This is a genomic window from uncultured Imperialibacter sp. (genome assembly GCF_963974565.1).
GTDB classification, from domain to species: Bacteria; Bacteroidota; Bacteroidia; order Cytophagales; family Cyclobacteriaceae; genus Imperialibacter; species Imperialibacter roseus.
In genome coordinates, this window is sequence record NZ_CAXBCJ010000013.1 from 57,672 (window position 1) to 115,342 (window position 57,671).

Here is a 57,671-nt window from a genome sequence, read left to right on the forward strand (position 1 = left end):
TTTCTACCCATCCGAACGCACAACGCTAAGCATAGGCTTGAACAGCTCATATGAAGCCAGAGAAGGAGGCGATATAGTAGCGATTGAAAATGAAGGCGTAAGCGGCCGTAGTTTTAGTGAAGAGAACTACACAGGACGGCTCGGGTCGTTGATCAACTTTGTGCATACGACTTCGAACGGTTCACAGTGGTCTTTCAAAAACAGTGTCAACCTGTTTGCAAGGAATATCGACTCTCCAATTTATAGTTTTTATGGTGAGCAGTTGGCTTCATTTTCTGAGTTGGCTTATAATTTTAAGGTAGCGAAACACGAACTGGTTACGGGTATGAACCTGGTGTCCGACCATTTTTCAGACCCAGGCGACAACTTTATGCCTGGCTTGGGAGATGTGGACAGATCATACAACTTTTTGACAGCTGGATTATTTGCACAAGACACCTGGGAAGTTTCTGAGCAAAACACCCTGGAGTTGGGTCTTCGCACGGATTTTAACAATGAGTATGGCGCTGTTTTGCTTCCCCGGTTTTCCTGGATGGTCAAGCCGTCAAAGCAGTTGACCATGCGCCTGGGAGGAGGAAGAGGTTACAAACTGCCGACCATTTTCCTTGAGGAGGCTGAGCAAAGGGCCTTCACCAGGGTGCTGCCTTACAACGCCCTCAATCAGCAGCCCGAAATGGAAAGGTCGTGGGGCTCAAATTTTGATGTCAATTTCAGAACCGCCCTCGGAGACGACTGGACACTGTCGGCCAACCAGCTCTTCTTTTTAACTCAGCTCGACAAACCAGTATTTCTGGATGAGGTTGAGATGGGTGGCTTCACTAATTATTACCTTTCCAACAGGCAAGAGCCTGTCGTTAGTAAGGGCTTTGAAAGTAACCTCAAGCTCGGATATGATCATTGGAAGCTATTCTTGCAGTACGCTCTCACTCAGGTAAATGTTGATGAAGGATCGGGCTACCGCCAGAAGGCAATAACACCAAAGCATGCTGCAGGTTTTGTGTTGATGTACGAAAAACATGAATCGTTTCGTATCGGCTACGAGCTTTACTATACGGGAAGCCAGTACCGATACGACAGGTCGTCTACTCCGGACTTCTGGATCATGGGCATAATGGCTATGAAGGAATGGGAGAAGTTTAGTGTGTTCCTCAACTTTGAAAATTTTACTGACACCCGGCAATCGAGGTATCAGTCCATGGTAACTCCCCCTTACAACAACCCTGCTTTTGCTGAGGTTTGGGCTCCTACTGACGGATTTGTTTCAAATGGAGGTTTTATCTTTCACTTTTGAAAACCCAGCGGCATTTATTGCATCGATAAGTGATATTGCTTCTTTGAATAAGGAATTTTTTTTCAATTATAGTATTTCGATGGCAATATGATATCTTTAGGACTAACTACCTCAAATTCAACTATAACTACCGTGAAATCGACCATTTGAGGCTTTTTGATATGGTTCACAACAATTTTTTGTAAACTGACAAGGAGGTTACTTTTATTACACACGCAAGTATTTAGTACTATTAGAGGAATTAGTTTAATTATTCTTTTGTGGGGAATATGCTGCAGGGGAGCCATCAACTGGACTACTTATGTTAACGTACTTACTTTTTGTGCTGGGTTTTCCGGCGCTGATTAAAGGGGCTGATTTGCTGGTTGAAGGGGCCTCTTCACTTGCGAAGCGATTCAATATTTCGGATTTTATTATTGGGCTGACGATTGTGTCCTTTGGCACTTCCATGCCGGAGTTGATAGTAAATATTTTTGCCAGCCTCGACGGTAACGCAGACATTGCTGTCGGCAATATCATAGGCAGCAATATTTCCAATATTTTGCTGATTCTCGGAATCTCTTCAATTATTAGCCCGCTACCCATTCAGAGAAACACTGTACTTTCCGAAATACCTTTTTCACTGACCGCCACATTACTGGTTGCTTACCTGGCCAACGCCGCCTTGTTTGGCGACCCGGGAACATTAAGCATTAGTCGTTGGGATGGCCTGATACTATTGGCGTTCTTTGCACTTTTTATGGCTTATATTTTCAAAATTGCCGGAGAAAACAAGGAGCAGGAGATACAAAGTACGGAGCATGTGGAAATTATGCTGTTGCCAAAGTCGGTGCTTTACATTGGCATTGGCATTCTCGGCTTGTTTTTGGGAGGTAAGTGGGTGGTTGACGGAGCCGTAGCTATGGCGGAGTATTTTGGCATGTCGCAAACTTTTATTGGGTTAACTATCGTTGCCATTGGCACCTCTTTGCCGGAGCTGGTTACCTCGGCGATGGCAGCCTATAAAGGCAATACGGACATTGCAGTTGGCAACGTAGTAGGCTCAAATATTTTTAATCTTCTTTGGATACTTGGGATCAGCGCTTTTATTAAACCTCTGCAGTTTTCTCTGGTTAACAATGCCGACATTCTGGTGTTAATAGTAGCCAGTGCGCTCATGATTTTGTCGCTCACTACAGGCAGGCGCAATGCCATAGACAGGGTAAACGGAATTGTTTTTGTTCTCCTTTATGTGGGCTACATAGTTTACCTTGTTTACAGGGGCTAGTCATACCTTTACCTTCTGATTGAGCTTCAGGATGTTAACGGGTTTACCAAACACATACAGCCTGTCGTCGAGCCTGATTTCCGTGTCTCCGTCTATGTCGGTAAGCAGCTCTTGCCCTCTTTGGATGGCCAGTATGAAGAGGTTGTAGCGGCTTTTTATTCTCGATTCTGCAATGCTTTTTCCAACGATTGATCTATCCTCCCGTTCCAATACAACACATGCCATCTCCAGGTCCTGAATGCTGAGATTTTTTGCTGCCTGCTCGGTTCTCATCAGCGGGCTGCGGAGCATTTCATAGCTGCCTGAGCGAACCTCCTGCGTAAAGGCCTCTATCTCATTTAGCGGAACCAGGTAGTGCCGAAGTACCCGGGTAAAAATTTCGATGGAGGTTTCAAATTCCTCCGGAATAACTTCGTCAGCTCCAAGCTTTTTCGACTCTTCAATTTCGTTGATGTAGCGGGTGCGAACAATGATATGCACCGTGTTGGAGAACTCTCTGATCTTAGCAACGATTCGTTTGGTAGAAGAAGGATCCGATATGGCAATGACCACCACCCGGGCTGACTGAATCTGGACGTGCCTTAAAATCACATCATCACTGGCGTCTCCATATATTATCGGCTCCCCTCTTTCTTTCTCCTGTTTAACAGTGGCCGGGTTCATTTCAACGATGGCGTAAGAAATAGCGGCCTTTCTTGCTGCTTTCGCTACATTTTTTCCGTTGATACCGTACCCAATGATCACCAGATGATCCTTCAGTTCATGCTCGTCGGGCTCTTCTGCTTCAACATCCGACGACAGTGCCTGAATCTTTCTTACCAGCGGGTTCGGCGTTTTGCTATGCACCACATCGGTAATTTTGGAAGCGTAACTGAGAATGAATGGCGTAAGTCCCATGGTGATCAGCGACACACTGAGAAAATATTGATACGTCAATGGGCTGAGAATTTGGTTTTCGATACCTGTTGCCGACAACAGGAAGGCAAATTCTCCTACCTGACAGAGCATGAGACCGGAAAGAATAACCGTTCGGAAGGGATACCTGAGCAGCACCGCTCCGAAGCCTGCAATCAGCGCTTTTCCAAAAAGTGTTAGAAAGGTTAATAGTAAAACGACGCTAAGGTGGTCAAAAAGGAATTTGAGATCGAGTAGCATTCCGATCGACACAAAAAAGAAGCTGATAAATATTTCTCTGAAAGGCAGAATATTGGCAGTGGCTTGATGACTGTAGTCTGATTCGGAAATGATGAGGCCAGCAAAGAATGCACCCAGGGCCAGCGACAGACCAATGGAGGACGTAAGCCAGGCTGTAGCAAAGCAGATGACAATTATCGTCAGAATAAAGAGCTCACGACTTTTTGCCTGGGCCACCCTGAAAAGCAGTTTTGGAACAATATAGCGAGCCATGATTAGCACCAGCCCGACTACCGCAACCACTTTAAGCAGCAAAATGAGAATGGTTTCGCCAATATTTCCGGTTTTACCGGCGATGATAGGGGTAAAAAGTATCATCGGAACGACAATGATGTCCTGAAAAATCAGAATGCCCAGGGCAATGCGGCCGTGAGGGGTATTGATCTCGCCTTTTTCCTGCAGCAGCTTCAGCACGATGGCGGTGGAGCTTAACGATACGAGAAAGCCTGCAAAAATCGACTCCTTGAAGGACAGCCCAAACATGTAAACAATGCTAAATGTGACCAAAATGGTGCCAGCCACCTGCACGGTTCCGCCGACAAATACTGTTTTCCTTATGGATGTTAAATGTTTGAAAGAAAACTCCACACCAATGACAAAAAGCAGGAAAATCACACCAATCTCCGACAGCATCTCCACTTCGTGAGAGGCCTGAATGAGCCCCATGCCATGTGGTCCGGCCACCATGCCGGTAGCTAAAAGACCTAAAATGGACGGCAGCTTAAAGCGGTTGAAGATGAGGATCATCACCACCGAAATGCCAAGGATGATGACTATTTCAGTAAGAATCGGTATCTGCATAGTGGTTTTGTTGGGTGCAAATTACTAAAAGCTGGGGCAAGGAAGTTGGCGTGAGTGAAATAGTTCAGTGTCAGTTGGTGACAAAAATTGACATAAATTAACGCAAGGGTGACACTCGCTTTACTTGTTATGATCATATTGAAGTTAAATCTCCACCACTATGAAACTACTCTCAGCCTTTTTTATTGGCGTTAGCCTTCTGAGTGCTGCACCCTCAATGTCGCAGTCAAACGATTATGTAGCTCATGAAAGGGACTTTGGCCACTACACCTCCCTGGTTGTCGATGTTCAGGCCAATATTGAGGTGGATGCCAGCCAGCCTTCTCATGGAACTTTGGTGGTGTCAGAGGCTGATTTTGAAAACCTAAAATGGGAGCTGCTGGGAGAAACATTGATTATTTCTGCGAAGGAAGGCAAGTCTGTGGCTGGCCCGATTAATTTGAAGCTCGGTTCCCCTAACCTGGCACGTATCGAGTCGACACAGGAGTCAATCATCTATATGCATCACGTAAACGGACAAAGCTTGAGCCTGGATTTACTCAAGGGTACTGTAAAGCTTGAAGGTAAAGTGGAAAACCTGCATGTGATGGCCGAGAAGGGCAGACTGTATGGGTCAGGGCTTGAGTCAAAGAGTGCAGAAGTGAGGATTTGGGATGAAGGATCGGTCGTCATACATGCAACCGAGTCGCTGGAGATAGAAGCAACTAACAATGGGAGAGTTATTTACAACGGCTCTCCGTCCAAAGTGATCAAGAACACAGGCAGTGGTGGTGTGATCATGTCAGAAGAGGCGGTGCAGCAGCAGCGGGAAGTTGAGTATGTGAATTTTGGGGTTTAGCACTATAAATTCCCTGATGCGTCAATCTTAAGTACCCAGATATCATTTAGCCCGGCCCCTTCTGACTCGGTGCTGCCTAAGATATAGTAATAGTCGCCTATCTGAATAATTCCGCTACCAGTGTCCCTGTTTTTACCTCCAAATACCTTGGACCATTCCTCAACCAAACCCGGCCCCACCTTTTTAACCATCAGGTCTCGGGTAGACGCCTGATCGCCAACTAAAATGAAATTTCCTTCTGCAGTTAGAAGCAGGTCTTTGGCGAATATGTCAATAAAACTAGCGTTCATTGGATCATCGGAAGACGACAAATTTAGCTCATGCAGAATGGTCTGAGATTTTGCTCCTCCAGCACTGGTGCCTGAAGCCATCAGAAAAGCTACATCAGAGCCGTCCATTTTCTGGGCATAGGAACCGGTACTATTTGCGATGTTTTCAATTTCGAAATCGAGAGTATATGCGAAATATATTTGCCCAAAATTATCTTTGCGCATGTAGAAGTACGAAAAGCCTCTGTAAGTGTCGTTTTCATATGGTGAGACGCTAGGGGATGTCGCCGCCAGAACGAGGTAGTTGCCATTTTTATCAATTGATATACCTTTCGAAATTAATCCTGGATCGTAGAAGCGAATATAATGTCCGGAACCCAGCAAGTCGCCCGTAGAACTGAATTCTATAACGACACTCATTTGTAGGCCGGCTCCGGGAAAGCCGCCATCTTCATTTTTCAAATTTCCAACAGCTAGGTACTTTCCATTCTCGCCTCCTATCATACCCGTTATTTCGTCACCGATTCCCAGGTCATGAACTTTTTCCCAGTTAATTGATCCATCAGAAGACGACAGGTTGAGGATATAGGAGTTTGACTCGCCTTCGATATCATAGGTTTTGCCAAAGACAATAATTTCATCAGTGGCATTAAGCATCAAACCATTTGGAACAGAGAATTTTCTTGTCTTAATCGTTCGATCAAACAGGATGATGCCGTCTGCGGAAAGTTTGATGACTCTTGCAAATGATGAATCCGAAGCTAAGTTTTGACTTTGTCCAAGTATAATAATTTCTCCAACTGAAGTAGTCTTAATATCAATTCCAAAGTCATCGCCCGCTCCACCGAAAGTTTTGTGCCAGGTAGACTTGGTTGGCGACTCAATATCATTTCCGCACCCGGCCATGATAAAGGCCGTAGTTACTAAAACTAGTATTGAAAAAGCCTTATTTCTCATACAGTATCTATGTAAGACAAAAGTAGAGAATACAAGCCTAATTCAATGAAAATTCTTATTATTAAATATATGAAGAGGCAAATGAATACCTGTACGACAAACTCTAGCTGAAAACTAATTTCAGATGGTCTTTGTCAGGTACCCTATTTGAAGTCAATTTACTAGCCACCACGTACACCAAAAAGGAAATAACAAAAGCCGGAAAGACCTCATGCACCTGCTCCATGCCTTCAAAATTGAACCGGATTCCGAAGCGCCAGATCACATTCACCACCATACCAGCCACCATGCTGGATAGCGCTCCGATGTCGGTGCCCCAGCGCAGGTAAAGGCCTCCAAAGATGGTTGGAAAAAAACTGGCAGCGAAGACTGATCCTGCAAAGGAAGACATTTCTACCACGCCCGCCGGAGGATAGAGTGTGAAAAGGAACACCACTACGCAATAGCCGAGCATCGCCCACTTCGTACGCCTCACAATCTTTTGTTCCTCCATCGGCTTCCAGATATTCCAGATGTCTTTAACAATAGAGGTGCCTGCGATAAACGTGACAGAGGCTAGCGAGGACATGCCTGCAGCAAAAAGCCCCATCATGCAAATGCCACTTACTGTTGGGCTATTGAGCTTGTTGAACATTACGCCAACAACTTCATCCGTATTGTTGATGAGATAGGCAGCCTCTTCATCACTCACCATCACATGCACCAAAGCCCCCACGCACATTACACAAATCAGCGAAATCCCAAGGAAAATGGGTGTCCAGGTCATGGCAAACTTCATGCTGGCTTTGTCCTTGATGGAGTAAAACCGGATAATCAGCTTAGGATCGGACACCTGCTTCATGCCTATCGTGAGCCCTATCGCAATGATGTAATACATGCTGGCTACTCCCCCAAACGTCATCATGCCGTCGCCAATTGGGGAGCCATCGGGCGTTACATGCTGGAGGTTGGCGAGCTTCTCCATTAGTGGTGAATAACCGCCTGCAAAGTAGAAAGGGATAATCAGCATAATAATGGCCACAAGGAACATGAGGATCCCCTGGATGGCATCGGTCCACATCACACCGTACATGCCGCCTGCCATGGTATAGCCACAGGTGAAGAAGATCAGGATAAAGGCACCGAGTCCATAGTCGACATCCAATACGGTATTGAGCAAATTGGCACCACCTTTGGCAATACCAGTCATGTACCACAGCGTGGCAAAAAGAATAATGAAGGAGGAGAGCACCCGAATACTCTTGGAGAGATTACTTTGGTAGCGCAGGTGAAAATAATCCGGCACCGTTACTGACTTTAGCCGGATGGATTGACTACGCATTCTGGGCCCCATCACCAGCCAGGAAATCATGCAAAATACTACCCAAAACAGCGCTACATAGGCCCAGGAAAGGCCGTATTTGAAAGACTCACCTGCCTGACCGATATAGGTGCTGGTGCTAATGAATGTAGAGAAAAAGGCCAGGGACACTACCCAACCCGGGATTTTTCGGTTGGCCAGATAATACTCATTTACATTTTGAGAAGCCCTCTTCTGAAAGTGCCAGCCGATGTAGATAATAAGTCCTACATAAACCGCAATTAAAAGGAGCGTGAGCCCGTGTTGTGATAGGTAGTCCATGTTGATCAGTGTTCCACGGGGTTGTTGGTGTCATCGTCTTTGATACTATCGCTGAAGCCGGATACCAGAAAGCTATTAAGTACAAGAAGTAAAAGCATCATCCAAAAGGGAAAGCTGATCCAGAAGCTCATAGCGTTGGGTTAGGTGTTGAAAAGCTTTTTCACGTCGTTTTTTGTCACTTTGCCCATCGCATTTCGGGGAAGCTCTGAAAGTGACAGGTATTTTCTCGGTACCCGGTAGCCCGGCATGCGGGCTTTGAGCCAGGGGGTGAGCTCTTCAGTGTCGAGCGAGGCATCGCCAACAATGGCCGCAGCCACTGTTTCCCCCCATTCTTCATCGGGAAGGCCAACTACGGCGCAATCGCTGACGGCCGGATGGCTTCTGAGGACTTCTTCAATTTCCAGGGCCGATATTTTGTATCCGCCCGATTTAATGATATCCACTGAATTCCTGCCAAGAATTTTGTAGTAGCCATGTTCAACCTCGGCAATATCGCCTGTTTTGAACCAACCATCCGTGGTGAAAGATGTGGTCGTAGCCTCGGGCTTTCGCCAATATTCTTTGAAGACATTTGGTCCCTTTACCTGAATTTCCCCGGGCTCAGAAGTATCTGCCAGTTTAATGTTTGCCTCGTCAGCCAACCTGATACTGACGCCTGGCAGCGGTAGTCCAATAAATCCCGCTTTTCTTTCGCCCACATAGGGATTGCTGATGGCCATGCCTATCTCGGTCATGCCGTAGCGCTCCAGCAGGCGGTGTCCGCTTATTGTTTCCCATTTTTCCATTACCGAAACTGGCAAGGCGGCAGAGCCCGACACCATAAGCCGAAACCTTTTCATAGCGGCGGTGAGTCGTTGCTGTTCACCTTCATCAAGGCTTTCAAAATGGGCAATGAGCTTGAAATAGATTGTGGGCACTGCCATGAACACATTGAGCCTGCTGGCTGCAAATAGGTCGAACACTTTTTCCGTAGAAAAAGAGGGCAAGAACTCACAGACCGCCCCTGACCATAAAGCGCAGCTGACTACGTTGATGATGCCGTGCACGTGGTGCAGTGGCAGAATGCATAACGTGTGATCAGCAGAAGTCCAGCCCCAGGCGGCTACGAGCGTTGAAATTTGTGCTTCCAGATTGGCATGCGTTGTTACCACCCCTTTGGGTAGGTTGGTGGTGCCACTGGTATACAGAATCATCGCCCGGCGAGACTTGTCAATCTCAGGTAGTTCTGCTGGCTTGCGATCGTTCTCAGGCTCCAGCACTACGAACCTAATGGTTTTATCTTCTGCATAGCCTTGCAAAACCTCTCTGAAGGAAGGCGACACCACGATAGCCGAGGCCTCTGTGTCTTCAATGACGTATTGAAGGGAAGGAAGCGGATGTGTGATACAAAGTGGCACCGCAATGCCTCCCGCCTGCCAAATACCCCATTGCACCCTGACGTAGTCAAAACCGGGTTCCACAAGAAAGGCAATTCGCTGTTCCTTTAAATCAGAAGTCCTATCCAGAAGGAGAGCGGCAAGCTGCTGAGAAGCAAAAAGAAGCTGTTGGTAAGTGTAGGAGCCGCCATTTGATACAATGGCGGTTTTCTGAGCGTAAATTTTAGCCTTTTGAAAGAGTTGTAGCATTGAGTAGGTTCCAGACTAACAACATAAGTAAAATTGACCCGACCAACAAGTGTTCACTTCTCTTGGGGACGGCTTGGTTTGATCGGGGAAAGCTACCTGCTTTTTGAAAACATCCAGGGAAACAGGCCAGGCTCTACATATGCATTTTCCCAGCTATTGTGATTGACACCCGGATATTCTGTGTACTGCACATCGGCCCCCATCTCCTTCAGCTTTTCGTTAAGTTTCCTTGAATTGTCAACGGCAATCACGCCATCCTCACTGCCATGGAAGAGCCAAAAGGGTATTCTTGCCTGCTTTTTCGAGTAGGCATTGAGGTCGGCACCCCCGCACACGGCAGCAATGGCAGCGAACATTTTTGGATAGCGATACACAGCCTCCAACGACCCCATGCCTCCCATGGAGAGGCCAGTGATATAGACACGCTTGCTATCGACAGACTCACTTTTCATCACGCTTTTCGTAAGGTCAATGGCCAGTTGTAAACCTTTGGTGATGTCGTAGCCATAGTTGAAATCAAGCTCCAACGGATACTTGGTTCGTTCAAACTTTACCGATGCCCAGTAGCTATCCTCGGGGCACTGCGGTGCTATAACAATACAGGGAAACTTGCTTCTGTTTTCAGGCTCCAGAAATGCTTTCACACCATTTACCAGCTGCTTTTCATTGTCAGTGCCTCGCTCTCCCCCACCATGCAGAAACAGCACCAAAGGGTACTTTTTAGTCTTGTCATAGTTTTCCGGATACAAAACCCGGTAGGGCAGCACGCCGCCTTTTTCGCTCACAAACTCTTTTTTTTCAAAAAGGGAGAAGTCCTGCGATTTTGCCTTAAATGATGTGAGTAGTATGATCAGCACAACTAATTTCTTCATAACTTTTGTTGGTGGTATTGTAAAATGTGTATTAGTGACACAACCTACAGTTTTCTTTTTAAACTTGAATGATGTAATATTCTTTTTCTTACTTGCCGGATTGATTGAATACGTTAGAAAATGTCGGAATTTCTGGATAAAGCTGCTGAAAAATACCACCCCGGTCTTTCGGTAGATTGTGTGATTTTTGGGTTTCATGAAAATGAATTAAAGGTGCTGCTGCTGAAAATGAAGCACACGTCCAAATGGGCCTTGCCCGGAGGTTTCGTAGAGAAGAATGAGCATATTGACCTGGCGGCTATTAGAGTGCTGGAGAACAGAACCGGGTTGAAGGATATCTTCCTAAAACAGTTCTACACGTTTGGGGATCCGGACAGGCACGATCACGAAATGGATCTTGAGCTTTTCAAACAAAGTGGCCGGGATCCGGTGAAGGATCACTGGTTTTTACAGCGATTCATTACCATGGGGTACTATGCCCTGATAGAATTTTCGAAGGCAAGTCCACGGCCTGATGATATTTCTGACGCCTGCGAATGGAAAAGCGTTGACGAGCTGCCAGACATGATACTTGATCACCGGGAGATAGCGGATAAAGCGCTGGATACGCTACGATTTCAGATCAACTACCAGCCTATTGGTCACAAGTTGCTTCCGGTCAAGTTTACCATGCCAGAGCTTCAGAGGTTGTATGAAACTATTTTAGGAAAAGAGCTGGATCGAAGAAATTTCCAACGTAAAATGCTCGCTTATGGCATTTTGAAAGATTTGGGCGAGAGAAGAAAAGGGGGTGCACACAAAGCGCCTTATCTCTATAGCTTTGATGTAAAGAAATACAACGCTGCCTTGAAAATTGGGTTGAAAGGGAGCTGGTAAAAAACCCTACTAAGCCGCAAGACTTAGTAAGGTTTTATAAAGTATTAAAATAACTTCTCGTTCGGCGGAGTGGCACCAGCCAGCCTGATATATGGCGTAGTTTGACCCCGGTGATGCGTTTGATGCTCAAAAGCTTTACCGAAGGCAACTTCCCGGGTCATGTCCATACCAAAAAGACTAACCGTTTCGGCCATCTGAGCCGCAGTCATTCCTTTCAGCGCATTGATCACGAAATCATAACTGTCCGACACCATTTTCACGGTGACTTCTTTCGATTTCCCGGCTGATTTTTCGGCGCCTCCTCTTTCAACAGGGCTAGCCGTTCCGGTGATTCCAGCTGTAAAGCCGAAGTTGGCGTCTGCTAAATGCAGCAACTGCTGTTCGAACGACCTGATCTCAGGTGTAGGCTTGTAGCCGTACTTGTCAGCTGGCATCGCTTCCAGATACTCTAAAGTGAAGGCCTTGGCTCTTTCCCATTCTTTCACAAGGAAGGCCGGGTCAACGGCAAAGCATTTGCTGCTGGCAACGAAGGCCAGGAAAGCCAGCGTTAATAAAAAATTCTTTTTCATGGTTGTAGGATTTTAATAAGGGTATGAAAATACGCCTTTTTCAAATTATTAAGGTAAGCTCTTGAATAAATTAAAGTTACCTTTTCAGATTAACCCAATGGCAGCTTCATCAGAAGGTCGGTTTGTGGGTCGTTGCCCAGCATAAAGGTGTGACTACCAAATTGCTGGAAGCCGTGGCGTTTGTAAAACCGGATGGCACCATCATTTTTCTCCCACACGCCCAGCCAGAGGTAAGGGAATTGCCTTTCTTTGCCAGTACCGATGGCAAAGTCCAGTAGCTGTTGCCCTATTCCTTTCCCCTGATGCTCCGGCATTACATAAATGCGTTGCAGTTCGATGCCTGGCTCTGTAGCGATGTCCGTTTGCGCTGCGCCATGATTCAGCTTGATATAACCGACAACTTCCTCTCCCATGATGGCAAAGTAAAACTCCGACCCCTCGGTAACCAGTTCCTTTTTCGTTTGCTGCAGCGAAAAGGCCTCTGCCATATAGGCTTCGAAATCCTCCGGGTCGTTGAGGTGCTGGAAGCCCACCCGAAAGGTAAGCTCCGCTATGTCAAGCAGGGTTTCTGCCTGGTCGGTTCCGACTCTTTTGAATGAAATATTTTTACGCATGTTCAGTCCAGCAAAGCTTTCACGATGTGCTCCCATTCTTCGTCAAGGGTCACTTTTGGTCTCACCTTGCCAGCTCGCCGGTACCAATAGTCAGCGTTCCAAACATCACCTTCTTTGCGGTGAAGATAGGCGTGCACCCAGGCGGCGTTTTCACTATCCAGGTCCTGAACTGTTTCGTGCGACTTGTCCCAGCTGCCCTTTCCGTCCCACCAGAGCCCTTTTAATTCTTCACTCAAGTTCAACGGTGGAGCTTGGCCCTGAATGGATACCTTGTATTCGTCGAAAGTCATAGTTTCCTTTTATTCTTTTTCGAAAATATGTGTTCAATAGCTGACTGTCAATTAATTGTTGAATCAAATCCACCCTACATGAAATGCTATTTGTTGCGGTGCAACAGCACCTCGCCAAACCTATTGCTTTCAATATTATAACCGTTTTTAACATTAATTAACACTTCCACGTAAACCATGTTTGTTTATGTATACAGGGTTGAGGTAACTTAGCCGTTTGTTAAAGTGTCAGGAGTTCAACAATACATAGTTTACATCCAGGAAAAGTTCGTGCATAATGGAAACATCGACAACAGATCTTAAAAGAGAGCACCAGGAGAAAATAAAGAAGGTAATAAGTGAGGTCGGAAAAGTAGTAGTCGGTCAGGAGTACATGATCAACAGGCTGTTGATTGGCCTGTTCACCAACGGCCACATCCTGCTCGAAGGTGTGCCCGGGCTGGCAAAAACCCTCACCGTGAACACGCTGGCCAATGTGTTGCATCTCGATTTTAAGAGGATACAATTTACGCCGGATTTGCTGCCCGCCGATTTGGTGGGTACGATGATATACAATCAGCAAAAGGCTGATTTTGAAGTGAAAAAGGGCCCCATTTTTGCCAACATTATCCTGGCCGATGAGGTGAACCGCTCGCCCGCCAAGGTGCAGTCGGCGCTACTGGAAGCCATGCAGGAAAAGCAGGTGACTATTGGGGAAACCACCTTTTACCTTGACAGGCCTTTCCTGGTGCTGGCCACACAGAACCCAGTGGAGCAGGAAGGCACATACCCGCTGCCAGAGGCGCAGGTCGACCGTTTCATGCTGAAAGTAAATATTGAATACCCTACCAAGGCCGAAGAGCTAGAGATTATGCGCAGAATGGCGAATATGAGCTTTAATGCCAAGGTGGATACGGTGCTTTCCAAAGAAGATATTTTTGCGATCCGTGATGAAATCAACCAGGTTTCTATTTCCGAGTCACTTGAAAAATATATTGTGGAGCTGGTCTTTGCCACAAGAACGGCGGCTGACAATGGTCTTAAAGACTTTGCCGGCTATATCCAATTTGGAGCTTCTCCCAGAGCTTCCATCAACCTGAACCTTGCGGCCAAGGCCATCGCTTTTTTTGATGAGAGAGATTATGTGTTACCGGAAGACATCAAGGAAATAGCCAGCGACGTGCTCAACCATCGTATTCTTCTTAACTATGAGGCGGAGGCTGATGGAATTACCACCCAGCAGATCGTTAAAGAATTGCTCAACAAAGTATCTATAGGTAAATAAGCGACTCGATAACTTATTGCTGAACCCATATTGATTTACCCCTGCGACGTAACACCATGTTAACAAACGTCACGCAGGGGTAATTTTTTTAAAATTAGTTTAATCATATCGTAACATCGCTTTTCCTCCCTCTTAACATTAAGTGCTCAACTTTGCGGCTCAAAGACTTTTGAAATCAAAAAACAAAGTTGAATCATGAACAAGATCTTATCATTACTTTTTATGGCGGGCGTTTTAGTGTTCGCATCATCATGTGGCGGCGACGATGAGCCAGAGCCTGAAAAGACAACAGAAGAAAAAATTGCTGATGCAGTTGCTGCTTCTCAAACGGCAGTAAGCGCAAAAGCTTCTTCAGACGCATCTGCAACTGGCGTTACTGATGCATCAGTATTCGAAGACTGGACGCTGGCTTTTGTTAAAGGTCAACTGGGAGGCACTGATCAGACTCCATCTGAGCCATCAGCTGAGGCTACTGTAGTTAAAGTATCTGCTAACATCTCTGAAGATACTGAATGGACAAAAGACAAAGTGTATCAGTTGGACGCCCGTGTTACCGTTCTTGATGGCGTGACGCTAACAATCGAAGCCGGAACAATCATTAAAGGTAATGCCGAACTGACCGGAGCTAACGCTGCCGTGCTAATGATTGCCAGAGGCGGAAAGCTTATGGCCGAAGGTACTGCTGAGGATCCTATCATTATGACTTCAACCGACGACGACATTCAGCCTGGTGACCTTTCGGGCACTACTTTGACCGAAAGCGATCGGGGTAAATGGGGTGGATTAGTAGTCTTGGGCAAAGCGCCTGTAAGTGCCAAAACTGAAGACCCTCAGATTGAAGGTGTTGACGCAGCCGACACTAACGGAAGATACGGAGGAACCGCCGCTGATGACAACTCAGGAGTTATTAAGTATGTTTCGATCCGCCACGGTGGCGCTGAAATCGCTGCCGGAAGTGAAATTAATGGGCTTACCCTCGGTGGTGTGGGAACTGGCACAACAATCGAAAACATTGAAGTTTATTCTAACTCTGACGATGGTATCGAATTTTTCGGGGGTACTGTAAATGTTAAGAGTGTGCTTATATACACTGTTGGTGATGATGGTCTTGATGTGGATCAGTCATACGCTGGAACTATAGACAACTTCGTTGTGTACGTTAGCTCTGACTCTGACAAAGGATTGGAAATCGACGGCAGAGAAGGCAGCTTGGATAAATCATTCACTATCAAAAACGGAACTATTGAGAGTGTTGGCGGAAAGGCTACAACAGCTGACTTCAAAGCCAAAGCCAAAGCTACAGTTACCAACGTGGTCTTGAAGAGTGGCAAAGTAATATTGTCCGCTTCATTCGATACAGAAACATACGAGGAGACTGAAGATGCGGCTTCTAACACAGCTGCTGGTTCACTTGTATTCTCTAAAGTTTCAACTTCAGCCTTTGAAGTATACACTAAGAGCTTCGATTGATAATAGTCGAAGCGAACTTATAGAAGATAATTCATAAATAAGACTCGTACTGAAAATGGTAGTTGTGGTGTTCCACGGCTACCTTTTTTGTTTTTCCATACTTGACACCACTCGATTCAATATTACGGAAATGTTATCAAATCCTCACTTTTGAGTCTTTTTATTAAAAAACTGATAAAGTTCCCCTAATCAGTTCTAGCCCTGTCGGTGTCTACCTTTGCAGCGAATTAATTTTGAGTCTATTTATGAAGAAGTTCTTTATTGTTGCGCTGGCGGTTTGTATCTCCTCGTCGGCATTTTCTCAAACCGGGTTCTTAAGAGGTAAAGTTTACGACCAAATCTCCGGTGAGGCATTGTTTGGGGCGGCTGTTATCAAGAAGGGCACTACCACTGGTGCTGTTGCCGATTTCGATGGCAACTTTTCATTGACCCTTGAGCCAGGCACCCATACCATCGAAGTGCAATTCGTCTCTTATCAGTCCAAAACTATCGAAGGCGTTGAAATAGTTGCCGGACAAACTACCACACTCGACATTCCTATCAGTGAGGATGTAACGGAGCTCGAGTCTGTAGTTGTTACAGCTGAAGTAATCAGAAACAACGACGTTGGTTTGTTGTCTGTTCAAAAGAAATCTATCAACACCATGGATGGCATTTCTTCTGCTTCTTTCAGAAGAGTAGGTGACAGCAACCTGTCTTCAGCCATGAACAGGGTGACTGGCGTGACCATTCAGGGTGATAAGTATGTGTACGTACGTGGCCTGGGTGACAGGTACACAAAGACGTCGCTGAATGGGATGATTATCCCTGGCCTCGACCCAGATAGAAACGATGTGCAAGTGGATCTATTCCCAACAGGTGTGCTTGAGAATGTGATTGTTTACAAAACATTCACCCCAAATCTGGTAGGGGATTTTGCCGGAGGCTTGGTTAATATTCAAACCAAAGCTTTTCCTGAAGAGCAGACCAGTTCAGCTTCTTTAAGCTTTGGCTACAACCCGGCCATGCATTTCAATAGCAACGCCGTGTCATACAAAGGCTCATCTACTGATGCGCTGGGCTGGGACAACGGAGCAAGAGCGCTTCCAATATCAGCCAGCGCTTCTATCCCAACATTGCCTAATTCCTTTGTAGAAGAAACAACAAAGAAGTTCTCACCTCTTTTAGGAACATCCCGGTCTACCAACTTCATGAACACCAATTTTTCTCTGTCACATGGCAATCAGGTGCAAAGAAACAAAGTGACATGGGGCTACAACGCCATATTCAACTACACTAATACCAACACTTTTTACGAAGGTTTCACAAGAAAGCGTTTTGAAAAAGACCGTACTTCTGCTGAGGTTAGCCTCGAGAGGGACTTTACAGCCGTGGGTGATTTGAGCTCTAACAACGTGCTTTGGAGTGCATTGGGAACCCTGGCCGCTAAGGTTGATAATCACACCATTGGTACAAATATATTTCGTACGCAGAATGGCGTAAGCACTGCTTTGGATCGTGAGATAGACTTCACTACGCTGAACAACCCAACTCATATCCATAACGATATCCTTGCTTATACCCAACGCCAGATGACTAACAACATCTTGTACGGTAAGCATCAGTTTGGCAGGCTCCGGGTGGATTGGACAAACTCACTTTTATTTTCAGGAATTACCGATCCGGATTATCGTGATACCAGAATCAATGAAGATGACGACACCTATGCCTTTAGAAATGGTGGTGGCATTGACAGATTTTGGAGAGAGTTGAAGGAAACAAATGAAAGCTTCAAGGCAGACCTTACATACGATCTAAACGACAATAATAAGTTGAAGGCTGGGGCCATGGTGGCTTTGAAGTGGAGAGAATTCAAAGTGAATGCGTATAACTACGATCCACTTGAAGCATTTCAGATTGAGCAAAACGACGCTAACTGGTTGCTGACTGATGCTAATTTGTATTCTGCGGAAAACCCCAGAGGTCTGTATGTTCAAAACAACAGTAACGCCTACAACAACTACGATGGTAGCCAGTCTACATATGCTGCCTATGTGATGAATGAAATGAATATCACAAGCAAGTTGAAGTCAATTTATGGTGTGAGAGTAGAAAACGTCAAGATGTTCTATACTGGAATCCGATTAAATGAGGACAACTCCAGCCAGCTGGAAGAGAACACTAAAACATTGGACAAGACTAACTTGCTGCCTTCGTTGAATTTTGTATATGCGCTACAGGAGAATATGAACCTGAGGGCTTCATTTAATAAGACACTGGCACGTCCATCTTTCAAAGAGAAGTCTTCAGCGTTTATCGAAGACCCTATCACCAGAATACAATTCTCGGGTAATTTGGACCTGAAGCAGGCACAAATACTCAACTATGACTTGAGGTGGGAGTATTTCTTCACCCCAGGCGAAATGGTATCTGCATCAGTTTTTTATAAAGACTTTACTGACCACATCGCATTGGTTTTCTTCCCTAACAATCCCGGTCAGCTAAAGCCAAGAAATGTGGGCGAAGCCCAGGTGTATGGTGCAGAGTTTGAAGTAAGGAAAGACCTGAGCTTTATCACTCCTGCTTTGCAGAACTTCTCAATAGGCTCCAACGTGTCGATTGTGGCCTCACGGGTTAACAGAAAGACAGTAACGGTAAGTGAGCAGGGGCAAACCGAATACGATAGTGAGGTGAGCTACAAAGGTGGTGATGCTTCTTCTGTAAAACTTTACAGAGAAATGACCGGCCAATCGCCTTATGTCGTAAACGCTTACCTGTTGTATCAGAATGATGAAATTGGGTTTTCAACAAACTTGTCATACAACGTCCAGGGCGAAACGATCACTTTCATCGGCATATCTAATATTCCTGACGTCTATCAAAAGCCATTCAATAGCCTGAACCTGAACGTGACACAGCAGTTTGGAGGAAGCCGCCAGTCAGCGCTAAGCTTTACTGCAAAGAACCTTCTTAATGCAAAAGATCAGCAGGTATATAAATTTGGTAACGAAGAGGAGCTGTTCTCGCTTTACATGCCGCAACGACTCTTCTCTCTGAAGTATACTTACACTTTCTGATTTGAATACTTAGGCGCTGCAATTTAGTTAACAGCCTACTATTGAGATAGAAATGATAGACGGGAAAAGGGGAGCTCAGCTCCCTTTTTCCCGTTTAATAGTCTTTCGTCGGCGATTCTCCCTATTTCCTTCCAATAATAGTAACAGTAAAGTTGTCTACATTTTGCAGACTGTCGTAATGAGTGGCGGCAAAGCTAATGGCTTCAATTGGTGCCTGCATTTTTATCCAGCGCAGCACCTTTTCATCCGCCGACTTGGTGGGTTCCCCCAAGGCTTTTGCATTGAAAGCCTCTAGTGCTTCTTCTGAAAATGGGAGCCCATGAGGGCCTTTTACAGAAATGTAGCTGGCTTTGTTGTCTACATACTCCACCTCCACATTATACATCCTGAAATGCTGTGCGAGAGCGGGGCCTGCAAGTGTCTCGGTGGCATAAGTACTATCTGGTTTGCCCAAAATGGCCTCTACTTCCTCCGGAGAATGTCTTAAAATAGCTGGCGCATCTACAACTACCCGGTGTTTGCAACCAATCAGGGTAAAAAATAGCAACCCGGAAAAAAGAATAGTCTTGTTCATGTCGTGTTTGGTTTGCTGCGAAAATATAAAATCAGGCGCAACCACCCAATTTTCCCGTTGGTCAGTATCTATCGGAAAAGCTTATTTTATCTCCGAAAACACATAGCACATTTCAGTAGCGATTTGCCGGGAGCGCTCGTCGTACCTGGCAGCCTCCTCTGGTGTATTGTCAAACGCTTTTGGGTCTTCGTACCTAATCGGTAACCGGGCTTCAGCACCCGGTATAAAAGGACAGTTTTCGTCAGCATCTGAACAAGTCATTACCGCTGCAAATTCAGCATTTGGGTTAGTGGTATCGTCGTAGACTTTTGAGAAGGCGGTAATGGGATCGCCTGGTTTCTGGTTAGAAACGAAGTAAATGGGATTACTGCCATTCGCTTTTTCGGTCACTTTAAAACCAGCTCGTTCAATGGCCGCCACTGCCCTTTCATTAAACGCAGTGACTTCCACACCGCCGGAGAACGTTTCAACGTCAACGCCAAAGTAGTCGGCTGCTGTTTTGGCCCATATTTGCGATAGCTGACTGCGCCGGGAATTATGGGTACAGATGAAATTGAGCCGGGGCACTACCCCCTCGTTTTTTTTGTCTTGCACATAGTCGATTAATAACTTGAGTAATTCCCTTCTTTCCAGAGGAATACTGTCGACTGGCAATGTCTTAATGCTGGCTTCGATCTTGGGCAGTAGCACCATATGTTTTGTCTTGATATTGTGAATAAGATTAGCAGCAACCCGAGCCAGGAGCGCAGGCATTGGCAGGAAGCTTATCCATTGTTACTACAGCTATTTTAACTGATTTGCCAGGTTTTTGGGCAAAGACCGTAGCACTAAAAATCCCTGTTTGTCCATTATTAAAAGCATTTATTTCGGCTGAAGAAAGATACTTACTCAATATATCATTGGGTATCACAATCGCTTTTTCTTTTTGCACGGTGATATTTTCAAATCCCATTTCGCTGATATATCCCAGGTACTCATCCTTTTGAATAGCACCAGCTACGCAACCAGCATACATTTCAGCATCCTCCTGAAGAGCTTTTGGCAAGTCGCCTACCAACACAATGTCTGAAATACTGAAATGGCCTCCTGGCTTCAGCACCCGGTATATTTCTTTGATAACGTTTTGTTTGTTGGGGACAAGGTTAAGTACACAGTTGCTGACTATTACGTCAGCAGCACTGTCTGAAACGGGCATTTCTTCAATATCACCCTGGCGGAATTCTACGTTGTTGTACCCAAGCTTTTCAGCGTTGGTGCGTGCTTTTTTGATCATGGCGTCAGTAAAATCTACGCCGATTACTTTGCCAGTTTCGCCGGTTTCGTGCCGTGCCAGAAAACAGTCGTTTCCAGCGCCAGATCCTAAGTCAATAACCGTATCTCCCTTTTGGATTTTAGCAAACTGGGTAGGAAGCCCGCATCCCAACCCAAGATCTGCTTCCTGAGCATAGCCCTGCATTCCGGTGTAGTCGTCAGTCATGATATTATACACCTCGTTTGAAAAACCGCCTGCCCCGCAGCACGATGATTGGTTCACAGCGATGTCTTGTTCGGCAATCTTGCTGTATTTTTCCCGAACGATGGATTTTAGTTCTTCAGAGGTTTGCATATTTCTTAATGTTTAATTGCAATATTACGATGCCTGTAAGTAAATTTTTTAACAGCAGAAGGGGTGCCTGTCAAACATCTTATTGAAAAGGCCCTTTATTTCAGCCCAGCGAACAGGGTCAATGCAATAGCTTACAGAGACTCCCTCAATCGTGCCTTTAATAATGCCCATGTCTTTTAGCTCTCTCAAGTGCTGACTGATGGTGGCTTGTGCCAAACCGAGTTCTTCCACAAGGTCGCCGTTGATACAGGCATTAGCTTTGAGTAAGTAGTCAACGATGGCCACACGAGCCGGATGCGCAAATGCCTTGGCGATAAGGGCCAGGTCGTTTTGTTCAGCCGTAAACAGATCTGTCTTTGTTACACCCATAATTTATAATTACATTGCAATATTACGATTAATAAATTTGCTGACCAAGCAAGCCTGTAAAATTTTATCCCTTACATTCATCAACAAGTTAAACGAGAGCGCATGACCACTGACATCTTACTTCCGATATGGAAAATGGGCCGAACCAGGCTCACCAACCAGCTAGCAGCCATCACACCCGAATGCCTTTCCAGGAGAATCCATCCTGATAGCAATTCAATAGGTTGGCTATTCAGGCACATCGCAGAAGTGGAACTGCTTTTTGCCAAAAATGTATTTGGAAGGCCTTTGCAGGTGAAGCTATCGACAGTCGGGCAGGGCATAAAGGACTTGGGGCACTTTACCAACCTTGAGGAGCTCAAAGGGTTGCTCGACGAATCGGGCAGGGAGCTGGAGGCGGCCATTTTGGATCAGGAAGATGGAAGCTGGACTACTGAGGTTACTACCCGGGAGTTTGGAACCATGACCAAAGCAGAAGCACTCTCCCGCATTACTACGCACACCGCATGGCATGCCGGTCAAATGGCGATTATTAAAAAGTATGCTACAGCCGGGTAGAAGCTTGCACTACCCGAAACGCTTTTTCGAATGCAACACAGCATCATTAATTCGTTTTTTTATTTCAGACAAGGACAATTTTTCCTTCAATTTGGGAGGGTCAATGGCGGGGTCGATATCATCAAAGTAGTTGACTGACCGCAAAGCAATGAGCGGGTTGAAATTAGGGTACTTAGTAGTGTAGAAGGCGATCATTTCGTCCATAGAGAAATGCTCTAGTAGATAGTAGACATCAATAAAGTCCTTGAGCCGCTTACCGGAGTTGGAAATGGCATTGAGCTTCATGGCGGCTATGTCTTCCAATGGATCCTTATGCAACATCCAAAAAATCGGATTTAAGGAAGAATTTCGACCACTCCTTTTCCCTTGTGCCCAGCTGAGCACTCCAATCTATTGTTTCAAGTATCTTAGACTCGCCATAGTACCGAACGATCTCTCTCCATTCTTCTAGATTTCCTCTTTCCAAGACTCTCTCAATGACGATCTTGTATGAGTTCTCATAGTTGAAAGTCTCAAGGTCGTACTCCCAAAGCAAGTGGCCGGGTAAATTGGGTTTTTCGTTCATCAGCGTAGCCGTGTTTTTCTGGCTTTAGAGCAAATGCAACCCTAATTTACAAAACTTGGGTGATAATCATGCAGCTAGGTTCTGGGAAGCAAGTTTACGCCTCACTATCTGCCATCCTGTTGTGCTCCGACTGAAAGGCAAAGTTGATCTCCGGATACTTGGAAATCATCACGTCGAGCATTCCTTTCGATTCCGCCAGATAAACGGGTAAACCATCTTTATCCAGTGCGATAGAGTTGGCCTTAAAGTCGAGGAAGTCCTTCAGTTTGGCCGGGTTGTTGGAGCTTACCCAGCAGGCTTTATACATTGACATAGCCCTGAAATGGCAACTGGCCCCATACTCATGAAGCAGTCTGTATTGAATAACGTCGAACTGGAGTTCACCCACTGTGCCTACAATTTTTCTATTGCCCGGCTGCTTGATGAAAAGCTGCGCCACGCCTTCGTCCGTCAGCTGGTGAATCCCTTTTTCCATCTGCTTCGCCTTCATGGGGTCAGCATTTTCCAGCTCTCTGAAAATCTCAGGAGAGAAACTCGGAATCCCTTTGTAAGTGATCATCTCACCTTCGCTTAGGGTATCACCTATCTTGAAATTGCCGGTGTCGTACAAGCCCACTACGTCGCCCGGGAACGCCGAGTCAATTGTTTCCTTGTCCTGCGCCATAAAGCTGGTGGGGTTGGCAAAGCGCACATTCTTGTTGAGCCTGACGTGGTGATAAAACTTGTTACGTTCAAACACGCCGCTGCATACCCTGAGGAAGGCAATTCTGTCACGGTGGCGGGGATCCAGGTTGGCGTGTATCTTAAAAACAAAGCCTGAGAAGTTCTTTTCGGTCGGAAGCACCTGACGCAAATTGGTGTTTCTTGGCAGGGGCGTTGGGGCAATTTCGATGAAGGTGTCGAGCAACTCCTGCACACCAAAATTATTTAGTGCACTGCCAAAAAACACCGGAGCTAACAGCCCGTCCAGATAATTTTCTTTGTCGAAAGGCTCGTAGGCCATCTCTACCAGCTCGGCATCTTCCCTGAGCGTATCGGCATCTTTGCCTATGATCTCTTCCAGCTTGGGACTTTGGAGATCCGAAAATGATACAATGTCTCGCTCAACGGCAGTCTTGTTGGCATTGAACAGGTTGAGGTGCTTTTTATACAGGTTATATACTCCTTTAAAATCCGAACCGTTGTTGATAGGCCAGCTGAGGGGACGCACTTTAATGCTCAGCTTGTCCTCCAGCTCGTCCATGAGCTCAAAAGGGTCTTTGCCCGGTCGGTCCATTTTGTTCACGAACACAATCACCGGTGTGTCTCGCATGCGGCACACACTCATGAGTTTTTCAGTTTGCTCTTCCACACCCTTCACAGAGTCCACCACAAGTATCACACTGTCGACGGCCGTTAGCGTCCGGTAGGTGTCTTCTGCAAAGTCTTTGTGACCGGGAGTGTCCAGCAGATTGATCTTTATGCCTTTGTATTCGAAGCCCATCACCGAGGTAGCCACGGAAATACCACGCTGCTTCTCTATCTCCATAAAGTCGGAGGTGGCGGTCTTCTTAATTTTGTTGTTTTTAACGGCTCCGGCTGACTGAATAGCACCACCAAAAAGAAGTAATTTCTCCGTCAACGTCGTTTTTCCCGCATCGGGGTGACTGATAATGGCAAATGTTCTGCGGCGATCTAATTCTGCAGTGTTCTTCATACAACTCCTTAACTATTCGTGATTTACTCTGGATTTGGTGGATAAAAAGGCCTCATTCACAAAGATTTTGCAAATATAAGCCTTTAAAGACAAGGGATCGACATGCGGTGTGATAAATAGGAACTTACACTAGCGCCCGCTTTTTTGAATATAGTTCAGAAGGGTCTTTTTCAATGAGGCAATTTCCTTTTGGGAAGCATCCACCGCTGCCGTTTTCTCTGCTATCAGTTGTCCCAGCGTGTTGATGGCGGCCACCAGCTCTCCATCTTCAAAGGCGGTGTCTTCATTGGCACTTCGGGCCTTCGACTTTTCCAGCTTAGCTATGAGCTTCTGTCTTTTTGCTACGGCCCGTTGATGATCGGCGCTGGTTTTTCTGGCTTGTTTTTCGGCAGCTACTATGAGTTGTTGAATGTAGTCGCCATAGAATTTCGACTTAAATTCCTCCAGAAAATTCTTTGTCTGTTGCATGTACTCTTTCCGTGTCGACGCATCCATATTCACACTATTCAGCACAAGCGTTAACCTGGAAGAATTACCATCAACCTTTATCTCGGAAAACATTTCTATTGGCACATTTGACGAGCCTTTTTCCGGCGGCACTGAAAGTTTCCAGTAAGTCTTTCGGTTTTTTACCCTGGCTACGGTTTTAAGGTACCGCCACCAGCCCTTTTTCAGGTTTTTTGGAGGGAAGTCGAACTGGGCAACATAACCAGCGTGCTTGTCGCTGCCAATTGTAAGGGAAGCCGATGTCACTGCCGGGCCGAAATCAGGTACGGCATTTGAGCTGGCTCCGGTATTTTTGCTTTGAGCCGACAAGCCTCCTGCTGAAATGAAGATAATTAAAACAGAAAGCAGGAATATGCAGTTTTTCATTCAAACACCATTTCTTATCTAACGCAAATGTTCGCTAAAAATGCGTAATTAATACGGAAGTTGAAAAGTGAATTATACAGAGATAACCAGCAGCAACTGCACCAAGAATGAGAGAGACAACGAAAGGCAAAATACTTGTGACGGGAGGAAGCGGCTTAATCGGCAGCCGGCTGAGCGAGTTGCTGACACAGGCTGGGTATGAAGTGGCTTGGCTAAGCAGGTCGTCCGGAAAGGCCGACAAGTACAAAACTTATACCTGGGATATTGAAAGGGGGGAGATACAACATGATGCTCTGGAAGGCGTTGAGGCTATTGTCCATTTGGCTGGTGCTGGCGTTGCTGATAAGCGCTGGACAGAAGCAAGGAAAAAGCTGATACTTGAAAGCAGAACGCAGTCGACGGCACTGCTCATGGAAAAGCTCTCGGCTCTAGAGCGGAAACCGAAAGTATTTATTGGCGCTTCGGCGATTGGCTATTACGGTGCCGATACTGGCGATGTGATGATTGATGAAAAGTCACCTGCTGGAGACGATTTTCTTGCCCAGGTGGTAAAGTCTTGGGAAGCATCATCCGCACCCGTTGAAGGCATGGGAAGCAGGAGGGTACTTATCCGGGTGGGAGTGGTGCTGAGTGCAAGTGGTGGTGCACTGCCGCAACTGCTGGCCCCGCTTAAATTTGGGCTCGGCGCCCCTTTGGGAACTGGCAGGCAGTGGATGAGTTGGATTCATATCGATGACCTTTGCCGCTTGTTTCTGGAAGCCATTGAGAATACTGCTTACACTGGAGTTTACAACGGGGTGAGCCCGTCGCCAGCCACCAACAAAGAAATCACCACGGAGGCCGCTAAGGTATTGAAAAAACCCCTTTGGCTGCCGCCGGTTCTTGGCTTCGTTCTGAAAGTGGCGCTTGGCGAAATGGCGCAGATAGTTCTGGGTGGCAGTAAGATTTCTTCAAGAAAGGCGGAGGAGATGGGATTTAAGTTTGATTATACCCACCTCAACAGTGCTTTGAAGAACATTTTGCTGAAATAGCTTTTTTTTTGCTACTGCCAATGAGCAAATCATGTTTTCGCCTTCGTTTTAATTGTCTCGATTTAAACGTATTTTTGCGTTTTGGCAATTCTGTACTGCCCCCAAGAACATAAGAGTATGCGTAAATTCATCATGTTGCAGCTTTGGCTCGGCATCCTTATCATCGGCGGTTATTTTGTTTACAAGCGCACCACGGGCAAAGATGAATACCTGACGCCGCCCCCCGCTTCCATGGAAACAGTGCCGTTAGAGGTTACGCTGCCCGACAACTATGTCAAAGTTTTCGAGCTGCCCGACACCCTGAGTTTTGCTGGAGAGCCGGTTCCTTTAAATATGACTGACGTGCGGGAGCGGCTGGACAGAGAAATACATGTCAACTCTTATTGGCACAGCAGCACTATCTTCCTCATCAAGCGATCCAACCGATGGCTGCCTTTGCTCGAAGAGCTGCTTAAGGAAAATGGTATTCCCACAGACTTTAAGTATTTGTCCGTAATAGAAAGTGGCCTTGAGAATGTTGTTTCTCCAAGGCAAGCGGTGGGCTTCTGGCAAATACGAGAAGGCACTGGCAATGATTTTGGCCTGGAAATTAACCGGGAAGTTGATCAGCGATATGATCCGATTGCCTCAACAGCCGCCGCCGCAAAATACTTGCTCAAAGCAAAAGAGAAGTTTGGGGACTGGACAAATGCAGCAGCCTCCTACAATATGGGGATGAAAGGTCTGTCAGATGAACTTGAAGAGCAGAAGACAAACTCCTACTACGACCTGTTGTTGAACGAAGAAACTTCCAGATACATGTTTCGCCTTCTGGCCATCAAAGAGATTCTTGAGCACCCCAAGAAGTACGGGTATGATATTCCGCAGGAGCTACTGTACCCCGTGATTCCGCTCGATACATTGCGGGTTACGGAAGACATACCCAGTCTCGTTGACTTTGCCCAGGCGAGAGGCTTGTCATACAAGGAACTCAGACTGCACAATCCGTGGTTAAGGAGGGGTGCTTTAAATGTCAGGAAAGGAAAAAGCTATTTGCTCAGGCTACCGAAGGGGCATGTTGAAGTACTGCCAACCGACAACCAAACCGATGCCTTGAATTCCGGAAATTGATTTATTTTAAAAACGTTTTGTATCCATCAACAGCATGCCAAAAGATACTTTAAAAGCACCACAACCCACAACCGAAAGCAATGGGGAGCAGTTGGTGAATGGGGCCACAGATGGTATTGACTTTCTCGAGATTTTCGGAGCCAGGGAGCACAACCTGAAAAACATTGACCTGAGATTCAAAAGAAATCAGTTGGTGGTCATTACGGGCATTAGTGGTAGCGGTAAGTCATCGTTGGCGTTTGACACCATCTACGCAGAAGGCCAGCGCCGCTACATGGAAAGCTTCAGCGCCTACGCACGTTCGTTCATTGGCGAGCTTGAGAGACCCGATGTTGACAAAATCAATGGACTTAGTCCGGTCATTTCGATTGAACAAAAGACCACCTCTAAAAACCCTCGTTCTACAGTAGGCACGGTCACTGAAATTTATGATTTTCTTCGTTTGCTTTATGCCAGGGCAGGCGACGCCTATTCTTACCTCACAGGCAAGAAAATGACCAAGCAAAGTGAGGATCAGATCATCAGGCAGATTCTTAAGCAATACGATGGCCAAAAATTGGCTATCCTTGCTCCGGTTGTCAAAGGCCGAAAAGGTCACTACAGGGAGCTTTTTCAGCAAATCAGGAAACTGGGCTTTTCAAGGGCCAGGATAGATGGTGCCTTGGAAGAGATCACCCCCAAGATGCAGTTGGATCGCTACAAAACCCACGACATCGAAATTGTGATCGACCGGGTGGTTGTAAGTGAGAAAGACGCCAGTCGCATTACCCAGTCTACCAAGACAGCAATGACGCAGGGCAAGGGGGTCATGATGATTTTGCTGGAAGATGGAAGTGTGGCTCATTTTTCCAAGACACTGATGGATCCTGAGACGGGGCTTGCATACGACGACCCGGCTCCAAATACCTTCTCCTTCAATTCACCCTATGGTGCCTGCCCGGACTGCAATGGCCTGGGGGTTATTCAGGAAATATCCAGAGAGTCGGTCATGCCAGATCCCAACATCAGTATCAGCCGGGGAGGGATAGCACCCTTGGGTGAATACCGGGATATATGGATTTTCAAGAAGCTGGAGGTCATTCTCAAAAGACACAGGCTAAGTCTGGCTACCCCGATTAAGAATATCCCGGAGGAGGCGTTGAAGATAATATTGTTTGGCGACGACGAACCTGTAGCAGTTGCTTCAGTCAAATACCCAGGCACAGAGTGGAATACCAAATTTGAGGGCATCATCAATTTCCTTGAAAAGCAAAAGGACGGCGGCTCCGACAAAATGCAGCAATGGGTGGATGAATTTACAGTCAGCACCATCTGCCCATCCTGCCAGGGTGCCCGGCTTAAAAAGGAAGCACTGCACTACAAAATCGACAACAAGAACATTTCCGAGCTGTCTTTCATGAACATCACCCAGCTTTCGGAATGGTTTGAAGGGCTGGAAACCCGGCTCGACGAGCGGCAGAACATCATAGCAGCCGAGGTATTGAAGGAAATCAGGAAGCGAATCGGCTTTTTGCTGGACGTTGGCCTGGATTACCTGAACCTGGACAGGCCTCTAAGAACGCTTTCCGGAGGAGAAGCTCAGCGTATTCGACTTGCAACACAAATAGGCACTCAGCTTGTTGGCGTGTTATATATTCTTGATGAGCCAAGCATTGGCTTGCACCAGCGTGACAACGTGAAGCTGATCAAGGCATTGAAAGACCTCCGGGATCTTGGCAACACCGTCATAGTGGTGGAGCACGACCGTGATATGATGATGGAGAGTGACTTCCTCATTGATATCGGGCCGGGAGCTGGAAGGCACGGTGGCCAGGTGGTAGCTGCTGGCACGCCTCAGGAGGTTTTAGAAAGCAATTCGCTAACAGCCGGTTATCTCAACGGAATTAACAAGATCGCTGTACCGAAGGAAAGAAGAAAAGGAAAGGGAGAGAGCATTGTGCTGAAAGGCGCCACAGGCCACAACCTGAAAAATGTAACATTGACTTTGCCAATTGGCAAGATGCTCTGCATCACCGGTGTGTCAGGTAGTGGCAAGTCTTCGTTGATCCACGAAACGCTTTTCCCCATTCTCAGGAAGCATTTTTACGGCAGCAGATCCGAGCCCCTTCCTTATGCCGAAATCAAAGGGGTTGAACATATCGACAAAGTAATAGAAGTGGATCAGGCACCTATTGGCAGAACGCCACGCTCTAACCCAGCCACTTATACTGGTGCCTTTTCAGATATTCGTCTGTTGTTCTCGAACCTTCCCGAGGCGAAAATAAGAGGCTACAAGCCGGGCCGCTTCTCTTTCAACGTAAAAGGTGGCCGTTGCGAAACCTGCGAAGGGGCGGGCATGAAAGTCATCGAAATGGATTTCCTCCCCGATGTGCATGTGCCGTGCGAAACCTGCAAGGGCAAGCGCTATAATAGGGAGACGCTGGAGGTAAGGTTCAAGGGCAAGTCAATTTCAGACGTACTTGACATGACTGTGGAGCAAGCCGTAGAGTTTTTCGAGTTCCAGCCCAAAATCCTCAGACGGATTCAGACCCTGCACGAGGTCGGCCTGGACTACATCACACTTGGCCAGCATGCCACAACGCTTTCGGGCGGGGAGGCGCAGCGGGTGAAGCTGGCAACTGAGCTTTCAAAGAAAGACACGGGCAAAACGCTGTACATTCTTGACGAGCCTACCACCGGCCTGCACTTTAAAGACATCCAGCACCTGATTGACGTATTGAACAAGCTTGTGAACAAAGGCAATACTGTCCTTATCATTGAGCACAACCTCGACGTGATCAAAGTAGCCGATCACGTCATCGATCTGGGGCTTGAAGGTGGCGACAAAGGGGGGCAGATACTTGTGGAAGGCACACCCGAGGAAGTGGCAAAAAGGCAGGTAGGGTATACGTCGAAGTTTCTGAAGGAAGAACTCGAAAGGGCGTAAATAAAAAATCCCACTGAAAAAACAGCGGGATTTCCACACCTAAACCTACCATGTGTTACCCCGATGAATCGGGGTAAACCACCTACTTAAACTAACTACTAACCTTTATGTTTTTAGTCTTCCAACATGTAGTAGCTGTTTCCAGCGTACTCCATCAGGAACTCACTTTTCTTTATCAGTGATCTTTCTTTTGAAGAAGGATCTTTTTCCAACACTTCCTGAAGTGGCTGCTCCAGCAACACATTCCAGCTTTCGTCAAACACTACAATTTTATCCTGCAACACAGGAATGTCTTTGACACTTAATTCGTTATTGAGGCTGTTGATGATTTCTGCAATCTCCGCCTGCGAGAGCTTGTAGGGATTTTTAGCTACAAGGTCGCTCGTGAAGGTGCTTCCTATCAAGACTATACCCGCAATGCTCAAAAAAATACTTTTCATAATTTTGGTCTTTTCCAATTCTTTAATAATGTTCTGTTTCTTGGTTCCGACCAAAATGAACGCAAAATTATATTCTTTGTTTCTTATTTTTACAGAACATATTAATGAAAAGGTGCGTTCTGAGGTAAGAAAAGTGAGCGAACTTCAGAAAATGAGATAGGCTTACTCCAGTTTTATTTAAAAAGTACAATTTATGAGCTGATGAACCTTACCAAATTGGCTATGAAGAGGAACGGAAGAAGGGAATTTTTTAAGAACTGGGGCAGCCACAATATCAAAATAATAATTGCCAATGCTTAAAAAAATCAGAATATAATTCTGGTATAATTTAGTAAAAAAATAGAATAATTATAAGAAGTTAGTCAATGTACCTTTATCTCCTATTATGTCAGAACAAACAAAAAAATCGGGCGATATCATGATTCCTCAGACCTCCAAAAAAAGAGTGGTAATCATCGGAGGTGGATTCGGAGGCTTAAAAATAGCGAAAGGATTGAGGAAAAAAAACTTTCAGGTAGTTCTTTTTGATCGACACAACTATCACACTTTTCAACCTCTCCTTTATCAGGTGGCCACGGCTGGGCTTGAACCCGACTCTATCGCAGGCCCTTTGAGAAAGCGACTAAAGAATTTCAAAGACTTCTACTTTAGAATGGCCACGGTTGAGTCCGTCGATACGTCTAGGAATTGTATAATTACTGAGATAGGAGAACTGACCTATGACTACCTTGTCATAGCCAACGGGTCGCTCACCAACTATTTCGGCGACAGTGAGCTGGAGAGAAATGTTTTTCCTCTAAAGCAAATTCCTCACGCACTCAACCTGAGAAGCCAGCTTTTACAGTCGTTCGAAAAAGCTGTGTTGCAATCTGACACGGAAGAAAAGCAAAGCCTGATGAACTTTGTCATCGTAGGGGGTGGCCCCACGGGAGTTGAGCTGGCAGGGGCGCTTGGAGAATTGAAATTGCATGTGCTGCCCAAGGACTACCCTGAGATCAACTTCAAAAAGATGATGATCTATTTAGTGGAGGGCCTGCCGAGGCTGCTCAATGGCATGAGCCATGAGGCCGGCGAAAACGCTTTCAACTACCTTAAGCGATTCGATGTGCAGGTGTTGGTTGACAAGAAGCTCAAATCGTATGATGGGAAAACGGTTACTCTGGATGATGGCATGAGCATTCCGGCAAGTACGCTGATTTGGGCGGCCGGTGTAAAAGGCAACATTTTGCCTGGAGTGGCAGATGCCTCTGTTTTCAAAAGCCGTATCAAAGTAGATGAATACTGCAAGGTGATTGGCACCGACAATGTTTATGCCATTGGCGACGTGGCTTATTTCCCAACGGAAGCCTACCCGAATGGCTTGCCTATGCTTGCGCCTGTGGCCATTCAGCAGGGAACCTTGTTGGCAAAGAACCTCGTTAACCTCGACAAGGGGAAGGAAATGAAGAAATTCGAGTACCTTGATAAGGGCAGCATGGCCACCATTGGAAGAAACAAAGCCGTTGTCGATTTGCCAGGCAACATAAGAATGAAAGGCTTCATCGCCTGGTGGGTTTGGATGTTCATTCACCTGCTGTCCATTATTGGCTTCCGCAACAAGTGGATCGTGCTTAGCAACTGGATATGGAACTATTTTACGTTTGACCGAAGCACAAGACTTATCATAAGGCCTTACGTGAAGAAACCTGCCAGACAAGAAAAAGAACCTGAGAAGGAGGAAGTTACCTCCCGTTGAAAGGGCCCGCTAACGGTTTGAAATTGAGAAACACTCCACTTAACCGGAATGTATTAGACCAAGTGTGGATTTTATTTATATTTCGCCCATAAGATGATCAATAAGAGGCGGATATATTGGATTTGTCAGATTGGTGGATGGTCGATTTACGGCTTCAGCAATTTGTTTTTGCTGTCGACGGCAAAAACACTCACGCTATCCGACATTACAGGGCAAATCATTTCGACGGCTTTCTATATCCTTATCACGCACTTCTTACGGTTATTGGTTATAAAAAGAAATTGGCTTGGCAATTCATGGCCAATTCTTATCCCTAAGGTGATATTCTCCACCTTTCTGGTGGGCATTATCGACTACTTCTTTCTATTGGCGCTTCAGTACAGCCTGGGCACTTTGATGAAGAGTGATTTCAGTTTTGAAACAATGAGTGCGAACGTCCTCATCTCCTGGACACTCACCTTTATTTGGGCGTTGATTTATTTTACCTTTCATTATTTTGAGAGGTACAACAAGTCTCTTCAGTTTGAAGCAACCATCAACGAAATAGAGCTCAACAACCTGAAGTCGCAGTTGAACCCGCATTTTATTTTTAATGCACTCAATAGCATCAGGGCGTTGGTTGACGAAAACCCGTCGAAGTCGAAAATAGCCATTACACAGTTATCCAACATACTGCGATATTCCCTGATTCTTGACAAAAAGAAGCTGATTCCTTTTCAGGACGAGCTTCAAACAGTAAAGGATTACCTTGCGCTCGAAACAATCCGATTCGAAGAAAGACTTAAGACAGAATTTCAAATCCATCCCGATTCCTACCTTTACATGGTGCCGCCCATGATGATTCAAACCCTGGTTGAGAATGGAATTAAACATGGCGTGTCCAACCTTAAGCACGGCGGACATATTAAGGTGACCACGGAAGTGAAAAACAACACCCTGATGGTGCAGATCAGAAACAGCGGGTCGTACAAGAATGGGGTGGTGAGTCCCAACGGTGGATATGGTCTGCAAAACACCAAGCGCCGATTGAAGCTTATTTACGGAAGCGGCGCCTCCTTTAAAATTGCGAACGAGGGTACAAATATGGTTTTGACTGAACTAAAATTTCCTGAAACAATTTAATTACTGATAATAGATCTAGACATGAGAGCACTGATAATCGACGACGAGAGGTTGGCACGGAAGGAGCTAACAACTTTACTGAGCGTACACAAAGACATTGAACTGATAGGAGAAGCCGTCAATGCTGATGATGCGTTTGAAAAAATCAACACCATGCAGCCGGACCTGATTTTTCTGGATATCCAAATGCCGGGCAAAACTGGGTTTGAGCTTCTTGAGAGCCTGGAAAGAGTGCCAAAGGTTATATTCACCACGGCGTACGATGAATTTGCTATCAAAGCGTTTCAGTACAATGCGCTTGATTATTTGCTAAAGCCCATTCAGCCGGAACGATTGAATGAAACTGTTAAGAAACTGTTCAACGAAGGAGTAGCGCAAGGCGAGGAAGATCTGTCAGGTTTGCCGCAGAAAAAACTTGGCGCCACCGATCAGGTATTTGTGAAGGATGGCGACAAGTGTTGGTTTGTCAGGCTCTCAAACATCAGGTTATTTGAATCAGATGGCAATTACATAAAGGTCTATTTCGATAACTTCAAGCCCATGATTCATAAGTCGCTCAACGCTCTTGATGAACGATTGGATGACAGAACTTTCTTCAGGGCAAGCCGCAAGCATATCGTTAATCTCGACTGGGTGGAGTCTATCGAGCCCTGGTTCAATGGTGGGCTAATGGTGCAGCTGAAAGGCGGTGAAAAGGTGGAAGTGAGCAGGAGGCAGGCTGCCAAGTTCAAAGACATGATGTCTTTGTAAGCTACTGCTTCACAATATTGATAATCTCCTTTTCGATGTGCCAGTCCTTGGCAAGGTTTAGCATGGCGGTGGCCTCCATTTCAGTGAGGTAGCCCTTTTTGTCATTGTCCTGCCACACGGAAAGGAGATATTTTATCCTTTTTTCTTTCTCAAGTTTGCTTATCACCTTGTTCAGGTATTCTCTGGAGCGGTCGAACGCAGAAAGATAATCCTCGGCAATAAAAGTATTGGCCCATTGCAACTCATCAAACGCATCAAGCGATTCGGCCGAGTCGTTCAACATGTTTTGCTCATCTTCATCTAGTCCATGATAATGGAAGATAAGCGACTTAAGAAGCATAAAGGCCTTTTTCTCTTCTTTTTCCATTTTAATCCTAAGGTGTCCGGCAATCAATCTCACTTTTGCTCACTACAGCATAAGTTGAGAAGTGATTTCATCTGCAAAAAGTTTGCCTTTTTTTGTTAAATATAGTGTACTATCGGTTGTAAATAATAACTCCTCCTTGCGAAGAAGCGAAAGCTCCCTTTCTTTTTCCTTCAAAAGGTCAACACCGAACTTTGTACCCGCCAGTTCAAGGCTGGTGCCCCACATGGTTCTAAGCGTGGTTAGCAGATACTCGTTAAAAGCCTGATTAGCCTCCAGCACCTCCACCGTTGTCGGAATTTTACTTTCATTGAGTGCCTTGATATAGGCGGCATTGTTGGCGACATTATACTGCCTGCTTACGCTATTGTAGGAGTGAGCACTTGGGCCAATGCCCAGGTAGGGCTTTTGCTGCCAGTAGGCAGTGTTGTGTTTCGAATACCTCCCGGGCTTGGCAAAGTTGGAAATCTCGTATTGCTCATAACCGGCGCTTTCCAAAACTGAAACCAGCATTTCAAATTGCTCAGCAGCAAAATGATCGTCTATCGGGGCCAGCTTGCCTGTCTTTTGCCATTGGCCAAAGGCCGTTTTTTCTTCAATTGTCAGGCAGTACGCCGAAATGTGCGGAACATTTAATTCAATCGCTTTTTTCAGATCATTTTGCCACACTGAGTGATCTCTGAAGGGTACGCCATAAATCAGGTCAATGCTGATGTTCTCGAAACCGGCCTTTTGTGCAAGCTCCACGCATTTCAGCGCCTGGCTGCTACTATGCGACCGGTTCATAAATCTCAGATGTTCATCCCAAAACGATTGAATCCCGATGCTCAGCCTGTTGACTCCAAGTTTCTTGAAAGTGTCAAGCTTAGCTGTTGTCAAATCCTCCGGATTAGCTTCCAGCGTCACTTCCGCTACCTGCGTCAACTCAAAGCTTTCTTTCAATGCGCCAAAAACCTGCTGCAAGTCGCCCTCGTCAAGCAGCGACGGTGTTCCACCGCCTAAATAGACGGTTTCTATGGCTTCATTGTTTAAATACCCTTTTTGAAGCGTAATTTCATGGCAGATTGATGCAATAAGGTCACTTTTTAGCTTCAGCGAGGTGCTGAAATGAAAGTCGCAATAGTGACATGCCTGTGAACAAAAAGGAATATGAATGTAAATTCCGGCCAAGAGCGTTTACTTTATCCAGCAAAACTAAGCAAAACATTGGGGAGACTCGCAAGCTACCTGTTGGCATGGGGGGCGTTAACTCTTTTCGGCACCACCGAAGCGATGTCGCAGGTATACACAATAAACATTCAACCTGCCGACACACTGGCCAGCTATGCCCTAAAAACCCTGGACAACAGAAAATTTACAGACTCCGTTCAGGTAATTTCAACCCTTAGGCAAATCACCTCGAAGCTCAGGCTCGCCGGATACATCTTCGCTGATTTTCATGACCTACGTTGGAAAGGTGATACGGTCAACGGATTTCTGTCAGCAGGCAAAAAGCGATACTTGTCTCTTCGAAACGCCAGGAACGGCAAACAATATTCATCCTGGAGAAGCCTTCAAAATAAAGCAGGATTTACCAGAGACCTTGAGTTGTACCTCAACAACGGCTACCCGTTTGCCCGCCTCTACTTCACAGAGGCGGTGTTTTCACACGACACGCTTAGGGCTACGCTTGAGGTGGAGAAAGGGCCGCAGATCGTGTTTGACTCACTGGTGATACGAGAAAAAGGCAAGACCAAGGCCAGTTTCCTTCAGAAGTATCTTTTTATCGCAACAGGTAGCCCTTATTCTGAGAAGGCCTTTCAAGGCATCGCTTCCAGAATTAATAACAGCGGATATTTAAGAACCTCATCAAGCCCCCAGGTAGAGTTTTACGCCGGCAAGGCGAGAGTTAGCCTCGCCGTCGACGAATTGAAGGTCAACCAAATTGACGGAGTCATTGGGTTTTTGCCGGATCAAAACTCCGAAACGGGCAAGCTGCTGCTAACCGGTCAGGTCGAAACCGACTTGCACAACCTGTTTGGAACCGGCAAACATGTGTATTTAAACTGGCAGAACTTCAATGTGGCTTCTCAAAAGCTGGAAGTAGCCTACGATCATCCTGTGCTGCTTGGCTCGCCGCTCGACTTTCATGGTGCATTTCAGCAGCTCAAACAAGATTCCTCTTTTGTCACCAGGTCGGCCCAGGCTGGCTTTAAGCTTCCCATTGGTTATTTCCTGAAGCTTAGGTTTGGAGTAGACTTCAGACAAAACAGTCTTTTGTCGGCTAATCGAATCAGTAGTGCCGACAAACTCATCAGTGCCGATAGCCGGATGAACCAGTACCAGGTGGGTATAACTTATACTCAGCTTGATGATCTGCTGCTGCCGTCAAAAGGCATGTCATCGGGGCTGACAATTGGCGTTGGCCAAAAAGAGATAGTCAGAAATAGTATGGTTGATCCTGAGCTATACAATGATGTCCAGCTCAAATCAATTCAGACGACCATTGAAGGGTATCTCGAAAACTATTTGAAGCCGGCGAAGGCTGTTGTTTTTGCCCAGCAGGTGTATGTGGGCTCCATTCTCAACGACCAGGTTTTCAGGAATGACCTCTTCAGGTTTGGTGGTTTGAGAAGGCTTCGTGGGTTCAACGAAAATCAATTTTATGGCCAGCACTATGGCGTGGGAGTGGCTGAGCTCAGGTTTTTGTTTCAGGAGGAAAGCTATTTCGTCACATTTGCTGACCAGGGAATTATTAGCAGTGAAGCGGGTAGCTGGGTGTATGCAGCTGGGGTAGGAGGGGGCATGGTATTGAAAGTCAACAACGGGATTTTCAGACTGATGCTGGCGGTAGGAGGCACCAAAGGGCAGCCGATGGACGTAACTCAGCCCAAAGTTCATTTCGGCTTTGTCAACAGGTTTTAGAAAGTGCGCCGCAGCAAGGTTGAGTTAAAAAACCCAAGTGTTTTGCTTATACAATTTAAGCTGTCATTTTTGTGACGATATGTCCGCCCATGAGTAAATACCATTGTCTCTTACTTCTTCTTTCCTTTTTTGGCTTGAGCAAGGCTTCCGCACAGGAGAGTGGTGCAACCAGACGGATTCTGGAGGAGCGATGGTTTTATAGCACAGAATCCAACAGTTTTGAACCTTCTTTCAAAGCTACGCTGCCCGATCCGGCACTTGTAGGGTTTTATATCCAGCTAAACGGCGATTACCTCCATTTTTTGAGGATATGTGCACCGATTGGCACTGCTGTTTGGGTGGATACCCAGCTTATACTTGGTGAAACCCAGGAAGATTGCTTTCAGCTTGATTTGGGCGAATGGCGAAGCAAGTTTGCCAGGGATTCTGTTTTTGTCGTGCTACACAAAGACACGGGGTTGCTGTCATCGGCTGACATAACTGCAATCGCTCATGGGGAAAGCAGCGGGACGAATGACAAAGTAATTCTCCCGGTCAAACGCTCTATCGACAAGAGGGATCATTTTATACTTTTGTTTACAATAGCCTTCTTAGTTACCACGGGTTTCTTCCGCCTGCAGTTCTCTCGTATTTTCCGATCTTTTATCGACCTCAACAGGGTGCTAAGCTTCAGGGTAAGGGATGAAATGGTGAGCGGCTTCCGGCTTCTTTCCACTCCTTCCATCACCATACACATGCTGGTTAGTATGCTGGCCGCATTCTTTTTGACTATCGGCCAGTCTTACCTGTCTACGGAGGCCGCCATTGCCCCAACGCTATCAAACTATATTAGCGAATGGGTTGTTTATGCATTGCTTATAATGGCATTCCTGTTGTCGAAGAGGTTCCTCATCCAAATTTTTGGAGAAATCTTCCAAATGAGAGGAGCCATCTACCTACAGGTTTTTGAATACCTCCGCACCATTTTTATACTGCTTAGTATAGCACTTTTCGTCTACGTGCTCTTTTTTTATCTTTTCGGAACAGCATCACAGTGGCTTATTAGTAATATGGCCGGGTTTGCAATTGCCTTCCTAATTTCCGTCATGCTTTTAATGTTTTATAAATTAGCTTTTGAAACCCGCTATCAAAAACTTCATTTATTTTCATATCTTTGCGCCACCGAAATATTACCAGCGATTCTTTTGATCAAATGGATGTTTTTTTGATCGAAAGTGTAGCAGTCACTCAAAACAGGAAATAGCGCAGATATGATCTTGGAAGATAAGAGTAGGCTTAAAAAGGTATCAAGTATCTTAGTTTCTCAGCCAAAACCTTCTGACCCAAATTCCCCATACTTCAAACTTGCAGAGCAATATAATATTAAGGTTGACTTTAGGCCATTTATAAAAATTGAGCCAACCAATATTAAAGAGTTCAGGCAGCAGAAAGTGGATATTTTGGCGCACACAGCCGTGATATTTACAAGCCGAAATGCTGTTGACCACTTTTTCAGACTCGCTGCTGAAAGCAAGATTGAGATACCAGCTGACATGAAATATTTTTGTATTTCAGAACAAACAGCAAACTATCTCCAGAAGTACATCGTCATCAGGAAGAGAAAAATCTTTACTGGTCTTCGCACAGCGACCGACCTGATAGAGATTATCAAAAAGCACAAAAACGAAAAATACCTTTTCCCATGTTCCGACATAAGGAAGGAAGACATCCCTGTTTTTCTTGAGGAAAATGGGTACAAGTTTTCTGAGGCTATCATATACAAAACCGTAGCAAGCGATCTCTCAGATCTTGAGGATGTTTACTATGACATATTGGCTTTCTTTAGCCCATCAGGGATCAACTCCCTGTTTGTCAACTTTAAGGATTTTAAGCAAAACGACACACGAATTGCGGTGTTTGGCCCGACGACAGCAAAAGCTGCCAGAGATGCGAACCTGGTGCTCGACATTGAAGCGCCTCTTCCCAATGCCCCTTCTATGACTGGTGCCATTGAGCTCTATATTAAAATGGCAAACGGATTAGTGTAGCTTGAGCTAAGGTTGGCAGGCTTTCAGGTTGTTGTAGAAAGTACTTTAGCTTTTACGCTAGTTTAACTACCTTAACGGCAACGAATAAGCTGCATGAGAAACAAATTGTTTTTTATTATTCTTCTGACGGGTGCTGGTTACACAGCTTCTGCACAACAAGATGCTCATTTTAGCCACTACATGTTCAACCAGGCCCTTTATAACCCAGCCTGGCTGACGCAGGAAAAAAGTGGCTATGTGTCTGCCCTGCACCGAACGCAGTGGGCTGGTTATGCAACTTCTTTCGACGGGTCCGGCGGCGCCCCCACTACTCAGCAGTTCAACTTCGGTATGCCGCTGGCAACCATGCCCGGCGCAGTTGGCGTAACAGCCATTCACGATCAGTTGGGGCCGTTGACCAACGTGCACCTGCAGTTCCTTGGGGCTTACTACAAAAACTTTAACCGGGGAAGGGTCAGCATCGGTCTTCGCCCTTCATTGGTCATGCAAACCATAGACTTTGATCAGTGGAGATTTGTCGATCCGAATGACCCACTTAACAAGGGCGGCCGTGAGTCTCAGCTTAGGCCAGACCTTAGCTTCGGAGCCATGTATTCCAATACCGATTTTTATCTTGGAGTAGGCATCAACCATATTTTATCGCCGTCATTTGACTTTGGAATCGCACAAATAGAAAACAGGCTTGAAAGATCAGTTAACCTGATGGCCGGCTACTCCTTTAAGCCCACTTACAATCTGGAAGTGAGTCCAAGCGTTCTTGTCAGGTCTACCTTCAAAACATTTACTTTTGATGCAAGCGCCATTGCTACCTACCAAAATAAACTTTGGGGAGGCTTGGGCTTTAGGGAGTCTGAAGCTATGATTGTACTTCTGGGGTATAACTTCCTCAAAGACGGTATCTTGAAAGTCGGATATTCTTTTGACTATGTAATAGAAAGCAGAGAAGCAAAACAATCTACCTCTCACGAAGTTTTTGTCAGATACAAATTAGGTGGGCTCACAGGCGGCGGCGGAAAGAAAATCATCCGCACACCAAGGTTTAGGTTCTGATAGCGGAAGCTTTTTACCGCCCGAAGTGGATTATTTGTGAAACAAAAGAGGGGTAATTAACGGAATTATTCTTTTTTTTGTTAAAATTGCGTTAACCGACTCTAAAAAAATTGGTATAAAAGACCTTAATGATAATATTTGTAAACTTTGTGTTGTTTTATAGTTGCAGGATTTTTTATAAACTAGGTGTTATGAATAAAAAGAGTGTTGTAAAAAACTTAGCTCTTCTGATTATTTTTGCTGTCGTGTCACAATCGTGTGGGCTACTTGGCCTTGGCGGTGGTGGGTATGACGACAGAGGAGAGCTTGTGGGTGTTCCTGACCGGGAAGGTTGGGAGATGACGATACCATTTGGAATGGTGTCAGTACCTCCGGGTACTTTTCACATGGGACAGGCGGACGAAGATGTGGCTGCTACGCAGATCAACTTCAACAAGCAAATCACAATTGGTGGTTTTTACATGGATGATACTGAGATTACCAACAATGAGTATCGTCAGTTTGTTGTAGCAATGTCCGAGGGATCAGAAGTAGACATGCCAGAGGGTATCACGCTGGAAGATATCTATCCCGATACTGCTGTTTGGGTAAGAGATTACACACACCATATGGGTGACCCTATGATGGTGTACTATTGGTCTCACCCTGCCTTTGACAACTATCCTGTGGTAGGTGTCGATTGGGAATCTGCGCAAGCATTTTGCGACTGGAGAACAGAGCATTTGAATTCTTATCGGGCCGACCAGGGCTTATTCAGGATGCCTAACTTCAGGCTCCCTTCTGAAGCCGAGTGGGAATATGCCTCAAGAGGAGGCAGAGATATGGCCAAGTATCCATGGGGTAACCCGTATATAAGAAACACGAAAGGTTGTCTGTTGGCCAACTTTAAGCCAGGCAGAGGTAACTATTTCGATGATGGATTCGCTTACACAGCACCGGTGGCAACGTTTTTTGCCAACGACTTCGGTCTTTATGACATGTCGGGCAACGTAGCCGAGTGGTGCGAAGATGCATTTGATGAGGCTTCAGTTCCGTTAGTGTGGGATCTGAACCCAACTTATAACGATGATAATGAACCTAGGAAAGTAATAAGAGGAGGATCGTGGAAAGACATCGCCTACTATCTTGAGACAGGTACAAGAACATTTGAATATAAGGACACTTCCAGAGCAAGTATAGGCTTCCGTTGTGCTATGACTTACCTCGGAAGGTCAGCTGGCAGTGAATTCTAAACACTAACCTAAACCCATTCTAAGAACTTAAATTTTTAAACAGATGAGCAAAAAAGGCGGATTTCAGGAGCTTCTCTTTTCAACAATAATGCCCAAAGTCTATGGTATTGGCGCTGCTGTCGTAATTGTCGGTGCCATGTTCAAAATCCTTCACCTTCCCGGTGCGAGTGAGATGTTGGGTATTGGACTTACCACAGAAGCAATCATTTTCTTTCTAAGTGCATTCGAACCGAAGCACAAGGAGGTAGACTGGTCAAAAGTTTATCCAGAATTGGCTGACGACTTCGACGGAGGCCCGGCAAGACCTAGACCAACTGCGGTTGCTGTGGGTGACGGAACAAGCCAAAAAATGGACAAAATTCTGGCGGAAGCTAAAATTGGCCCCGAGTTATTGGACAGTTTAGGTAAAGGCATGAGAGGCCTTGCAGACACATCTAACAAGATGGCTGCACTAGGGGAAGCGTCAGTTGCTACCAACGAGTACGCAAATAATGTGAAAGCCGCTTCCAAGTCGTTGACAGATATGAACAAAGCTTATGCTACTACAGCTACAGCTATGACAGAGATGGCCAACGCTTCAAAAGATGCTAAAGAATATCATTCTCAGGTGCAAAGTGTAACTAAAAACCTTAGTGCGCTGAATGCAGTGTATGAGATGGAACTTCAGGATGCTAATACTCACCTGAAGGCGATGCAGAAGTTTTATTCAAACATAGGCACTGCCATGGAAAGCATTGCGCAGGCCGGTAAGGACACAGAGCAGTTCAAAGGCGAACTGTCTAAACTTACAACGAATATTACGCAACTGAACAAAGTTTATGGCAACATGCTTACTGCCATGAAAGGTTAATTTATTTCTACTAACCACCAAAAAGTAAAACTATGGCTGGAGGGAAACAATCGGCAAGAGATAAAATGATTGGTATGATGTACCTGGTGCTTACTGCACTTCTTGCTTTGCAGGTAAGTAACAGTGTGCTGGAGAAATTTGTACTGATCAATATGAGTCTCGAAGCAACCGTTCAAGAGAAGGTTGCGAGCAATTTAGGAACAATTGGAAGAATCGAAGCCGCTGTTACTGAGTCTGGTGAAAGAGCCGATGACGTGGCTGTACTTGAAAAGGCTAAAGCTCTTAGGGAAGAAACAGAAAAGACCGTTCAGGAAGTTGAAACCTATAAAACCAGGTTAGTTGAACTAACCGGAGGTAAAGATGAGCACGGACAGCTTATAGGTCAAAAGGATATCGATACAGCTCCGGCCTTGTTTATCAACGAGGGGGAAGGCGATAAACTAAGGGAACTTTTGAACAGCTATTCGGACTATTTGCGTAAGACAACTGGTGACGAAACGTTTAAAAATATTGCTCTTGATGCCAAAGACGTAGAAGTATTTGCTAACGACCCTGAACAGAACTCTAAAGGATTTGCAGACCTCAACTTCGGACATAATACACCGATGGTGGGTGCACTTGCTACACTGAGTCAGCTTCAAATGGAGGTGATAGATTCAGAAGCAAGAGCATTGGATTTGCTGGCGAGGCAGGTGGGTGCTGCTGACCTTAAGTTTGACCAGATTGTTGCCATGGTTAGGCCTGAGTCAAACATAGTGGCTGCGGGTACCAAGTTCCGGGCTGAGTTGTTTATTGCAGCATCGTCATCCTCTGCTAACCCCAAGATGACAATTGATGGGAAAGAGATTCCAGTTGTAGGTGGAATGGGTCAGGTAGAATTTACTGCCACGCCTGGAAACTACGTAAACGGACGGGCTGAGAAGACGTTTGAGGCTGCTATTACGGTAAACTCAAGAGGCAAGGATACGACTTTCGTAAATACTGTGAAATACTTCGTCTCAAAGCCGGTAATACAGGTGCAGTCTGCTTCATTGTCAGCTTTGTACTTGAATTGCGGTAACGAGCTGAACATACAGGTGCCCGCAATGGGAGAAGCATATGATCCTTCATTTAATGTAACAGGTGGTACTGCTACAAAAGATCCTTCAAAGAAGGGCTTTGTTACCGTTGTACCTCAGGCAGCAAAAGTGGACATAGCCGTATCGAGTGGAGGAAACTTGATTGGAACAGAAACTTTCACGGTAAAGAGAATACCCAAGCCTGAAATAGTGGTGTATGACCGTGGTAGAGCGGTTGACATGAAAATGGGTGTGGCTCAGCCACCAAGAGCGCTTCAATTGAGAGCCGAGCCTGATGAGTCATTTGCTTCTTTGCTCCCTAACGATGCAAGATTCAGAGTAACCGACTCAGAAATTGCATTGGTAAGAGGTGCGAGAGCTGTTGTAGTTCGCCGGTTCCAGGGGCCGGACATCAACTTGGCTGACATAGCTGGCCAGGCAAGGAGCGGTGATGCCATAGTAATTGACATTAAGCAAGTACAACGTATGAATTTCAAAGGTGCCACAGAGGACTTTAATAACTATGGCCCCAGAATTCTTACAGTTCGAATACAATAAATTATACAGGTATGAAAAAGTTTGTTTATGTAATTGGTTTTGTTCTGTTTATCGCAGTCCTCTCTATGGGAGAATTGCAGGCGCAGGAGGCAAAGCCGGGGTATAACCCAAACTCGGAATTTCCGGTACATGAATCTCAGATCATGTTCAAGAAAGAGTTGTGGTGGAGAATGGATTTGCGTGAAAAACAAAATCAACCATTCTATGCGATAAATGGAGAATTGCCTACATTATTGGTGAAGGCAGTTAAGGCTGGGTTGTTGTTTCCTTATATGAATGATTCCCTTACCAACAGAATGTCAAAAGAGATGTTTCTTGAAAACCTGAAGTTACCCGAAGAGGGTGGCGGCTTGACCGAGGAGGAAAAAGCGATGGGTTTTGGTGCCGATCAGGGCGCTAGCGACTGGGGTGCCAGTGACTGGGGCGGTGGCGGCGCAGCAGCTCCGGCTGGTGGTGGTGAGGCTGCAGCTCCAGCAGCGCTAGAGTTTAATACCCGTGATTTTTCTATTTTTGAATTGCGTGAGGATTGGTATTTTGACAGGAACCGTTCTAGAATGTATCATGACATTCAGGCACTGAGCATGTTTTTGCCTGCTGACAAGAACCCTGCCTTGTACGAGAAGCCAATCGCTTCGTTTAGATATAAGGATATAGTGGACTTGTTTGCAACCATGCCCGACGAAGCTGTTTGGTACAACGCTCAGAATATGGCAGAGCATAGAAAGATGTCAGATGCGTTTTTGCTTAGACTCTTTAGTGCCACGCTGGTGAAATACTCTAACCCTCAGGATCAAAGGATTATTGATGTGTATTCAAAGTCGCAGAAAGAAGGTGTACTTGCTTCTCAGAGACTGGAGTATGAACTGGTGGATTTCGAAAATGAATTGTGGGAGTATTAATTACTTTCAGTTATATGCAAAAAGGGGCGCTAAGCCCCTTTTTTATTTGTGTCTATTGACGTAAAGTGATCCTTGACGAGCAACGCCTTTTTTTGACCTATCAGGTTCGAAAGTTCAGTAATAGAAGCCCGCTTGATTTTTTCGACAGATTTCAGCTCACTTAACAGGAGACTTCTTGTCTTTTCTCCAATACCATCAATGTCATCAAGAGCAGATTTGGTTTGAGTTTTGGATCTCTTGGCTCTGTGAAATGTGATGGCAAACCTATGGGCCTCATCACGTAGTTGCTGGATGATTTTGAGGGACTCTGACTTTTTTGCCAGGTGGATTGGAATCGAGTCTTCCGGGTAATAGAGCTCTTCCAGTTTTTTGGCTATGCCGATGATGGGAACCTTGCCATAGATACCCAGTTCTTTAAGAGAGCTGACCGCTGCACTTAGTTGGCCTTTGCCTCCGTCGATGATGATCAGGTTGGCGAGAGGAAGACCTTCATCAATAACCCGTTTGTACCTTCGGTAGACAATTTCACGCATGGAGCCAAAGTCGTCGGGACCTACCACGGTTTTAATGTTGAAATGACGGTACTCTTTTTTGGCCGCTTTGCCATTGATAAAGCAGACCATTGACGCAACAGGGTGAGTGCCCTGAATGTTGGAGTTGTCGAAACACTCAATCCTCATGGGTGTTTGAGTCAGCTTTAAATCTTCCTTCATTTGAAGGAGCACCCGGTTTTCCTTGGTTTGACTTTGGAGTTTTTGATTAAAACGTTCCTTTTTGAAGAAAAGGGCATTTTTTACTGAAAGGTCAACTAGTTTCTTTTTGTCACCTATTGCTGGTTGCGTGATACTCAGCGTCTCATCGTAAAGACTTACCTGTTTGTTGGTAAGGATTTCCTTGTTGCTGCTCTCATATTTGCTTCGCAGGCTTATCATTAACAACTGTAGTATTTCCTCATCGGTTTCGTCAAGTTTTCTTTTTATCTCCAGGGTGTCGGAAATATTGATAATACCACCGTCCACCCTCATATAGTTGACAAATGCTGAGGACTCATCTGACACCAGCGTAAATACATCGGTATTGGTAATCTTGTTGCTGACAATCAATGACTTTGACTGGAATTTTTCAAGCAGGTCTAGCTTGTTCTTAAACTTTTGCGCTTCTTCAAACGCCAGCTGCTCGGCTGCGGTTTGCATTCTCTCTTTGAAGTAGTTTCTTACAACCGATAGATTGCCTTTCAGGGCCTCTTTTGATTGATTGATTTCTTCCAGGTAGTCATTGTGATCCTGTAGCCCCTCACAGGGCCCCAGGCAGTTCCCTAAATGGTATTCAAGGCAGACCTTGAATTTCTTTTTTCTTATGTTTTGAGGAGAGAGGTCAAAATTGCAGGTTCTTATTTTGTAGAGCTGACGAAGGAGCTGAAGCACATTTTTCATGGCCTTCACGCTGGTGTAAGGGCCGAAATATTCACCTTTCGTCCTGTCGACCTTTCTGGTGGAAATAATTCTCGGAAACTGTTCTTTCAGGATGACAATGTAAGGGAAGGTTTTGTCGTCCTTGAGCAGGATATTGTATTTCGGCTGATTTTCCTTAATCAGGTTGTTTTCAAGAAGTAGCGCATCGAACTCAGAATTGACGATAGTGAATTCTATTTCAGCAACCTCACCGACCATCTTGATGGTTTTGCGACTAAGCTGATTGGACCGGTTGAAATAACTAGCTACCCGTTTTTTTAGGTCTTTTGCTTTACCTACATAAATGAGCTTGCCGTGTTTATTTTTGAACCTGTAGACACCGGGATCATGTGGAAGCAAGAGGACATCTTCCGTCTTGTAAGAGGTCAGCGAAATTTCACCTGATGACATGCCTTAAAAGATGTCGTCTTCCGATACTTTTTCAATATCAACGCCAAGAGAATCGATGCCTTGCGTGCGATCATGCTTCGAACAGTCGAGCTCAACGGAGAGACCATTGACAGGTTTCGGAAAAGGGCCTTTTTCAATGCCAAGGTCGGGATCGGCGTACACTTTCAGCATGAAATTGTTCCAGATGGGCATGGCTGTTCTGGCACCTTGCCCCATGGCCCAATTGCGGAAGTGAATACTTCTGTCGTCTCCACCAACCCAGCCACCTGCAACGAGATCCTTGGTCACTCCCATAAACCAGCCATCGGAGGCGTTTTGCGTGGTACCTGTTTTTGCGCCCACCTGGTTGTTAGCTTTTATTTCTCTTGAAAGGCCGCCTCCGCTTCCATGAGGTTCTTCGGTGGCTCCTCGCAACATGTACAGCATGGTGTAGGCAGTTTCTTCACTCAGCGCTTCCCTGGTTTGCGGAACAAAGTCCTGGAGCACTCGGCCGTTTTCATCTTCAATACGGGTAATAAAGATCGGTTCTGTCCATACTCCCTGGTTCACGAAAGTGGAGTAAGCACCGACCATTTCATAAACTGAAACTTCGCCGCCGGCACCCAAACATAACGCAGGAACAGCTGCTAAGTCGCTTTGAATACCGATGCGGTGTGCGTAGTCGACGACAGTTTGTGGGCCGAGTTTTTTCATCCAATAGGCGGTAATAGTATTGACGCTTTGTGCCAGAGCACTTCTGATGGTCATCATTTGGCCGGTGGGGTTTCCTACGGCATTGCTGGGTGTCCAAGTGGGAGGATCCTGCCCGGGGAACGAAAAGGTGATGGGGGCATCAGCAACCTCATAGCAAGGGGAGTATCCATTATCTATTACAGCTGAATAAACGAAGGGTTTGATCGTAGAACCGGGCTGCCGTTTTCCCTGCATCACGTGGTCAAACTGAAAGTATTTGTGATCTATTCCCCCGACCCAGGCTTTTATGTGGCCGGAATGTGGATCCATTGCCATGAAACCAGCCTGAAGAAAGTGCTTATAGTACTTCAGCGAGTCATAAGCCGACATAAGTGTGTCAATTTCGCCGTCCCAGCTAAATACTTTCATAGGCCTTTTCAGGTTGAGCAATATATCGACCGAGTCAGCGTCCTTGCCGTATTCTTTTACCAGGCTTTTGTAGTAGCTGGTTCTCTGCATGGTAGTTTCAATGAAGTTTTCCACTTCGGTGAAATCCTCATTGATCCAGGGATTTCTGCCTTCAAGGTGTTTGATAAACACTGATTGAAGTGTGTCCATATGTTGTCTGACTGCATCTTCGGCGTAGGTCTGCATTCTGCTGTCTATGGTAGTATAAATCTTGAGACCATCCTCGAAAAGGTCATAGCCGTGCTGCGTGGTCCAGTCCATCAGGAAGTTTCTTATGACTGTTCTGAAGTAGGTAGCGAGGCCTTCATTGTGTCCATCAACCTTGTACTGCAAATCAAATTCTTTGGCTCTGAGAGAATCGTAGGCTATCTGATCTATTCGATTGTATTTGCGAAGGTTGTATAGTACCTCATTCCTTTTGCGCATGGAGGTTTCAGGATTGAGAATAGGGCTGTACCTGGTTGGCGCATTTACCAGGCCAACGAGGAGGGCAGCCTCGTGGTAGGTAATTTGTTTCGGCTCTTTGTTGAAAAAGGTTTTGGCTGCCGCTTTAATTCCGAAGGCGTTGCTGCCAAACGGAACGGTGTTGAGGTACATCGCCAGGATCTCTTCTTTGGTGTAGTTTTTCTCCAACTGCACGGCAATGATCCATTCTTTGAACTTGGTGATGATTTGCCCAAGGCCAGGGACATTATGCAATTTCCCTTTGTTCTCTTGCTCAGTTTTATAGAGGTTCTCCGCTAGCTGCATCGTTATGGTGCTGCCCCCACCGGCAAAGCTGAAGGTGAGTTTTCCGACGACCGCTCTTACCAGTGCCCGCAAGTCGATACCGGAGTGCTCACTAAACCTGAGATCTTCGGTGACAAGAAGCGTTTCTGTGAGCTCTCTCGAAAGTTCATCGTAGGTTACCGGCGTTCTGTTTTCTCTAAAGTATTTACCCAGCAGCACGTTGTCAGCTGAAAATAGCTGTGAAGCAGTTTCTTCTTCGGGGTTTTCAAGGCTTTCAAGGCCGGGGAGTTCGCCAAAAAGACCAAAGGAATTGTTTCCGATCATGTTAAAGAACACAGGAACACCAACCATCGTGCAAATGAAAACCACCCAAAGGGTGATCAATAGCCATTTGATTTTATTGCTCTTCATTAATAGTTATTGTTAAAGAAGGTTAAGTAAGCTTCCAGGTCTTTGGTTTGATAGAAAACGTTGAAGTTTTCTCTTGTGATTACGAAATTATAAAATTTTATGGTGCCATATTCCTTAAACAAGGTATTGTTGCTGTTGAAATTTTGATAAAACTCAGCCGCCTCTTTTTTACCTGGAAACGAGTTAACTAAAATCATCGATCTTCTGGCGTCAAGAATCAAATTGCCGAGTGTAAGCCCCTGAATTTGTAGGTTGGTTTTAATATAAGTGTCGACTTTCCCCGGAAGTTCATCGGGCAATTTGCCGTCAGGCGGATAAATAATTACGAAGAAATGGAGCTGATCGAACTCTTGTTTGAATTTTGCCTTTGCGCTATTGACAAGGTTTAGCTGGAAATCATCGTATGCCTTCACGAGTGTTTTCGCATAAGGAATTAGCTCACTCTCGGAGTAGGTGGTAATGAAGTTGTTCAGCTCAAACTGGTACCTGTACACGTCGTCCAGCTTTGCGATCAGCATAACGTCCAGCAGCTTCATATTGTCAGTAAAATCGTTATCGTCGTAAGCCAAAAGCCCCTCAGAAGTGATTTCCCTTGCTTTTTTGTACTCACCCCGCTGATAATAGCCATACGCCTCTGCGTACATTTTCTGGAGCTTGGCCGACGCTGCGGAGCTTTCTTCCCGATACCGTGGATTTACAATCAGTTTGGCAAAAATGGATTCCGGAAAGCGGGTAATTAGCTGTCTCTCATAATCAGAATAGATAGCACTGTCCAACTCTTTGTAGATGAGATACAGTTCATACAGCGCCTCTGGGGCATGCTCTGAATCCGGAAACCTTACAATGAGGGTGTTGAACGTGATCCCGGCATTATCTTTTTCCAATAACTGGAAGTTGTAGATGTTGCCGAGCTGGAAATGGGCTTCCTCCACTTTCGCAAGTGCTTCATTTTGCGCCTCTTGAGTCAATGGAAGTGTTTTTATTAAATCTTCCTTGGAAATGGACGCAATCGCTTCGTCAGGATTAGCCTGTGCTGTTTGTTTTGGTGCCTCGGCATCCCTTACCGTTGCTGCAATCTCTCCCTGCTTCACTGATCGCCTCCAGTTGTCGGCCAGGGGCCTGTTGCCCCAAACCCTGGCGAACTCCTGCCGGCCCTGGCTGACAGCCGAAGCGCTGTAAAAATACCAGGTGCCCTGCTGTTGCACATTAATTTCCCTACCCTGAGTCTGGAAGTTCACGGCCTGGTTTCCACGTCGGCCCTTTTTGCTTTCAGCAATGGCTTTCTCTTTGTCTTCAGCTTCCTTGGCCTTGGCAGCGATGTAATCATCGAGGTACTTGTCCAGCTCATCCTCGGGCATTTTTGCAAGCATTAGCAGGCTGTCCTGGGTTTCAATGATTGTAACCTGTTCCACAAAAGCGGTAAGTATTTCGAGCCGTTGGCTCAGCGCTTCGTAGTTGGGTTCGTCTTTCGGTAGCACACTCAGGGTGCTGTCGTAGTAGCTTTGAGCAGTCTTATATTTTTTGAAATGGCGGTAGTACACCTCGGCAAGCTGAAGGTATGAATAACCCTTCTGCCTGGGGTTCGATGTGCTGGATTGAATAGAGTAGTTGTAGTTTTCAATGGCCTCATCATAATTTCCCTGCTTTAGCTCAAAGTTGGCCAGCTCGTAGTAAATCTTGTCTTTGAAGTCAATGTTTTTCTCGTCCTTTAAGAGCTTCCGAAAATACCTTCTCACAGTTTTGAGGTCATCCGAATTGGTGAGCTGGGTAACCGACGCCATGTTGAGCTTGGCATAAAACGACAGCTCATAGGGAGGGTTGTTCTGCAGGCAGGACTGATAGTTTTCATACGCCAGCGCATCAAAGGTCAATTGCTGATACACCTGACCAATAATGAAATAGATTTTTGCCCTCTCGTCGTGATTAGTTTCAAGAGGAACCGCTTCGACCAGGTTTTTCACCATGTTGTCGAGGTCGTCGGTCAACTGATAATAACGGGCCTTAAAAAGAGCGAATAGTCTTTTGTTATCCTTGCTGAGTTTTTCTCTTTGCAGGTAGTCGATCACAGCTGTGGCATTGTTGTATTCCCCGGCATCAACAAATGTGCGAAAAAGCCAAACCAGCGACAGGTGGCGTGTGTCCTTGTCTTTGCTCTTCACATTCACATATTTGAACGTTTCTACAGCATTCGGAAAATCGAGACTGAAAAGCCGTGCCTTGCCTACGGTGATGTAGCTGTCATCAACCCACTTACTATTTTCATGTCTTTGAATAGCGATGGAAGCCTTTTTAACAACATCCTCTATCAGCTCCTCGTTAGCCTTGGAAAAAGACGAATCCATGGGAGGATAGATAGGTAAAATCCTATTGTAATTTCTTTCGCCATAATTGAGCAAATTTTGTTCAACTTCGAGGATTCGTTCTCTGGCGTAGAAATAGGCATTGTAGTGAGCAGTCGTATTGTGATACACGTCGCCCACCGGAGTTATTTTGCTTCCTTTGCAGCCAATGAGCAGGTAGGAGAAAAGAAGAAAACTGAGGAAATGGTATGGTAAAATACGTTGGGCCAACTGAATTGATTTGAATTGCTAACGCTCAAAAATGTCTCAATAATACATAAAAATAAGAAGGTCTTATTTTATTCTATAATTTTGTGGCTCCCAGAACCTAAAAGGATTTGAAAAATAAGAAAACATTATCCAGCTGGCTTACCACTGGCTATCTGCTGATCATAAGGAGTGAGGAGAATTTTGCGGAAAAAAGCACCATCAGGTTCAACTACGCAAGGCTCCTGCTTTTAGCCTTTGTTGTAGTTTCAGTTTTTTTTGCGATTTGCTTTTACCTGGCTACCACCATTTTAGCCAAGTGGTACGACCCACGCCATCAGCAAATGGAAACCAATCGGAAATTAGTGAGTCTTTCACTCAAAGTGGATTCTATGCTTGTTGAGATGGATAACAAAGACTTGTACATCGATAACCTGAAACTGGTGCTTTCGGGCGACACAAGCATGTTGGAAACCGAGTCGGACCTTAGGGCCTCCGAGCAACAGGAAAGGGTGCTGTCGGCTTCTGAGATCAACAGCGAAAGACTGGCCCCTATCGATTCTATTTTCAGACAAAGGTTCGAAAGCGCTGATTCTGAGATATTGCCTGTAAGCTCTTCTATTGGCTCCGATCTTCAGGACATCTACCTTTTTCAGCCCATTTCAGGCATCATTTCTGACAAATTCAACCCTAAGAACAACCACTATGGGACTGATGTGGTGGCAAAAAAAGATGAGCCGGTCAAGTGTGTGGCTGACGGTACTGTTATACTTGCCGACTGGACACAAAATGACGGCTATGTGATTGGTATTCAGCACAGAAGTAATTTGATTTCAGTATACAAGCACAATTCGGAATTATTGAAAAACGTTGGTAGCTTTGTCAGCGCCGGCGAGATTATATCTATTATAGGCAACACAGGCGAATTGACAACCGGGCCTCACTTGCATTTTGAGCTTTGGCACAATGGAATGCCGGTGGATCCTGAAGAATTCGTAGCTTTTTAATTTATTTATCATGACCATGTTTAATAACAAGGAAATTAAGGAAGCCGAAGAGCTCAGCAACTCCAGCAACATTATTGGAAAGGGAACCATCCTTCGAGGAGGTATTGAAACCTTCGGCAACATCAGGGTAGAAGGGAAAGTTATTGGTGATATTATCACTAAGTCAAAAGCAGCGTTTGGTCATTCCTCTTACATTGAGGGAAATGTGTTGGCACAAAATGCTGAAATCGCCGGTACGGTGGACGGCAAAGTGGAAGTGACGGAAATGCTTGTGTTAAAACCTTCGGCGGTTATTAACGGAGATATCGTTACCAACAAACTGGTTATTGAATCGGGTGCTTCTTTCAATGGAAAATGCCAGATGGGTGTAACCGTTAAGGAAATAAAAATTGGAGAAAAAAATTCGGAAGAAAGACCGCTCCTTAAAGCCCAGTCCTGACCAATCTGAGGCAGGAAAACTAAAAGACGCTGGCACCGGTTCAACTTTTCTGAGGTTTACCGGTGTCGGTTTTGAAATGTTGGCGACTATAGGCGTGGGAGTAGCCGCCGGATACTATGCCGACAAGTACTTTCAGCTTCAGTTCCCGGTGTTTTTGTTGTCTCTTTCGTTCATTTCACTTTTTGGTTCTCTTTATTTGCTTTACAAGCGCCTTCCTAAAGAATAATGAATAACTATCTCAAGCTGTTTATTTTCTCAGCAGTTGTCGTTGGGGCATATTTCGGATTGCAGGCCTCCGGCTTCGGTCAATACATCCATTCCACGGCGATAGCGGCTATTATTTTCTACTCGCTCCAATCCATGCTGCTACTTTGGGCCGAAGGTATTTTTGTAAACAACGATGGTCAAAATTTCGTCCTTTTTGTCATTGGCAGTATTTCCTTTCGTCTTCTGACAAGTTTATTGGTTGCAATCACCTACCTTGTGGCAATTGGCGAAGAAAACACCAGTTTCATCATGACTTTCTTTGCCCTGTATTTATTATTTCTTGGGTTTGAATTATTTATGCTTATGACTAACTTGCGCTCAAATTCGAAAAGCGTTCAAATTGATGGATGAAGGTGTAAATCATAAGAGGGCCAACCTATTAAAAATCACCGTGTTATCACTGGTGATTATTTTATTTAATAGCCCGTTGGCGGTAGCTGCAGAGGAAACAGGGGGAACCTTTAATCCTTCAGAATTGATCAATCATCACATTTTGGATGCACATGAGTGGCATTTTTTCGACGGCCACTATGGCACGCTTTTCCTGCCAGTTATTTTGTATTCGTCAGACAATGGGCTGGAAGTATTTTCCAGCAGTAATTTCTATGATGAACATCACAACATCGTTGAATACAACGGCTACAAGTATGAGCACGGACATATTCTGCCTGTAGCAGAAGGCCGTACAGTTATTGACTTCTCGATCACGAAAAATGTAGCCTTTCTTTTCCTGAATGCCACTTTGATGATAGTAATCTTCCTTGCGGTGGCAAGAGGATACAAAAAGCGGCCGAAAGAAGCACCAAAAGGCATTCAGTCTTTGTTCGAGCCAATCATCGTTTTTGTGAGAGACGACATAGTTAAGCCTAATATTGGCCCCAAGTACGAAAGGTATCTGCCGTATTTGTTGACGTTGTTTTTCTTCATCTGGTTTGGTAATCTGCTTGGTTTGATGCCAGGTGCTGCCAACCTCACTGGAAATATCGCCGTGACTGGTGTAATGGCCATCATCACTTTCCTTTTCACAAATTTTAGCGGAAACAAGACTTATTGGGGACACGTTTTTAATACCCCCGGAGTTCCGTTTGCATTGAAGTTCATCATTGTTCCTGTTGAGATCATTGGCGTTTTCACTAAGCCTATTTCTCTCATGATACGATTGTTTGTGGCGATCACCGCAGGCCACATTGTAATTCTGAGCTTGATTAGTTTGATATTCATATTCGAGAGCTATATGGTGGGCTTTGCGTCAACATTGATAGTGGTTTTCATTACCTTTATCGAGTTGCTCGTTGCCACGATCCAGGCTTATGTTTTTACGATGTTTTCGTCGCTCTATATTGGCCTTGCCATTGAGGAGCATCACGAAGAGCATCATTAATTACGAAACCATTTTCACTATTAAATAATAAAACTATGTGGTTATCTATTTTGCTTGACATGAGTTTGGCAATTATGGGCGCTGGTATCGGTGCCGGACTTGTTGCGATAGGCGCAGGTATTGGTATCGGTCGCATCGGTGGCTCTGCAATGGAAGCAATGGCTCGTCAGCCAGAAGCTGCCGGCAGAATCCAAACCGGTATGCTTATTATTGCTGCACTTATTGAGGTAATTGCCCTCTTTGGTGTGGTAGTATGTTTGCTTATCTCATTCAAAGCCTAAAAATGGCTTCACGGAGGCTGCACTTAGTAGCCTCCGTTTGTTTTTGACTGTAAACGTGATAAAGTAATGGAACTCTTAACACCCGGGATTGGCCTTATATTTTGGCAAACGGTTATTTTCATAATCGTTTTTATTGTTCTGCTTACATTTGCCTGGAGGCCGATTGCTGACGCCCTTAAAGCGAGAGAAGGCTTCATCAACGATGCCTTGAAATCAGCTGAGCTGGCCAAAGAGGAAATGGCACAATTGAAAGAAGACAATGAGCTTCTTTTGGAGGATGCCAGAAAAGAAAGAGACCACATATTGAAAGAGGCTCTTGCTGCCGCCAATAGAATCAAGGAAGAAGCAAAAGCCGACACTTCAAAAATTGCCGAAAAAATGATAGCCGATGCCAAGTCTTCTATCGAAAATGAGAAGAAGGCTGCTCTGGCTGAGGTACAAAACCTCGTGGCTGAAATTTCTTTAGACATTGCTGAGAAGGTTTTGAGAAAGAACCTAAGTGGCGACAAAGCACAAAAGGCGCTGGTAGACGAATACATCAAAGACCTAAAAGTCAACTAAGATGTCAGAATTCAGGATAGCCACAAGATACGCCAAGTCTTTGCTGGAGTTGGCAGAGGAAAAGGGAGTGCTTGATAAGGTCAACGAAGACATGATCGCATTTGATCACTTGTGCAAGGCTAACAGGGATTTTGCTTTGATGCTTAAAAACCCAATTATTCAGCACCATCGGAAGCTGGCCATTCTTAAAAAGATATTCGCTGGCAAGGTGCATGACCTGACCCTGTCCATTTTCGATATTATCACAAGAAAGAACAGGGAATTCATTTTGCCAATGCTCGCAAGTGAATTTACCCATCAGTATAATGTGAGGAAGGGAATTTCCGAGGCAACTGTCACTACCAATTTTGCCTTGACGCCTGATCTTCGTAAAGAATTCATGAGGCTGTTGAAAGAGATTACCAAGAAGGAAATCGAGTTGACGGAAAAGGTAGACAAGGAGATGTTGGGAGGCTACATCATTAAAGTGGGCGACCTTCAATTAGACGACAGCGTCGATTCTCGTCTCAAAGATTTGAAGACGAAATTGATTTCAAGTTCATACATTAAGAAGTTTTAAAAACACCATAATAATACACTAATGGCAGACGTAAGACCTGACGAGGTATCAGCGATTTTGAGAGAGCAGCTCTCAAACTTCAGAACTGAGGCTGAGCTCGAAGAAGTAGGAACAGTTCTTCAGGTAGGTGATGGAGTGGCCCGTATTTACGGACTTACTCAGGCACAGGCCGGTGAACTTTTAGAGTTCGAAAACGGCTTGAAGGCATTGGTACTTAACCTGGAAGAAGACAACGTAGGTGCGGTATTGCTGGGCGACCCAAAAGGAATTAAAGAAGGTGCTACTGTAAAGCGCACAAAGACAATTGCCTCCATTAAAGTGGGCGATAGCATGTGCGGCAGAGTAGTAGATACACTTGGCAATCCTATCGACGGTAAAGGTCCTTTGACTGGCGACTTGTACGAAATGCCGCTTGAAAGAAAAGCGCCTGGTGTTATCTATCGTCAGCCGGTAAATGAGCCGCTGCAAACTGGTGTAAAGGCTATTGATGCCATGATTCCAATTGGTCGCGGTCAAAGGGAGTTGATCATTGGTGACCGTCAGACAGGTAAGACCGCTGTGGCCATCGATACCATCATCAACCAGAAAGAGTTTTACGAAAAGGGCGAACCTGTTTATTGTATATATGTGGCGGTAGGCCAAAAGGCTTCTACCGTTGCGGGTATTGTTGCTTCTCTTGAAAAAGCAGGAGCTATGCCTTATACCGTTATCGTGTCGGCTGCTGCATCTGACCCTGCGCCAATGCAGTTCTTCTCGCCGTTTACAGGTGCATCTATCGGGGAGTACTTCCGTGATACAGGACGCCCTGCTTTGGTTATTTATGATGACCTTTCCAAGCAGGCGGTTTCTTACCGTGAGGTGTCACTTCTTCTTCGTCGCCCGCCAGGACGTGAGGCCTACCCAGGTGACGTATTCTATCTTCACTCTCGTTTGCTGGAGCGTGCTGCCAAAATCAACGACAACGATGAGATTGCCAGCCAAATGAATGACCTTCCGGAGTCATTGAAAGGCAAAGTAAAAGGAGGCGGATCATTGACAGCCCTTCCTATTATTGAGACGCAAGCCGGTGACGTTTCTGCTTACATCCCGACTAACGTAATCTCAATTACTGACGGACAGATTTTCCTTGAAACCAACCTGTTTAACTCAGGTGTGCGTCCTGCGATCAACGTTGGTATTTCTGTATCAAGGGTAGGTGGTAATGCCCAGATCAAGTCGATGAAGAAAGTGGCAGGTACGCTGAAACTGGATCAGGCCCAGTTCCGTGAACTTGAGGCTTTTGCCAAGTTCGGCTCTGACCTCGATGCTTCTACTAAG

The 57,671-nt window shown here is 45.5% G+C and carries 54 protein-coding genes (2 of these 54 cut by a window edge); 31 read left to right on the forward strand and 23 right to left on the reverse strand.

Translation table 11 applies throughout. The features are described from left to right. Positions 1-1,291 carry the 3' portion of a TonB-dependent receptor gene (locus AAC052_RS18010; protein ID WP_339814901.1) on the forward strand. Its footprint begins 908 nt before the window's first position, so the window shows 1,291 of its 2,199 coding nt (coding positions 909-2,199); its start codon lies beyond the left edge, outside the window; it ends in the stop codon at positions 1,289-1,291. Positions 1,292-1,592: 301 nt separating this feature from the next. Then, positions 1,593-2,558, forward strand: a complete 966-nt coding sequence (locus AAC052_RS18015; protein ID WP_317488730.1) for a calcium/sodium antiporter — start codon at positions 1,593-1,595, stop codon at positions 2,556-2,558. On the opposite strand, the gene AAC052_RS18020 is transcribed toward AAC052_RS18015, so the two are convergent. After that, entirely contained in the window at positions 2,559-4,553 is a 1,995-nt protein-coding gene (locus AAC052_RS18020) for a cation:proton antiporter (RefSeq protein ID WP_339814902.1), read from the reverse strand. Between the two features lie 160 nt (positions 4,554-4,713). Here AAC052_RS18020 and AAC052_RS18025 point away from each other — a divergent pair, with 160 nt between their 5' ends. Continuing rightward, positions 4,714-5,391 carry a DUF2807 domain-containing protein gene (locus tag AAC052_RS18025; protein ID WP_317488728.1) on the forward strand — a complete coding sequence of 226 codons (678 nt, stop codon included), beginning with the start codon at positions 4,714-4,716 and terminating at the stop codon, positions 5,389-5,391. Between the two features lie 2 nt (positions 5,392-5,393). Here the strand turns inward: AAC052_RS18025 and AAC052_RS18030 are convergent, their stop codons facing one another. The 5 genes from AAC052_RS18030 to AAC052_RS18050 all read right to left on the reverse strand — a co-directional run bounded on the left by AAC052_RS18030 (position 5,394) and on the right by AAC052_RS18050 (position 10,735). Then, the gene (locus AAC052_RS18030) at positions 5,394-6,617 is read right to left on the reverse strand and encodes a hypothetical protein (RefSeq protein ID WP_339814903.1); all 1,224 of its coding nucleotides are present in this window, start codon (positions 6,615-6,617) and stop codon (positions 5,394-5,396) included. Between the two features lie 103 nt (positions 6,618-6,720). Next, positions 6,721-8,238 carry a sodium/solute symporter gene (locus tag AAC052_RS18035; protein ID WP_339814904.1) on the reverse strand — a complete coding sequence of 506 codons (1,518 nt, stop codon included), beginning with the start codon at positions 8,236-8,238 and terminating at the stop codon, positions 6,721-6,723. Positions 8,239-8,243: 5 nt separating this feature from the next. Further along, positions 8,244-8,369, reverse strand: coding sequence for a hypothetical protein (locus tag AAC052_RS18040; RefSeq protein ID WP_317488725.1), 126 nt, complete (start codon positions 8,367-8,369; stop codon positions 8,244-8,246). A 9-nt stretch (positions 8,370-8,378) separates the two neighbouring features. Next, a complete protein-coding gene (locus tag AAC052_RS18045) occupies positions 8,379-9,863 on the reverse strand; it encodes an acyl-CoA synthetase (protein WP_339814905.1) in 1,485 nt (494 codons plus the stop codon). A gap of 92 nt (positions 9,864-9,955) precedes the next feature. Next, positions 9,956-10,735, reverse strand: a complete 780-nt coding sequence (locus tag AAC052_RS18050) for a prolyl oligopeptidase family serine peptidase (RefSeq protein WP_339814906.1) — start codon at positions 10,733-10,735, stop codon at positions 9,956-9,958. Positions 10,736-10,855: 120 nt separating this feature from the next. On the opposite strand from AAC052_RS18050, the gene AAC052_RS18055 reads away from it, so the two are divergent. Further along, the gene (locus AAC052_RS18055; RefSeq protein ID WP_317488722.1) at positions 10,856-11,611 is read left to right on the forward strand and encodes an NUDIX domain-containing protein; all 756 of its coding nucleotides are present in this window, start codon (positions 10,856-10,858) and stop codon (positions 11,609-11,611) included. Between the two features lie 44 nt (positions 11,612-11,655). Here the strand turns inward: AAC052_RS18055 and AAC052_RS18060 are convergent, their stop codons facing one another. From AAC052_RS18060 to AAC052_RS18070, 3 genes are all read right to left on the reverse strand, one after another. Further along, positions 11,656-12,180, reverse strand: a complete 525-nt coding sequence (locus AAC052_RS18060) for a DinB family protein (protein ID WP_317488721.1) — start codon at positions 12,178-12,180, stop codon at positions 11,656-11,658. 89 nt (positions 12,181-12,269) lie between these two features. Beyond that, positions 12,270-12,794 carry a GNAT family N-acetyltransferase gene (locus tag AAC052_RS18065; protein ID WP_339814907.1) on the reverse strand — a complete coding sequence of 175 codons (525 nt, stop codon included), beginning with the start codon at positions 12,792-12,794 and terminating at the stop codon, positions 12,270-12,272. A gap of 2 nt (positions 12,795-12,796) precedes the next feature. Further along, positions 12,797-13,084 (reverse strand): hypothetical protein, encoded by a 288-nt coding sequence (locus tag AAC052_RS18070; protein ID WP_339814908.1) that lies wholly within the window; start codon positions 13,082-13,084, stop codon positions 12,797-12,799. Positions 13,085-13,361: 277 nt separating this feature from the next. Here AAC052_RS18070 and AAC052_RS18075 point away from each other — a divergent pair, with 277 nt between their 5' ends. The 3 genes from AAC052_RS18075 (at position 13,362) to AAC052_RS18085 (ending at position 18,874) form a co-directional block, all read left to right on the forward strand. Beyond that, complete coding sequence (locus tag AAC052_RS18075; RefSeq protein ID WP_317488718.1) at positions 13,362-14,348, forward strand: MoxR family ATPase; 987 nt, start codon at positions 13,362-13,364, stop codon at positions 14,346-14,348. Positions 14,349-14,543: 195 nt separating this feature from the next. Continuing rightward, positions 14,544-15,818: a hypothetical protein gene (locus tag AAC052_RS18080; RefSeq protein WP_339814909.1), complete on the forward strand. Its 1,275-nt coding sequence runs from the start codon at positions 14,544-14,546 to the stop codon at positions 15,816-15,818. 245 nt (positions 15,819-16,063) lie between these two features. After that, entirely contained in the window at positions 16,064-18,874 is a 2,811-nt protein-coding gene (locus AAC052_RS18085; RefSeq protein WP_339814910.1) for a TonB-dependent receptor, read from the forward strand. 121 nt (positions 18,875-18,995) lie between these two features. Here AAC052_RS18085 and AAC052_RS18090 read toward each other — a convergent pair whose 3' ends face one another. From AAC052_RS18090 to AAC052_RS18105, 4 genes are all read right to left on the reverse strand, one after another. After that, complete coding sequence (locus tag AAC052_RS18090; protein WP_317488715.1) at positions 18,996-19,448, reverse strand: hypothetical protein; 453 nt, start codon at positions 19,446-19,448, stop codon at positions 18,996-18,998. A gap of 81 nt (positions 19,449-19,529) precedes the next feature. Next, positions 19,530-20,201, reverse strand: a complete 672-nt coding sequence (locus tag AAC052_RS18095) for a protein-tyrosine-phosphatase (protein ID WP_339814911.1) — start codon at positions 20,199-20,201, stop codon at positions 19,530-19,532. Beyond that, positions 20,170-21,054, reverse strand: a complete 885-nt coding sequence (locus tag AAC052_RS18100; protein ID WP_339814912.1) for an arsenite methyltransferase — start codon at positions 21,052-21,054, stop codon at positions 20,170-20,172. The genes AAC052_RS18095 and AAC052_RS18100 overlap by 32 nt, the downstream gene beginning before the upstream one ends. A 48-nt stretch (positions 21,055-21,102) precedes the next feature. Beyond that, positions 21,103-21,423: a metalloregulator ArsR/SmtB family transcription factor gene (locus tag AAC052_RS18105; RefSeq protein WP_317488712.1), complete on the reverse strand. Its 321-nt coding sequence runs from the start codon at positions 21,421-21,423 to the stop codon at positions 21,103-21,105. Positions 21,424-21,525: 102 nt separating this feature from the next. Between AAC052_RS18105 and AAC052_RS18110 the strand changes: the two genes are divergently transcribed. Further along, a complete protein-coding gene (locus AAC052_RS18110; protein ID WP_317488711.1) occupies positions 21,526-21,981 on the forward strand; it encodes a DinB family protein in 456 nt (151 codons plus the stop codon). A 9-nt stretch (positions 21,982-21,990) separates the two neighbouring features. On the opposite strand, the gene AAC052_RS18115 is transcribed toward AAC052_RS18110, so the two are convergent. The 4 genes from AAC052_RS18115 to AAC052_RS18130 form a co-directional block, all read right to left on the reverse strand. Continuing rightward, entirely contained in the window at positions 21,991-22,302 is a 312-nt protein-coding gene (locus AAC052_RS18115) for a nucleotidyl transferase AbiEii/AbiGii toxin family protein (RefSeq protein WP_339814914.1), read from the reverse strand. Continuing rightward, on the reverse strand, positions 22,292-22,546 hold the full coding sequence (locus AAC052_RS18120) for a hypothetical protein (RefSeq protein ID WP_317488709.1): 255 nt from the start codon (positions 22,544-22,546) through the stop codon (positions 22,292-22,294). Before AAC052_RS18120 ends, AAC052_RS18115 begins: the two co-directional genes overlap by 11 nt. A 94-nt stretch (positions 22,547-22,640) precedes the next feature. Next, positions 22,641-24,242: a peptide chain release factor 3 gene (locus AAC052_RS18125; RefSeq protein WP_339814915.1), complete on the reverse strand. Its 1,602-nt coding sequence runs from the start codon at positions 24,240-24,242 to the stop codon at positions 22,641-22,643. A gap of 129 nt (positions 24,243-24,371) precedes the next feature. Continuing rightward, on the reverse strand, positions 24,372-25,115 hold the full coding sequence (locus AAC052_RS18130; RefSeq protein WP_339814916.1) for a hypothetical protein: 744 nt from the start codon (positions 25,113-25,115) through the stop codon (positions 24,372-24,374). A gap of 107 nt (positions 25,116-25,222) precedes the next feature. On the opposite strand from AAC052_RS18130, the gene AAC052_RS18135 reads away from it, so the two are divergent. From AAC052_RS18135 to uvrA, 3 genes are all read left to right on the forward strand, one after another. Further along, entirely contained in the window at positions 25,223-26,146 is a 924-nt protein-coding gene (locus tag AAC052_RS18135; RefSeq protein WP_339814917.1) for a TIGR01777 family oxidoreductase, read from the forward strand. Between the two features lie 117 nt (positions 26,147-26,263). Next, the gene (locus tag AAC052_RS18140) at positions 26,264-27,256 is read left to right on the forward strand and encodes a lytic transglycosylase domain-containing protein (protein ID WP_339814918.1); all 993 of its coding nucleotides are present in this window, start codon (positions 26,264-26,266) and stop codon (positions 27,254-27,256) included. Between the two features lie 34 nt (positions 27,257-27,290). Further along, positions 27,291-30,182 carry an excinuclease ABC subunit UvrA gene (gene uvrA / locus AAC052_RS18145; RefSeq protein WP_339814919.1) on the forward strand — a complete coding sequence of 964 codons (2,892 nt, stop codon included), beginning with the start codon at positions 27,291-27,293 and terminating at the stop codon, positions 30,180-30,182. A 113-nt stretch (positions 30,183-30,295) separates the two neighbouring features. Here uvrA and AAC052_RS18150 read toward each other — a convergent pair whose 3' ends face one another. Beyond that, complete coding sequence (locus tag AAC052_RS18150) at positions 30,296-30,622, reverse strand: hypothetical protein (protein WP_152001651.1); 327 nt, start codon at positions 30,620-30,622, stop codon at positions 30,296-30,298. A gap of 385 nt (positions 30,623-31,007) precedes the next feature. Here AAC052_RS18150 and AAC052_RS18155 point away from each other — a divergent pair, with 385 nt between their 5' ends. The 3 genes from AAC052_RS18155 (at position 31,008) to AAC052_RS18165 (ending at position 34,229) form a co-directional block, all read left to right on the forward strand. Next, positions 31,008-32,357, forward strand: a complete 1,350-nt coding sequence (locus tag AAC052_RS18155) for an NAD(P)/FAD-dependent oxidoreductase (protein ID WP_339814920.1) — start codon at positions 31,008-31,010, stop codon at positions 32,355-32,357. A 93-nt stretch (positions 32,358-32,450) separates the two neighbouring features. After that, entirely contained in the window at positions 32,451-33,479 is a 1,029-nt protein-coding gene (locus tag AAC052_RS18160; protein ID WP_317488702.1) for a histidine kinase, read from the forward strand. A 21-nt stretch (positions 33,480-33,500) separates the two neighbouring features. Next, entirely contained in the window at positions 33,501-34,229 is a 729-nt protein-coding gene (locus tag AAC052_RS18165) for a LytTR family transcriptional regulator DNA-binding domain-containing protein (RefSeq protein WP_317488701.1), read from the forward strand. 1 nt (position 34,230) lies between these two features. Here the strand turns inward: AAC052_RS18165 and AAC052_RS18170 are convergent, their stop codons facing one another. After that, positions 34,231-34,596, reverse strand: a complete 366-nt coding sequence (locus AAC052_RS18170; RefSeq protein ID WP_152001655.1) for a hypothetical protein — start codon at positions 34,594-34,596, stop codon at positions 34,231-34,233. Between the two features lie 42 nt (positions 34,597-34,638). Next, the gene (hemW, locus tag AAC052_RS18175; protein ID WP_317488700.1) at positions 34,639-35,763 is read right to left on the reverse strand and encodes a radical SAM family heme chaperone HemW; all 1,125 of its coding nucleotides are present in this window, start codon (positions 35,761-35,763) and stop codon (positions 34,639-34,641) included. Positions 35,764-35,799: 36 nt separating this feature from the next. On the opposite strand from hemW, the gene AAC052_RS18180 reads away from it, so the two are divergent. From AAC052_RS18180 to gldN, 8 genes are all read left to right on the forward strand, one after another. Then, complete coding sequence (locus AAC052_RS18180) at positions 35,800-37,497, forward strand: BamA/TamA family outer membrane protein (protein ID WP_339814921.1); 1,698 nt, start codon at positions 35,800-35,802, stop codon at positions 37,495-37,497. 89 nt (positions 37,498-37,586) lie between these two features. Next, positions 37,587-38,705, forward strand: coding sequence for a DUF4271 domain-containing protein (locus tag AAC052_RS18185; RefSeq protein ID WP_339814922.1), 1,119 nt, complete (start codon positions 37,587-37,589; stop codon positions 38,703-38,705). 42 nt (positions 38,706-38,747) lie between these two features. Further along, positions 38,748-39,524: a uroporphyrinogen-III synthase gene (locus AAC052_RS18190; RefSeq protein ID WP_317488697.1), complete on the forward strand. Its 777-nt coding sequence runs from the start codon at positions 38,748-38,750 to the stop codon at positions 39,522-39,524. A gap of 93 nt (positions 39,525-39,617) precedes the next feature. Beyond that, positions 39,618-40,574: a type IX secretion system membrane protein PorP/SprF gene (locus tag AAC052_RS18195; RefSeq protein ID WP_317488696.1), complete on the forward strand. Its 957-nt coding sequence runs from the start codon at positions 39,618-39,620 to the stop codon at positions 40,572-40,574. Between the two features lie 191 nt (positions 40,575-40,765). Next, a complete protein-coding gene (gene gldK / locus AAC052_RS18200) occupies positions 40,766-41,806 on the forward strand; it encodes a gliding motility lipoprotein GldK (protein ID WP_152001661.1) in 1,041 nt (346 codons plus the stop codon). Between the two features lie 43 nt (positions 41,807-41,849). Then, on the forward strand, positions 41,850-42,656 hold the full coding sequence (gene gldL, locus AAC052_RS18205) for a gliding motility protein GldL (protein ID WP_317488695.1): 807 nt from the start codon (positions 41,850-41,852) through the stop codon (positions 42,654-42,656). Positions 42,657-42,688: 32 nt separating this feature from the next. Further along, on the forward strand, positions 42,689-44,272 hold the full coding sequence (gldM, locus tag AAC052_RS18210) for a gliding motility protein GldM (RefSeq protein ID WP_317488694.1): 1,584 nt from the start codon (positions 42,689-42,691) through the stop codon (positions 44,270-44,272). An 11-nt stretch (positions 44,273-44,283) separates the two neighbouring features. Next, positions 44,284-45,171 (forward strand): gliding motility protein GldN, encoded by an 888-nt coding sequence (gldN, locus tag AAC052_RS18215; protein WP_317488693.1) that lies wholly within the window; start codon positions 44,284-44,286, stop codon positions 45,169-45,171. A 29-nt stretch (positions 45,172-45,200) separates the two neighbouring features. Here the strand turns inward: gldN and uvrC are convergent, their stop codons facing one another. From uvrC to AAC052_RS18230, 3 genes are read right to left on the reverse strand one after another with little or no spacing between them, the layout of a single operon-like run. Continuing rightward, the gene (gene uvrC / locus AAC052_RS18220) at positions 45,201-47,033 is read right to left on the reverse strand and encodes an excinuclease ABC subunit UvrC (protein WP_339814924.1); all 1,833 of its coding nucleotides are present in this window, start codon (positions 47,031-47,033) and stop codon (positions 45,201-45,203) included. Positions 47,034-47,036: 3 nt separating this feature from the next. Then, complete coding sequence (locus tag AAC052_RS18225; protein WP_317488691.1) at positions 47,037-49,313, reverse strand: transglycosylase domain-containing protein; 2,277 nt, start codon at positions 49,311-49,313, stop codon at positions 47,037-47,039. Continuing rightward, positions 49,313-51,883, reverse strand: coding sequence for a methyltransferase (locus tag AAC052_RS18230; RefSeq protein ID WP_339814925.1), 2,571 nt, complete (start codon positions 51,881-51,883; stop codon positions 49,313-49,315). Before AAC052_RS18230 ends, AAC052_RS18225 begins: the two co-directional genes overlap by 1 nt. Positions 51,884-51,990: 107 nt before the next feature. Between AAC052_RS18230 and AAC052_RS18235 the strand changes: the two genes are divergently transcribed. The 9 genes from AAC052_RS18235 to atpA all read left to right on the forward strand — a co-directional run. Beyond that, entirely contained in the window at positions 51,991-52,866 is an 876-nt protein-coding gene (locus AAC052_RS18235) for a M23 family metallopeptidase (protein WP_152001667.1), read from the forward strand. 10 nt (positions 52,867-52,876) lie between these two features. Further along, on the forward strand, positions 52,877-53,305 hold the full coding sequence (locus tag AAC052_RS18240; protein WP_226940635.1) for a polymer-forming cytoskeletal protein: 429 nt from the start codon (positions 52,877-52,879) through the stop codon (positions 53,303-53,305). Continuing rightward, positions 53,256-53,531: an AtpZ/AtpI family protein gene (locus AAC052_RS18245; RefSeq protein WP_339814927.1), complete on the forward strand. Its 276-nt coding sequence runs from the start codon at positions 53,256-53,258 to the stop codon at positions 53,529-53,531. The genes AAC052_RS18240 and AAC052_RS18245 overlap by 50 nt, the downstream gene beginning before the upstream one ends. Beyond that, positions 53,531-53,923: a hypothetical protein gene (locus tag AAC052_RS18250; RefSeq protein ID WP_339814928.1), complete on the forward strand. Its 393-nt coding sequence runs from the start codon at positions 53,531-53,533 to the stop codon at positions 53,921-53,923. Before AAC052_RS18245 ends, AAC052_RS18250 begins: the two co-directional genes overlap by 1 nt. Further along, positions 53,916-54,953, forward strand: a complete 1,038-nt coding sequence (gene atpB, locus AAC052_RS18255; RefSeq protein WP_339814929.1) for a F0F1 ATP synthase subunit A — start codon at positions 53,916-53,918, stop codon at positions 54,951-54,953. Before AAC052_RS18250 ends, atpB begins: the two co-directional genes overlap by 8 nt. 35 nt (positions 54,954-54,988) lie before the next feature. After that, positions 54,989-55,234 carry an ATP synthase F0 subunit C gene (atpE, locus tag AAC052_RS18260; RefSeq protein WP_152001671.1) on the forward strand — a complete coding sequence of 82 codons (246 nt, stop codon included), beginning with the start codon at positions 54,989-54,991 and terminating at the stop codon, positions 55,232-55,234. A gap of 66 nt (positions 55,235-55,300) precedes the next feature. Further along, entirely contained in the window at positions 55,301-55,795 is a 495-nt protein-coding gene (atpF, locus tag AAC052_RS18265; RefSeq protein WP_152001672.1) for a F0F1 ATP synthase subunit B, read from the forward strand. Between the two features lies 1 nt (position 55,796). After that, positions 55,797-56,354 carry an ATP synthase F1 subunit delta gene (atpH, locus tag AAC052_RS18270; protein ID WP_317488684.1) on the forward strand — a complete coding sequence of 186 codons (558 nt, stop codon included), beginning with the start codon at positions 55,797-55,799 and terminating at the stop codon, positions 56,352-56,354. Between the two features lie 21 nt (positions 56,355-56,375). Beyond that, positions 56,376-57,671, forward strand: partial view of a F0F1 ATP synthase subunit alpha gene (gene atpA, locus AAC052_RS18275; RefSeq protein WP_152001674.1) — the 5' portion only. The gene runs 285 nt beyond the window's last position; only the first 1,296 of its 1,581 coding nucleotides appear in the window; it begins with the start codon at positions 56,376-56,378; its stop codon lies off the right edge, out of view.

Coding starts and splice junctions, on each gene's coding strand:
- AAC052_RS18075 (WP_317488718.1), top strand. CDS start 13,362: ATGGAAACATCGACAACAGATCTTAAAAGAGAGCACCAGGAGAAAATA.
- AAC052_RS18045 (WP_339814905.1), bottom strand. CDS start 9,863: ATGCTACAACTCTTTCAAAAGGCTAAAATTTACGCTCAGAAAACCGCC.
- AAC052_RS18150 (WP_152001651.1), bottom strand. CDS start 30,622: ATGAAAAGTATTTTTTTGAGCATTGCGGGTATAGTCTTGATAGGAAGC.
- AAC052_RS18020 (WP_339814902.1), bottom strand. CDS start 4,553: ATGCAGATACCGATTCTTACTGAAATAGTCATCATCCTTGGCATTTCG.
- AAC052_RS18240 (WP_226940635.1), top strand. CDS start 52,877: ATGACCATGTTTAATAACAAGGAAATTAAGGAAGCCGAAGAGCTCAGC.
- AAC052_RS18040 (WP_317488725.1), bottom strand. CDS start 8,369: ATGAGCTTCTGGATCAGCTTTCCCTTTTGGATGATGCTTTTACTTCTT.
- AAC052_RS18155 (WP_339814920.1), top strand. CDS start 31,008: ATGTCAGAACAAACAAAAAAATCGGGCGATATCATGATTCCTCAGACC.
- atpH (WP_317488684.1), top strand. CDS start 55,797: ATGTCAGAATTCAGGATAGCCACAAGATACGCCAAGTCTTTGCTGGAG.
- AAC052_RS18060 (WP_317488721.1), bottom strand. CDS start 12,180: ATGAAAAAGAATTTTTTATTAACGCTGGCTTTCCTGGCCTTCGTTGCC.
- AAC052_RS18195 (WP_317488696.1), top strand. CDS start 39,618: ATGAGAAACAAATTGTTTTTTATTATTCTTCTGACGGGTGCTGGTTAC.
- atpB (WP_339814929.1), top strand. CDS start 53,916: ATGGATGAAGGTGTAAATCATAAGAGGGCCAACCTATTAAAAATCACC.
- AAC052_RS18025 (WP_317488728.1), top strand. CDS start 4,714: ATGAAACTACTCTCAGCCTTTTTTATTGGCGTTAGCCTTCTGAGTGCT.
- AAC052_RS18030 (WP_339814903.1), bottom strand. CDS start 6,617: ATGAGAAATAAGGCTTTTTCAATACTAGTTTTAGTAACTACGGCCTTT.
- AAC052_RS18185 (WP_339814922.1), top strand. CDS start 37,587: ATGAGTAAATACCATTGTCTCTTACTTCTTCTTTCCTTTTTTGGCTTG.
- AAC052_RS18105 (WP_317488712.1), bottom strand. CDS start 21,423: ATGGGTGTAACAAAGACAGATCTGTTTACGGCTGAACAAAACGACCTG.
- uvrC (WP_339814924.1), bottom strand. CDS start 47,033: ATGTCATCAGGTGAAATTTCGCTGACCTCTTACAAGACGGAAGATGTC.
- AAC052_RS18100 (WP_339814912.1), bottom strand. CDS start 21,054: ATGCAAACCTCTGAAGAACTAAAATCCATCGTTCGGGAAAAATACAGC.
- AAC052_RS18115 (WP_339814914.1), bottom strand. CDS start 22,302: ATGTTGCATAAGGATCCATTGGAAGACATAGCCGCCATGAAGCTCAAT.
- AAC052_RS18120 (WP_317488709.1), bottom strand. CDS start 22,546: ATGAACGAAAAACCCAATTTACCCGGCCACTTGCTTTGGGAGTACGAC.
- AAC052_RS18015 (WP_317488730.1), top strand. CDS start 1,593: ATGTTAACGTACTTACTTTTTGTGCTGGGTTTTCCGGCGCTGATTAAA.
- uvrA (WP_339814919.1), top strand. CDS start 27,291: ATGCCAAAAGATACTTTAAAAGCACCACAACCCACAACCGAAAGCAAT.
- AAC052_RS18035 (WP_339814904.1), bottom strand. CDS start 8,238: ATGGACTACCTATCACAACACGGGCTCACGCTCCTTTTAATTGCGGTT.
- gldL (WP_317488695.1), top strand. CDS start 41,850: ATGAGCAAAAAAGGCGGATTTCAGGAGCTTCTCTTTTCAACAATAATG.
- AAC052_RS18055 (WP_317488722.1), top strand. CDS start 10,856: ATGTCGGAATTTCTGGATAAAGCTGCTGAAAAATACCACCCCGGTCTT.
- AAC052_RS18080 (WP_339814909.1), top strand. CDS start 14,544: ATGAACAAGATCTTATCATTACTTTTTATGGCGGGCGTTTTAGTGTTC.
- AAC052_RS18050 (WP_339814906.1), bottom strand. CDS start 10,735: ATGAAGAAATTAGTTGTGCTGATCATACTACTCACATCATTTAAGGCA.
- AAC052_RS18160 (WP_317488702.1), top strand. CDS start 32,451: ATGATCAATAAGAGGCGGATATATTGGATTTGTCAGATTGGTGGATGG.
- gldK (WP_152001661.1), top strand. CDS start 40,766: ATGAATAAAAAGAGTGTTGTAAAAAACTTAGCTCTTCTGATTATTTTT.
- AAC052_RS18250 (WP_339814928.1), top strand. CDS start 53,531: ATGAATAACTATCTCAAGCTGTTTATTTTCTCAGCAGTTGTCGTTGGG.
- AAC052_RS18140 (WP_339814918.1), top strand. CDS start 26,264: ATGCGTAAATTCATCATGTTGCAGCTTTGGCTCGGCATCCTTATCATC.
- AAC052_RS18225 (WP_317488691.1), bottom strand. CDS start 49,313: ATGAAGAGCAATAAAATCAAATGGCTATTGATCACCCTTTGGGTGGTT.
- atpE (WP_152001671.1), top strand. CDS start 54,989: ATGTGGTTATCTATTTTGCTTGACATGAGTTTGGCAATTATGGGCGCT.
- AAC052_RS18170 (WP_152001655.1), bottom strand. CDS start 34,596: ATGGAAAAAGAAGAGAAAAAGGCCTTTATGCTTCTTAAGTCGCTTATC.
- AAC052_RS18065 (WP_339814907.1), bottom strand. CDS start 12,794: ATGCGTAAAAATATTTCATTCAAAAGAGTCGGAACCGACCAGGCAGAA.
- AAC052_RS18090 (WP_317488715.1), bottom strand. CDS start 19,448: ATGAACAAGACTATTCTTTTTTCCGGGTTGCTATTTTTTACCCTGATT.
- AAC052_RS18165 (WP_317488701.1), top strand. CDS start 33,501: ATGAGAGCACTGATAATCGACGACGAGAGGTTGGCACGGAAGGAGCTA.
- gldN (WP_317488693.1), top strand. CDS start 44,284: ATGAAAAAGTTTGTTTATGTAATTGGTTTTGTTCTGTTTATCGCAGTC.
- AAC052_RS18130 (WP_339814916.1), bottom strand. CDS start 25,115: ATGAAAAACTGCATATTCCTGCTTTCTGTTTTAATTATCTTCATTTCA.
- AAC052_RS18190 (WP_317488697.1), top strand. CDS start 38,748: ATGATCTTGGAAGATAAGAGTAGGCTTAAAAAGGTATCAAGTATCTTA.
- AAC052_RS18095 (WP_339814911.1), bottom strand. CDS start 20,201: ATGCCTGCGCTCCTGGCTCGGGTTGCTGCTAATCTTATTCACAATATC.
- AAC052_RS18110 (WP_317488711.1), top strand. CDS start 21,526: ATGACCACTGACATCTTACTTCCGATATGGAAAATGGGCCGAACCAGG.
- AAC052_RS18085 (WP_339814910.1), top strand. CDS start 16,064: ATGAAGAAGTTCTTTATTGTTGCGCTGGCGGTTTGTATCTCCTCGTCG.
- gldM (WP_317488694.1), top strand. CDS start 42,689: ATGGCTGGAGGGAAACAATCGGCAAGAGATAAAATGATTGGTATGATG.
- AAC052_RS18135 (WP_339814917.1), top strand. CDS start 25,223: ATGAGAGAGACAACGAAAGGCAAAATACTTGTGACGGGAGGAAGCGGC.
- atpF (WP_152001672.1), top strand. CDS start 55,301: ATGGAACTCTTAACACCCGGGATTGGCCTTATATTTTGGCAAACGGTT.
- AAC052_RS18125 (WP_339814915.1), bottom strand. CDS start 24,242: ATGAAGAACACTGCAGAATTAGATCGCCGCAGAACATTTGCCATTATC.
- AAC052_RS18070 (WP_339814908.1), bottom strand. CDS start 13,084: ATGACTTTCGACGAATACAAGGTATCCATTCAGGGCCAAGCTCCACCG.